Raw genomic sequence first — 53,933 nt, 5'->3', positions numbered from 1 at the left:
CGGCATCGTCGTACTCCAGCCATTGCACGCGCCGGCCGTTGGGGCCGAGCCGCAGCCGGTAGCCGAGGTTCACGCGCTCGCCCGACATGAGCTTGTTGTAGTCCTGCACCAGCTCGGGGCTGTCGATGACAAGGCCGACCTCGGTGTTGACGGCGGCCGAGCGGTGGTCGAGGTTCATCGAGCCGACGAAGAAGCGCTCGTTGTCGACGATGGCCAGCTTGGCATGCAGCCGGCTGATCGACTTGCCGAAGTCGCCGAAGCGGCCCGAGCTGCCGCTGAGCGTGGGTGCGATCTCGAAGATGGTGACGCCGATCTTCAGCATGTCGGCGCGGTAGCGCTCGTAGCCCGCGTAGGCAAGCGGCTCGTCGGTTGCGCCCAGCGAATTGGTCACGACCGTGATGCGCCCGCCCTTGGCAATGCAAGCCCGCATCTCCTCCATGCCCTTGGGGCCCGGAATGAAGTACGGCGAGGCAATGACGACCTCGCGCCGCGTAGCGTTGATCACGCTGAGCGCGCCTTCGGTCACGCTGCCGATGTAGGCCTCGTCGGCCTTGCGCGTGATCTTGTCGGGGTCGTCGATGAACAGCGTGGCCGGCGCCCAATAACGGTCGAGCTTGCCGGTAATGAGCTGCTCGCCCACGGGCGATTTGTTGAGCACGTCGCGCGGGCGAATGGGCACGTCGGGCACGGCCGTGCGCGCAATCTCGTCGAAGCGCCGCTGCGCCGCCTCGCGCGTCATGCCGCGCAGGGGCGCGATGCGCTCTATCGGCCATGCGTGCGAACTGTTCCAGTAGCGGTCGAAGCCTTCGGACATCTGCCGCACGATCGGGCCGCTCGAAATCACGTCCATGTCGATGAAGTTCGCGGCCGTGCTGCGCATGAAGTACTCGTTGCCGATATTGCGCCCGCCAGACACGGCAAAACTGTTGTCGGCCAACAGCATCTTGTTGTGCATGCGGTGGTTGATGCGGCCGAAGTCGGTCAGCGACATGAGCAGCCGCGTGCCGAGCGAGCTGGCGCGCGAAGGCAGCGGGTTGAACAGCCGCACTTCCACGTTCGGAAAGGCCGCGAGCGTGCCGAACAGCTCGTCCTCGCCGCCGGTGTAGAGGTCGTCCACCAGCAGGCGAACCCGCACGCCACGCGCCGCGGCTTCGCGCAATTCGCGCAAAAACAGCAGGCCGATGTCGTCGCGCTGCACCAGGTAGTACTGCACGTCGAGCGACTTCTCGGCATGCCGCGCGAGCGAGATGCGGGCATCGAACGCAAACGCCGCCTCCGGCAGCAGCCGGAAGCCCGACAGCGCGGTGGAATCGCCCGGCGCGTCCTTGGCCGCCAGCTGCCCGAGTTCTGTCTGCGCCACGTCGGTGAACGCCGTGACGTTCGCCTTCGGCTCGGGCGGCGGCAGGCTGACGCAGCCGGTGAGCCATATGGCCGCCAAGACGCTCAGGCAGGCGGCGAAACGACGGACGATGAGAGCGCGCATGGCCCGAACTGTAGCTCGCGGCGGACCCGGATGGCGGCCCTATCATCGAAGCGAAACAAAAGGAAAAGAAGCGTGCTCAACGGCTTGTGGCTTGGTTTCTTCGGGGTGGCGGCGCTGGCGGCGCTGGGGCGGTGGCTCATCGGCGGCGACCCGACCGTGTTCGCGGCGCTGGTCGAGAGCCTGTTCGCAATGGCGCGGCTGGCGGTCGAGGTGATGGTGCTGCTGTTCGGCACGCTCACGCTGTGGCTGGGCTTCTTGCGCATCGCCGAAGCGGCGGGGCTTGTCGGCTGGCTCGCGCGGCTCCTGGGGCCGCTGTTCCGCAGGCTCATGCCGGGCGTGCCGGCGGGGCATCCGGCGCTCGGGCTCATCACCATGAACTTCGCGGCCAACGCGCTGGGGCTGGACAACGCCGCCACGCCCATCGGCTTGAAGGCGATGCGCGAGTTGCAGCGGCTGAACCCCGACCCGGTGACGGCCACCAACGCGCAGATCCTCTTCCTGGTACTTAATGCCTCGTCGCTGACCCTACTGCCAGTCACCATCTTCATGTACCGCGCGCAACAGGGCGCGGGCGACCCGACGCTGGTGTTCCTGCCGATCCTGCTGGCCACCAGTGCTTCCACGCTGATCGGGCTGCTCACGGTGGCAGTAGCGCAGCGCTTGCGGCTCTGGGACCCGGTGGTGCTGGCCTACCTGCTGCCGGGCGCGCTGCTGCTGGGCGGCTTCATGGCGCTACTGGGCACGCTGTCGGCGACGGCCATCGCCTCGCTGTCGTCGCTGCTGGGCAACCTCACGCTGTTCGGCGTGATCGTCGTGTTCCTGCTGGCCGGGGCAATCCGCCGCATCAAGGTGTACGAGTGTTTCATCGAAGGCGCGAAGGAAGGCTTCGACATCGCGAAGAACCTGCTGCCGTACCTCGTCGCGATGCTGTGCGCTGTCGGCGTGCTGCGTGCGTCTGGCGCACTCGACTTCGCGCTGGACGGCCTGCGCTGGCTGGTAAACGCGGGCGGCTTCGACACGCGCTTCGTCGACGCCATGCCCACCGCGCTCGTCAAGCCCTTCTCGGGCAGCGCGGCGCGCGCAATGCTGATCGAGACCATGAAGAGCCAGGGCGTCGACAGCTTCCCCGCACTGGTGGCTGCCACTATCCAGGGCAGCACTGAAACCACCTTCTACGTGCTGGCTGTGTACTTCGGGGCCGTTGGCATACAGCGCGCGCGACATGCGGTGGCGTGTGCGCTGCTGGCCGAGCTGGCAGGCGTGGTGGCGGCCATTGCGGTCTGCTACTGGTTCTTCGGCTAGGGCTTTGACTGTTCAGGGTGCGATCACGCCGACGGGGTACCTTGCTCCGCGAATGTCCTCCGGCCTGCGGCCTCCCCCTTTATTTCGCTGCGCAAGGCACCCCATCGGCGTGATCATTCAGAGCACTGGTTGATTGGCTGGCACGACAGCCGCGTCCATGTGCGAATGGCATCGGGTGCTCCCCGCAGCGAAATAAAGGAGAAGGCCGAAGGCCGGGGGACATTCGCGGAGGGGAGTACCCGGTGTCATTCGCACGCACACCGAACGCTCACTTCCGCGGCTCGACAACAGGAAACATCGGCTCAAAGGTGTCGAGCATCGACATCAACTCCGCCAGCTTTGTACGATCCCCATCGATCTTCACCTTGCCCGTCAGCACCGCCGCAGGAAAGCTAGTCTCCTTCAGCGTGACCGCATCGAGCGTAGCGCGGCTCAGCGTCACCGTGGCGTCGGCGCCCGGCTGCTGCCCCGCGATGTGCGTGAGCGCGGAGTTCTCCAGCGTCAGCACGAACTGCTGGTTCGAATCGGTGAAGTTCCAGTTGATGACCATCTTCTTGCCCTCGGCCTTGGCCGCATCGAGCCGCACGCCGAGGAAGTCGAAGAACAAGTCGTTGCTCACCGCCTTCAGCGTGTCGGCATTGGAGCTGTTGCCGCCCGGAATCTTCGGCACGCCGTTGCGCAGCTCCATCGCGCCCACAAGATACGCACTGCGCCAGGTGCCGGCCTCCGACTGATAGCCCAGCTGTTCGAGCGCATCGGCGCCCAGCTCGCGGGCCGCGCGGTTGGCGGGGTCGGCATACACGACTTGGCTCATCGCGCTGGCAACCCAGCGGAACTCGCCCTTCTTGAAGTCTTCACGCGCACGCGCCAGCACCGCATCCGCGCCGCCCATGTACTCGACCGTCTTCTTCGCAAAGGCCACCGGCGGCAACGGGTTCAGGTTGGCGGGGTTGGCGTCGTACCAGCCCAGGTACTTCTGGTACACGGCCTTGGCGTTGTGCCGCAGCGTGCCGTAGTAGCCGCGCGCGGACCATTCCTGCTCCAGGTTCGCGGGCATGCGCAGCGTTTCCGCAATGTCGGCCGCCGTGTAGCCCTGGTTGAGCAGGCGCAGCGACTGGTCGTTGATGAACTTGTACATGTCGCGCTGCTTCTTCAGCAGGTCGACGATGCGCTCGCCCCCGAAGGTGGGCCAGTGGTGCTGGGCGATAAGCACCTCGGCCTTGTCGCCGAAGGCCACGCGCGCCTCGTCGATGTACTTCGACCACAGGTTGCCGTCGCGCACCTCTGCGCCTCGGATGGTGTAGAGGTTGTGCATGTTGTGCGTCACGTCTTCCGCCATGTTCAGCACGCGGAACTGCGGCAGGTACATGATCATTTCCGACGGCGCCTCCGAGCCCGGCACGAGCTTGAAGACGAACTGCACGCCGTCGATGGTGCGCTCTTCGGTCGGCTTGTCGATGGTGGACGTGGGCGCGATCAGCGAGATGGTGCCGCGCGCCAGCGCCTTGCCCAGGCCCGTGTCGACCTGCCCGCGCGCGCCCGGCGGCAGCAGCGTGCCGAACTGGTACTGCGAGCGCCGGCTCATCGCATTGCCCGCGAGGATGTTCTCGGCCACGGCCGTTTCCATGAAGCCCGAGGGTGCGAGCACCTGCACCTTGCCGGCCTTCACGTCGGCCTCGTCGATCACGCCCTTCACGCCGCCGAAGTGGTCCGCATGGCCGTGCGTGTAGATCACCGTGCCCACCGGCTTGTGCGGGCGGTACTGGTAGTACAGCTCAAGCGCGGCGCGCGCGGTTTCGGCGGCCAGCAGCGGATCGATGACGATCAGCGAGCTGTCGCCTTCGACGATGGTCATGTTGGCGATGTCGAAGCCGCGCACCTGGTAGACGCGGTCGGTCACCTTGAACAGGCCATGGATCGCATTGAGCTGGGCCTGTCGCCACAGGCTCGGGTTGACTGTGTCGGCCGCTTCGCCCGCCTTCAGGAAGTCGTAGGGCTTCATGCTCCACACCGGGCGCGCGCCACTGCCGGGCACGAGTGCGTCGGGCACGGTGCCGACAAAGCCGTGCATCGCGTCCTCGAAGTCCTGCCGGTTGGCGAACGGCAGCGTCTTCGCCATGTCGGCGTTGGCCTGCAGCGTGGAAGACTCGGGCGCCTTGGGCGCGATCTGCGCGGAGATCGACGAGGCACCGAGCGCGCACGCCAGGGCAACGAGTGCAACGGAGAAAGAGGAAGAACGGGTCATCCAGCAATTCTGCGAAGCAGCAGAAGCATTGGCAAATGCAAAATATGCTCTCGCTTTTTAAATAAAACGCAAAATGCAGCTGCGCCAACTCCAGCACCTTGTTGCCCTTGCCGAGCAGGGCAGCTTCGGCCGCGCCGCGCAGGCCGTGCACCTGTCGCAGCCCGCGCTCTCGCGCAGCATCGACACCCTCGAAGACAACCTGCAGGCGCGCCTGATCGACCGCGCCTATGGCACCGTGCGCTTCACGCAGGCCGGCGAGCTCGTGCTCGCTCGCGCCCGCGAGCTGCTGGCCGATGCGCAGCAGATCCAGCGCGACGTGCTGCAGCTCGAAGGCCTCGCCATCGGCAGCCTCGCCGTGGGGCTCGGCCCTTTCGCCGCGAGCACGCTGGGGCGCATGGCCCTTTCGCTGATGACGCAGCGCCATCCGCAACTCCTGATGCGCATGGAAGTGGCCGACACCGCCACGCTCAGCGAGCGCCTGCACCGGCGCCAGCTCGACCTGTTCATCGCCGACACCCGCGACCTGAAGAAGCAGCCCGGCCTCAAGCTCGCGCGGCTGCCCGACCTGCCCGTCTCGTTCTTCGTGCAGCCGAAGCACCCGCTGCGCCGGCTGAAGCAGGTGACGCTGGAAAAAGCAATGCGCTATCCCGTGGCCGGCCCCAACCTACCCGCCGAAGTGGCCGCGTATTTCGACAGCCAGATCCAGAGCGACGACCGCGGCGTATTCAACGTCACCTGCGACGACGCCGGCACCCTGCGCCACCTGGCCCTGACCGCCAACGCGGTGATCCTCGCGCCCCACGCGCCGGCCCTGAACACCGACACCAACGCCCTCGTGCCACTGCCGGTGGTGGGCTTTGCCCGCATGCAGACGCACTACAGCCTGGTCACGCTCGCGGGCCGAACGCCCTCGGCCGCCGCCACCGTCTATACCCGTCTCGTGACGGAGTTGATGGGCCCGGTCAGGCAGCCCGCCGGGCGCTGAGCCAAAATGGCCCTCCTGCCGACCACCGCCCAGCCTCTTTCGTGACCACTCCCCGCCGGGCCCAGCCGCCCTCTTTCTCGACCGACGAGTTTCGTGAATCGCTCGGCATGTTCGCCACCGGCGTCACCGTGGTCACCGCGCGCGCGGCCGACGGCACGCTGGTCGGCCTCACTGCCAACTCGTTCAACTCGGTGTCGCTGGCGCCGCCGCTGGTGCTGTGGAGCCTGGCGCGCGCGGCCGGCTCGATGCCCGCGCTCAGCACCGGCTCGCACTACACGGTGAACATCCTGGCGGCCAACCAGAAGGCGCTGGCCGAACGCTTCGCCGCCAAGAACATCGACCGCTGGGCCGACGTGGCCTTCACCGAGGGCCTGGGCGGTGCGCCGGTGCTGGTGGGCGCGGCGGCCAGCTTCGAGTGCTTCAACCGCAGCCGCTATGACGAAGGCGACCACGTGATCTTCGTGGGCGAGGTGGAGCGCTGCACGCACGACGCGGGCGCCTCGCCGCTGCTGTTCCACGGCGGGCGCTTCTACACCGAACACCCGTTGTGATGCGCCGCCCTGCGCTGCTGTCGTCTGTCTTGTTGCTTGCCGCACAGACCGGCATGGCGCAGGAAGCGAACGGGCCGCTCAAGCAGAACTGGTTCGACGATCCGTTCTTCCAGGTGTCCGCGGGCCTGCCGGCCTGTGCCATGCCCGAGGGGCCGTTCTACACGGCCGAAGAGCGCCGCGTGCAGACCCATTCGCGGCTGGAGCGCGGCACCAGTTGCTGGCTGGCCGGCAAGTGCACCGACAGCAACGCCTACCGCTACGACAAGCCGCTCGCGCCCAAGGTGCGCGCCGCGCTGCTCGCGGTGCCGGGTGTGAACAAGGGCAGCGTGTGGGTCATGATCCAGCGCCGATGGGTGTACCTGCAGGGCTGTGTGCCGAACGCGGCAATGGCGAAGAAGCTGGAGCGCGCGGCGCGTGCATTGCCCGATGTCGAGACCGTCGTGCCCGACCTGATGGTGGGCACGCGCGGCAAGCCGCCCTACCCGGTGGCCGCCAAATAGGGCAAGCGCAGCGTTCAGTTCCCCAGTGCCGATTCGTGCCAGTGCCGCAGCAGCAGCCGTCCGATCGCGCTCACCACCAGGAAAAACAGAAAGCCCAGCAGCGTCGCCGCGATCACCTCGGCGAACAGCAGTGCGGTGTACATGCGCCCCTGCGCGAACACGATCTGCACGCCGAGCCCGCCTTCGGCATTGCCCGAGCCGATGATGAATTCGCCCACGATGGCGCCGATCACAGACAACCCCGCCGAGATACGCAGCCCCGCGAAGATGTGCGGCAGCGCGCCCGGCAGCCGCAGCTTCCAGAACGACACCAGCCCGCTCGCGCGATGCAGCGCGAACAGCTCCGCAAGATTGCGCGAGGTCGAGCGCAGGCCCAGCATCGTGTTGTTGATGATGGGGAAGAGCGACATGATGAAGCTCACGATCACCACCGACAGCTCGTTGTAGCCGAACCAGAGCACGATGAGCGGCGCGATCGCCACCACCGGCACGGTCTGCAGCAGCACCGCGTACGGATACAGGCTGCGCTCCAGAAGCCGCGACTGCGCCAGCACCGCCGCGCCCGCAATGCCGAGCACGATGGCCAGCGCATAGCCCAGCAGCGCCTCCTTCAGCGTGGAGAGCGTCGCGCCAGCGAGCACCGCGGCGTTCTCGGCCGTGGCCGCCGCCACTTCCTGCGGCGATGGCAGCAGGTAGCCCTTGCCCTGGTAGACGGTGGCGCTCAGCAGCCACCATAAGCCGATGGCAAGCAGCGCGACCACCAGCACTGGGGTTGCGTTGCGCGCAAAGGCCATGGCTGGAGAAGAAGAATCGGACCGGGTCATCGCCATTCCCCTCAGGCCAAGGCCTGCGCGTGATGCTGCGCACGCAGCACCGCCGTCACCTGCCCCGTGAGCGCCGCGAAGCCCGCGCTGGAACGCAGCTCGGGCGCACGCGGGAATTCGAAAGGCACGTCGATCACGTCCAGGATGCGTCCCGGCCGCGGCGACATCACCACCACCCGGTTCGACAGGTACACCGCCTCATGCACGTTGTGCGTCACCAGCACGCCGGTAAAGCCGGCCTGCCGCCACAGCGACGAAAGCTCTTCCTGCAGCACGTCGCGCGTGAGTTCGTCGACCGCCGCCAGCGGCTCGTCGAGCAGCAGCAGCCCCGGCCGCAACGCCAACGCGCGCGCCAGCGACAGCCGCATGCGCATGCCGCCCGAGAGCTGGTGCGGGTACGACTTCTCGAAGCCCGCGAGCCCCACCAGCTTCAGCGCCTCGGCCGCGCGCGCCCGGTAGCTCGCGGGTGCATGGCCTTCGAGCTCCATCAGCAGTTGCGCGTTGCGCTCCACGGTGCGCCAGGGCAGCAGCGCGGCTTCCTGGAACACGAAGGCGGTCTCGATGCCCTCGGGCCGCGTGCAGCGCCCGGTGCTCGGCGCGATGAGCCCCGCCATGATGCGCAGCAGCGTCGACTTGCCGCAGCCGGAGGGACCGACGATGGAGACGAACTCGCCGGGGCGCAGCGCCAGGTCGACCGTGTCCAGCGCCTGCAGCCCCTCGTCCTTGCACGTGTCGAAGCGCTTCGACACGCCCTCCAGCCCGACGGCCGCGCCCTCGCCGTTCATGGGTTGCAGCCCGGCACCAGCGTGCGGTCGTAGCCCTGCTTCGCGTCGAAGTTCGGCGGCAGGAAGTTCACGCTGCGCAGCTGGCCCGCGAGCTCGCTCCAGCGCGCGTCGGTCATGCAGCCGATGCGGCCCAGGTCGTGCGAGATCAGCGTCTCGATCATTTCCTTGTTGGCCGCGTCGTAGATCTCGGGCGTGATCTGCTTGTTCATGCCGGTGATCAGCGGCTTAAGCCCCGAGGGGTTGCGCACGTAGTTGGCCCAGCCCTTCTGCACCGCCGCGATGGTGGCCTTCACCAGCGCGGGGTTCTTGCGGATCATGTCGTCGGTGGTGAAGAGCACGTCGTACGGCCGGTAGCCCAGCGAAGCCAGCGTGACCTGCTGCACCTGCACGCCGGCCGCGGCCATGCGCGCGGGCAGGAAGAGCGAATAGCCCTGCTGCACCATCTTCGGGTCGTTGCGGAACAGGCTCAGGTCGCCGCTCACCGGGATCTCGCGTGTGCCCGCGAGCTTGTATTGCTTCTTCGTCCACTCCCAGTAGGCGTTGCCGATGTTCACCGCGAAGGTGCGGCCCTGCAGGTCGGCGATGGACTTCACGGCCGGGTCGGCGTGATAGACCAGCGTGTAGGGCACGTAGTCGAGGTGCGCGAACACCGCGCGCACCGGCGCGCCACGCAGGCGGGCCAGCAGCACGTCGTCGGCATTGCCGATGCCGAACTCGGCCTGGCCCGAGGCCACCTGCGGAATGGTCTGGATCTTCGGGCCGCCCTGCAGCACGCTGATCTCGATGCCGGCTTCCTTGCCGAGCTTGTCCTGCTGCGCCTGCCAGTAGCCGGCCTGGTCGGGCTGGGCGAACCAGTTGCTGAGGATGCGCACGGGCTTGGGCGCGTCGGCGGCCTGCGCGGAAAGAGGCAGCGCCGCCGCCAGCGCCAGCGCCAGTGGGATTGCAATGCGAAGGGCGGAAGAAATCATGATGCGGAAGCCTTGAGCCAGGGAAGTTGCGCCGCGGTGTAGCGGAAGGTCTGGAACACGCTGTTCTGCCGGCCGGGCACGTACTTGCGCGCGGCCTCGTCGGGGTATTCGGCGAACCAGGGAATCACGTATTCCCACACCACCTCGCCGGCCGGCGTGACCTCGAACAGGCGCCCCGTGGCCGACTCTGTGACGTGCGTGTTGCCGTTGGGCAGGCGCTGCGCGCTGCCCATGTAGGCGGTGTAGAACGCGTTGACCAGTTCGTCCGCGTACTGCCACACGACCTCGTTCGAGGTCGGGTCGATTTCGAGAACGCGCGAGAACGCCACATGCTTGCCGGTGCGGAAGTTGCCGTTGTCGAAAGCAAGAATGTGGCCGTTGGCCAGAGCGACCGGCGCGTGCTGGTGCGACAGCACCGATGGCGGAATGTGCAGCTTCACGCCGCCCGTGGCCTTGTCGACGCCGACGATGCCGGACGTTGTGCGCAGGCTCATCAGCACCAGCCCCTCGCGCGTTACGTCCAGGCCGTTCACCAGCGGCCAGTGGGTGCGGCCGAAGCCGGGGTGGATGGGGAAGTCTTCCGGCGCCAGATGCTCCCAGGCCTTCCATTCCCACACCAGCTTGCCGTCGCGGTCGACCTCACGGATCACGTCGCCGTACATCGCTTCATCGGGGCCGTGGGCGGTGCCACCCGGCACGCGTTCGGCAAAGCCGGCCGGCACCGGCGCGCAGCCGGCGTACAGCAGGTGGCCGTTGTCGAGCCAGCGGGCGTCGTGGTGGTGCGTCGGGTCTTCGAAGCGCCAGACGATCTCGCCCTCTGGCGTGGCCTCGTAGAAATCGCCGCCGTGCCACAGCGACCAGGCGCCGTAGATCTCGGGCGAGTTCGCGTGGTTGCCGTTGTAGCCGAGGTTGCCGTTCTTCAGGATCACCGCCGCGCGGCCCGGGCGCACCGGCATCTTCCACTGGTGCGCGACGCGGCCCTCGATGTCGATCAGGTAGACGTTGCCGTCGTCGGTCTGCGGCGCGATCAGGGTGTAGCCGCCGGCGCTCAGCGCCGGGTCGTGGGCGATCAGGCCGGTGCCGCGGCGGCGCTGGGTGATCTGGTCGACGGTGGTTGTGGTCACGGAACGAACCTCGGGAGATTGAAGAATGGCGCGAATGTAGGCCGCATCGCCCGTCAGTAAAATCTGTTTGTTTCGTACGGTGCGTATAGAAAATCCATACACTCCCCGGCACCATGCGCGCCATCTCCCAGACCTTCCGCTGTTTCGACGAAGTGGCCCGGCGCGGCTCGGTGCGCAAGGCGGCCGAGGCGCTGCACCTCACGGCGGCTGCCGTGCACCAGCAGGTGCTCAACCTCGAGGAACAGGTGGGCACGCCGCTGTTCGACCGGCTGCCGCGCGGCATGCAGCTGACCACCGCGGGCGAGATCATGGTGGCCGCCGTGCGGCGCGGGCAGCGCGACTTCGACAACGCCCTGGCCCAGGTGGAAGACCTGCGGTCGCTGCGGCGCGGGCACATCAACCTGGCGGTGTCGCATTCGTCGGCCGAGCAGCTGGTGCCCGAGGTCATCGAGGCGGCCATGAAGAACTACCCGGGCGTGACCTACAGCGTGCGCTCGGGCAGCGGCGAGAACATCCTGAAGTGGGTGGCCAACGGCGAATCGGACATCGGCTTCTGCCTGCGCCGCAAGCCGCCGCCCGGCGTGGAGGAAATCCGCGCGTTCCCGCAGCACCTGGGCCTGGTCACGCCGCCCGGCCATCCGCTGGCGGCCCTTGGCAAGCTGCCGCGGCTGCGCGATTGCCTGGACCACCCGCTGATCCTCATGACGCCCGATACCGAGCTGCGCGCCATGGTCGACCAGATCGACCACCGCGAGCACCGCAAGGTGCGCCCGCTGGTGGAGACCAGCTCGGTCGCGATGGTGCGGCGGCTGGTGGCCGGCGGCACCGGCATCGGCTTTCTCATTCCCGAGAACGTGGCCGAAGACGTGGAACGCGGCACGCTGGTGTGGACCGGCCTGGCCGACGCGGGCGCGCGCTCGTTCAGCTGCCTCTACCAGCGCGCGGGCCAGACCACGGCGGTGGCCATGGGCATGTTCCTGCAGTTCCTGGAAGCGGCGCTGCTGGCCATCGAGAAGCGATTCGAGCAGCGCGCGCCGCTGCCGTCGCTAACCGCTTTCGCACAGTAAACACGCTGGCACGATACGATCATCGGATGAATTCAGCGGCAATCCGCCGCAACTGACCGGCTCCGAATGATCCAGCGCAAGACCCACCTCGACTCCCTCGCCATCGGCCTGCTCATTGCCTGCTGCGCCTTCTGGGGCCTGCAGCAGATCCTCATCAAGACCACCGTGGCCGAGGTGCCGCCGCTGTGGCAGGCCTCGATCCGCATGATCGGCGCCACCGTGCTGCTGTGGCTGTGGTGCGTGTCGCGGCGCGTTCCGCTGTTCGAGCGCGACGGCACGCTGTGGCCCGGTTTGCTGGCCGGCCTGCTGTTCTCCGGCGAGTTCGCCGGCATCTACCTGGGGCTGCAGCACACCAGCGCCTCGCGGCTGACGGTGTTTCTCTACACCGCGCCTTTCTGGGTGTCGCTGCTGCTGCCGCGGTGGGTGCCGGCCGAGCGGCTGCGCGGCTTCCAGTGGCTGGGCCTGTTCATTGCGTTCTCGGGCGTGGTGCTGGCCTTCAGCGAGGGCTTCGGCCACATGAGTTCGTCTCAACTCATCGGCGACGGCATGGCGCTGGCAGCCGGCATGCTCTGGGGCCTGACCACACTCACGCTGCGCACCACGCGCCTGGCCACGGCCAGTGCGGAGAAGACGCTGTTCTATCAAGTGGCGGTCACGGCGGCGGTGTGCCCGGTGCTCTCGCTGGCGCTCGGCGAGCAGTGGGGCTTTTCGTATTCCGCATGGGCCTGGACTTCCATCGGCCTGCAGACGGTGGTCGGCGCCTTCGCCAGTTATCTCGCGTGGATGTGGCTGCTGCGGCACTACCCGGCCACGCAGATGTCGTCTTTCACCTTTCTCACTCCGCTGTTCGCGCTGGTGTTCGGCGTGGTGCTGCTGAAGGAGCCGCTCACGGCGCAACTGATCGTGGCGCTGGCCGGCGTTGCGCTGGGCATCGTGCTGGTGAACCGGCGGCCTGCGGTACAACGCTCGGCATGAGCAAGACAACAACGAACTTCCAGCCCGTTCTCGACGAGATCGTCGCCACGCTGCGTCCGCAGTTCGGCCAGGGCGGCACGGTCGCCAGCTACATCCCGGCGCTGGCTCGCGTCGACGCGCGGCAGTTCGGCATCGCGCTGCGCACCTGTAGCGGCGAAGAGGCCGGCGCGGGCGATTTCGACACGCCCTTCTCCATTCAAAGCGTGTCGAAGCTCTTCACGCTCACGCTCGCCATGCAGCGCATGGGCGACGCGCTGTGGGAGCGCATCGGCCGCGAGCCTTCGGGCAACCCGTTCAACTCGCTGGTGCAGCTCGAAAGCGAACAGGGCAAGCCGCGCAACCCCTTCATCAATGCCGGCGCCATCGCGGTGGCCGACCGGCTGGTGAGCCAGGCGAAGGCCAGCGGCGGCAGCGCCAAGGCCGACATCCTCGCGCTCATGGGCTGCCTGTGCGGCGAACCCATCGGCTTCGACGACGAGGTGGCGCAGTCGGAGGCCGACACGGGCTTTCGCAACATCGCGCTGGCCAACTTCATGAAGAGCTTCGGCAAGCTCGACAACGACGTCGCCACCGTGCTCGACACCTACTTCCACCAGTGCTCGCTGCGCATGAGCTGCCGCCAGCTGGCGCGCGCCGCCGCATTCCTGTGCCGCGACGGGGCGCACCCGGTCGATGGCGAGCCCGAGATCACCGGCGAGCGGCAGACGCGCCGCATCAACGCGCTGATGCTCACCTGCGGCACCTACGACGCGGCGGGCGACGTGGCCTTTTCCATCGGCCTGCCCTGCAAGAGCGGCGTGGGCGGCGGCATCGTGGCCGTGGTACCCGACAAACTCACGCTGTGCGTGTGGTCGCCTGCGCTCGATGCCACCGGCAATTCGCTGCTGGGCATGAAGGCGCTGGAGCTGTTCGTGGCGCGCACGGGGCTGTCGGTTTTCTGAGCGATCAGGCCGCCACGGCCACCGGCGCCGTGGCCAGGCTGCCCATGCCTTCCAGCGCGGCCTCGACCGCCTCTTCGAGCGGCGTGTGCGGCTCGCGGCCGAGAAAAGCCACCAGCTTCGCGTTGTCCATGCCCACCGGCTGCTGCCACAGGTAGCGCATCTCGCGCATTTCGCGGAAGGTGGCGACGAAGGGCGAGGCCAGCGTCAGCAGCCACCACGGAAAGGCCGACACGCTCACCTTGGTGCCCGTGTGGCGGGCAACCACCTTGCGGATGGCGTCGCTCATGCGCGTGCCGTCGGCGTCCCAATGGCCGGCCATGTGGAAGCGGGCGAAGGCTTCGAGCCGGTCACGCCGCGCCAGCAGCTCGACCATGGTGCGGGCCACGTCCGGCAGGTACGACCACTGGTGGCCGATGCCGGCGCAACCGGGATAGCTCACGCCCTTGACGGGTTGGCCCGCCTTCACCAGCCCCTGCGAGAACCAGTTGTTGCCCGCCTTCGGCCCGAAGAAATCACCAGCGCGCACGATCAGCACGCGGGCGCCCTGGCGGCTGGCGTCCTCGAGGCGCCTTTCCATCTCGACGCGGATCGCGCCCTTGCGTGTGACCGGGCGCTGCGGCGAGTCTTCGGCCAGCAGCGGGAAGGCGTCGGGTCCGAAGTTGTAGACCGTGCCGGGCAGCACGATGGTCGCGCCCTCGGCCTTGGCGACGGCGATGGTGTTGTCGAGCATCGGCAGCACCAGCTGCGACCAGCGACGGTAGCCCGGCGGGTTGACCGCATGCACGACGACCGCGCAACCCTTCGCGGCCTGCCGCACGGCCTGTGCGTCCATCGCATCGCCGGCCAGCCAGGTGATGCCGTCCCTGCGCCCTTCGGTCGCGCCGCGCTTGAGCGCACGCACTTCCCAGCCCGCATCGCACAACTGGCGGGCCACTTCGCTGCCGATGCCGCCCGTTGCGCCAAGAACCAGAACCGTGTCGTTGCGTGCCATGAAATGCTCCAGAACAGTTGTCGATGGAGGAATTCTGGGTTTGACCGGGTTCGATTGGAATTGCCGAACATGAGCCAGCAGCCATACATTTATGTATGACTTCGAACATCGGCTGGGAGCTGTACCGCTCCTTCCTCGGCGTGCTGCGCGAGGGTTCTCTCTCGGGTGCGGCGCGCGCCCTCGGCATTACCCAACCCACGGCCGGGCGCCACGTGGCCGCGCTCGAAGAGGCGCTGGGCGTGGTGCTCTTCACGCGCTCGCAGGTAGGGCTGCTGCCCACCGAGGTGGCGCTGTCGCTGCGCGCGCATGCCGAGGCCATGGAGAGCACCGCCGCCTCGCTGGAGCGTGCCGCCAGCAGCCAAGGCGAAGGCGTGCGCGGCGTGGTGCGCATATCGGCCAGCGAGGTGGTCGGCGCGGAAGTGCTGCCGCCCATCGTGGCGCGGCTGCGCGAGATGCACCCGGCGCTGAAGGTAGAGCTGGTGTCGACCAACCGCGTGCAAGACCTGCTGCGGCGCGAGGCCGACATCGCCGTGCGCATGGTGCGGCCGCGGCAAGAGCAGCTGGTGGCGCGCCGCATCGGCAACATCGAGCTGGGCTTCCATGCGCATGAGGACTACCTCGCCCGCCACGGCACGCCGCGCAAGCTCGATGAGCTGGCCACGCATGCGTTGATCGGCTACGACCAGCCCTCGGCCTTCGTGCGCAACGCGGGCAAGTCGCTCAAGGGCTTCACGCGCGACACCTTTTCGCTGCGCACCGACAGCGACCTCACGCAGCTGGCGCTGATCCGCGCGGGCGCGGGCATCGGCATCTGCCAGGTGGCGCTGGCCAAGCGCCACGACGCGCTGGTACGGCTGATGCCGCGCACCTTCTCGCTGAAGCTCGACACTTGGGTCACGATGCACGAGGACCTGCGCAACAGCCCGAGCTGCCGCGCCGCCTTCGACGCACTGGTCGAAGGCCTCTCGCTCTACATCGGTGGCCCTGCGGCAGGGGCGAAAATACCCCGCGCCAGACCCACATCACCCGAATGACCGAACCGACAACAGACTCCGACACCCTCCCCCTGCAGGAAGACCGCCTCTGGCACGACGACCGCTGGACCGCCCGCATCATCAAGAACGAGGAAGACGACGGCTGGGCCGTCGAGATGACCCGCCACGGCGACCCCGAGCCGGCACTGGTCGGCCCCTGGACCATGGGCCGCGACAAGAAGAACCCGAAGCCGCTCGACGGCCCCGCTTTCTCCACGCTGGTGAAGACCGCCGCCGAAGTCATCCGCCGCCACGAGCAGCAGCTGCACGCCACGCTCAACAAGAGCGTGACCGTCACCGCGCGCAACGACCAGCGCATTCGCGTGGCCCTGAGCATCGTGCCCGACGAGGACAACCCCTCGGCCACGCTCACCGCCTACGACGATGCCGACGACTCGGAGCTCGCCAGCGTCAACGTGTCGCCCGCCTTCAGGCTCACCGCCTCCAGCGCCACCGCCTGGATCGAATCCGGCTACGCGCGACCCCGCTGAACGCAGCGCCCGCCGCAATCAGCGAAATGACGTATGTGCAGCCCGCGCTGAGTTGAGAACAATCGGCTTCGACGACACGAACCCGTTGCACCGCAGACAGAAAAGCCCGAACCGGTTGAACACCGTTTCGGGCCTTTTTTTGTTTGTTTTTCTTTCTCAACCATCCCTTCAGGAGCAGCGTCATGAGACATGGTGATATTTCGAGCAGCAACGATTGCGTGGGCGTCGCGGTCGTCAACTACAAGATGCCCCGCCTTCACACCAAGGCCGAGGTGCTGGACAACGCCCGCAAGATCGGCGAGATGCTGGTCGGCATGAAGAAGGGCTTGCCGGGCATGGACCTGGTGATCTTCCCGGAGTATTCGACGCACGGGATCATGTACGACGCCAAGGAGATGTACGACACGGCCGCCACCGTGCCGGGCGAGGAGACTGCCATCTTCGCCGACGCCTGCCGCCGCGCCAACGTGTGGGGCGTGTTCTCGCTGACCGGCGAGCGCCACGAGGAGCATCCGAACAAGGCGCCCTACAACACGCTGATCCTGATGAACAACCAAGGCGAGATCGTCCAGAAGTACCGCAAGATCATGCCGTGGGTGCCCATCGAGGGCTGGTATCCGGGCGACTGCACCTACGTGAGCGAAGGCCCCAAGGGCATGAAGATCAGCCTGATCATCTGCGACGACGGCAACTACCCCGAGATCTGGCGCGACTGCGCGATGCGCGGCGCCGAGCTCATCGTGCGCTGCCAGGGCTACATGTACCCGGCCAAAGAACAGCAGATCATGGTGTCGAAGGCCATGGCCTTCATGAACAACACCTACGTGGCGGTGGCCAACGCGGCGGGCTTCGACGGCGTGTATTCGTACTTCGGCCACTCGGCGCTGATCGGCTTCGACGGCCGCACGCTCGGCGAATGCGGCGAGGAAGAGATGGGCATCAACTACGCCGAGCTCTCCATGGGCCTGATCCGCGACGCGCGCAAGAACGGCCAGTCGCAGAACCACCTGTTCAAGCTGGTGCACCGCGGCTACACCGGCACCATCAACTCGGGCGACGGCGACAAGGGCGTGGCCACCTGCCCGTACAACTTCTACACGAAGTGGATCAACGACCCCGAGGGCACGCGCGAGATGGTGGAGTCGTTCACGCGCAGCACGGTGGGCACGCCGGAGTGCCCCATCGAGGGCATTCCGAACGAGCCGGCCCAGCACCGATGAACGCGGCGGTTCCCGATCCGCTGGCCGCCTACCGCATCGAGACCGAGCCCTTCTACCGGCCCGCGGGCAACGAGGTGGCGCTTTACCGGCAGGCGTACCGCCACCGCATGCCGCTGATCCTCAAGGGCCCCACCGGCTGCGGCAAGACGCGCTTCGTGGAGCACATGGCCTGGTCGCTGGGCCGGCCGCTGGTCACGCTGGCCTGCAACGAGGACATGACGGCCTCCGACCTCGTCGGGCGCTACCTGCTCGACGCCAACGGCACGGCCTGGCACGACGGGCCGCTGACGCTCGCCGTGCGGCACGGCGGCATCTGCTATCTCGACGAGGTGGTGGAGGCGCGGCAGGACACGACCGTGGTGATCCACCCGCTGACGGATGCGCGGCGCATGCTGCCACTCGACAAGAAGGGCGAGCTGGTGCGCGCGCACCCCGACTTTCAACTGGTCGTGTCGTACAACCCCGGCTACCAGAGCAGCGCGAAAGACATGAAGCCTTCGACGCGCCAGCGCTTCGCGGCGCTGGAGTTCGACTACCCCGACAGCACGCTCGAAGCGGAGATCGTGGCGCACGAGGCCGAAATCGGGCTCGACCTCGCGGCAAAGCTGGTAGCCATCGCGCGCTGCTCACGCGAGCTGAAGCATCGGGGGCTCGACGAAGGCGCGTCGACGCGCATGCTGATCTACGCAGGCGTGCTGATCCGCGACGGCCTGACGCCCCGCGAAAGCTGCGAGATGACGATGACGCGCGCGCTGACGGACGACCCCGACATGGCGAGCGCGCTGCAGGGCTTTGTCGAAGCGCAGTTCGGATGAACGCTGCGTTGTCGCTGCTGGCCCGGGGGCTTGCCGGCGTCGATGTCGAAGTGCAGGCGCTGGCCGGGGCGCGCGCCGTGCTGGTCGGCAAGCGCCTGTTGCTGCCCGAAGGCGCGGGCGAGGAACGCCTGGGCCGCGCCATGGTCGCGCATGCGGTCGCGCACCTGCGCCACTCCACGCCCGCCCGCCCGGCGCGCGCGCTCAAGCCCATGGGCATCGCGGTGGCCTCGGCCATCGAGGACGCGCGCGTCGAACGCCTGCTGTGCCGCGACTTCCCCGGCCTGCACGGCTGGTTCGCCGAATCGCTGGCGCCCGTGCCCGACCCGCTGGACCTGAGCTTCGCGGCACTCATCGCGCGCATGGACCGCTTGCTGATGCTGTCCGCGTGGCAGGACGACAACCACTGGGTCAACAAGGCCCGTCGCCTGTTCGATGAAACCGCTGTGCGCGCAGGCCTGGAAGACTACGACGCCTTCCGCGCCATCGCCTCCATCCTCGCCAACGACCTCGGCCAGATGCGCGTGCGCTTCGAGCCCCGGGACTACGCGGTGCCCGCGCCCTACCGTGACGACAACAGCTATCTCTGGGATTTCGGCGAGGCCGACACACCGCCGGACGAGGCCATCGCGCTCCAGCAATCGGGCGCGCGGCCGCCACCGGTCTCGGGTATGTCCAACGCCATGGACGAGATGATGGAACTGGGCCGCTACACCTACCCCGAATGGGACCGCAAGCTGGAGCGCCTGCGCCCCGACTGGTGCACGGTGATCGAGAAGCTGCCCGCATGGCAAGGCCTCTCCACATCGCGCAAGCAGGCCACGGCCGACAGCAAACGCATCCCTCCGCTTGCCCTGCCCCGCTCCCGCCATCTCGACCGCACGCACCGGCTGCGCCGCCAATGGGAAGGCGATGAAATCGACCTGAACGCCGCCATCGAAGTGCTGATCGACCGCCGCCTGCGCCTGCGGCCCGACCCGCGCCTGTTCATGCGCCCGGGCAAGGGCCCGCGCCCTTCGAGCCTGCTCGTGCTGCTCGACCTGTCAGCATCGGCGAACGATGCGGGCCCGCACGGCGTCTCGCTGCTCGAGATCGAAAAGCAGGCCGCCCTGCTGCTCGCCGCATCGAATGCGCAAAGCGGCATCGACCGCCTCGCGATCCACGGCTTCTCGTCGAACACGCGCGCCGAGGTTTACTACTACCGCCTGCTCGACTTCGGCCAGCCGCTCGACGCCGAATCGCGCGCCACCATCGGCGCGGTGCAAGGGCGCTACTCCACGCGCATGGGCGCCGCGCTGCGCCATGCCACCTCGCACCTGCGCGGCGAGCCCGAGGGCCAACGCGCGATCCTGCTCGTGACTGACGGCGCCCCCTCTGACATCGACGTGCACGACCCGAAGTACCTGATCGAAGACGCCCGCCAGGCCGTGGCCGAGGCGCGCGAAGCCGGCGTGCACACCGCCTGCCTCGCGGTGGACGGCGCGGCCGATGCCTACGTGCGCCGCATCTTCGGCCGGCGCAACCACGGCATCGCCGACGATGTGCGCACGCTCCCCCAGCGCCTGGCGCGCATGAGCGCGCGGCTCGCGATGCTCAGACCTGGCTGAACGCCGTCAGCACCTTCAACACGCTCAGCGTCGCGCTGTCGAGCACCGCGTGCTGGCGATGCGCGATGCCCACGCGGCGCGTGAGCTTCGGGCTCACCGGCACGATCTGCATGCGGTCGTTGCGCACGGTGTCGGTGGACTGCTGCAGCGGCAGCAGCGCGGCGCCATAGCCGGCCGCCACCAGGCTGCGGATGGCTGCGTCGTAGTTGAGCTCGATGCGCGCGCGCGGCGCAAAGCCTGCATCGGCGAACCACTCCATCGTGAGCTGGTACATGTGCGTGGTCGCCTCGTTGAAGATCAGCGGCTGTGCCGCCAGCCAGGCCGGCGTGACGCGCTTGGGCGCCTTCCAGCGCTGCGGCACGAAAGCCATCATGGGCTGCTCGCACCACGGCGTGACGACGATGCCGCGCAGCGGTGGCTGCGGAATGGCGACCAGGCCGATGTCGAGCGTGCCCGCCGCCAGCCGCTCCATGGCCTCGTAGGAGCCGCGGATGCTCACTTCGACGTCGATGCCCGAATGCTCCTCGCCCAGCGCTTCGAGCACCTGCGGCAACAGGTCGACCAGCACGCCGGTGGAAGTGCCCAGCCGCACCCGGCCCGTGCGCCCCTCGGCCTGGCGCTTGACCGCCTCGACAGCCTCGTCGGTATCGCGCAGCAGCTTGCGTCCGCGCTCGACCAACGCCGCCCCGGCGGCCGTGGGCGTGATGCGCCGGTTGCCACGCACCACCAGCGGTGCGTCGAGGCGCGATTCGAGCTCGCTGATGTGCAGGCTCACCGTGGGCTGCGCCAGGTGCAGCGCCCTGGCCGCCGCCGAGAAGGTGCCGAGGTCGACGATGGCGATGAGGGTGCGCAGTTGATCGAGGTTGAGCTGTCGCATCGGGTCGCCTCAGTATCAGTAAAGGTGATGGGAAGTGTCAGGAATCTCAACTTCCACAATAGCATGCGCCGCCGGAAGATGAGCGCTCCCAACCAAGGAGCCCATCGTGACTGCGCCCAAGCCATCGTCTTTTCATCAACGCCTGATCCATGCCCTGCGCGGCTGGCGCCGCCGCGTGGTGAACAGTCGCCGCGCACGCGCCGACATGCGGCACCTGGCCGGCATGAGCGAGCACGAGCTGCGCGACCTGGGCATCGGGCGCAGCGAGGTGCCCGAGTTGCTGGACCGGCATCGGCACTGATCAGGTTCTTCGCCCGATTTGAGGTTCAATTCGGGCGTGCCCAAGCCTGCTCTCCTTTCCATCGAACTCACTTCGCCGCAGTCGGTCAACGGCCGGCGCGCGGCCTTTCAATCGCTCTGGCTGCTGGTGCGCATGCAGCATGCCCACGATGCCGGCACCGGCATCGTGCGGCTGGCCGACCTGCGCGGCGAAGTGTCCGACGCCAGCACCTTGCGCATGGTGGTGAGCCGCGCGTTCCGCGACTTCAAAGCCTGGAACATCGAGGTCGGCTGGGGCGAAGACACGCAGCGCGAGCCCCGCTTCCTGAATGCCGAGCGGCGCAGCCAGGGCCCGTTCTGGCTGCCTGCCGCCGAGGCGAAGCGCGTGCGCGTGCTGGTGGAAGGCCGCGCGGCCACGGCCGCCGAAGTGGCGTCGTTCCTCGGGCTGCGTTCGCGCAATCCGCAGGCCACCGGCTCGCCCCCGCCCGATGCCGTGCACCTGCAGGACGCGGCCTTCTGGAAGCAGCTCGTCGCCTCGCAGCAGGCCGCGCGACAGGGTCGGCTGATGGCGCCGGTGGCCGGCGGGAACGGCAATGGGAGCGCGCTCGAATCGATCCGCCTCGCCGGCACGCTGGCCGCCACCGACTTCCAGCGCGCACTGGTCACGCTGAACGAGGCCATGCTGTGGCGCCGGCTCGGCGACAACGAGCAGGCGCGGCGGCGGCTGCAGGCGCTGAAGAAACAGCGGCTCGCGCACCACGTGGCGGGCAACGACTACCTCGGCGCGATGGAATGCATCGTCTCCGCGTGGTGCGCCTACACCGCGCGCGACCTGCCGCTGGCGCAATCGCTGTTGAGCGGCATGGCCGAGGACGCAGCGCGCGGACTGGTACTGCGGCACCACCCCGACGTGCGCTTCGAGTGGTGCAACCTGTGGGCGCTGGTGTGCCGCTCGCGCGCGCTCGCACTGTCGGCCGACGACAAGCCGGCGGCAGCCGCGCTCGCCGAAGAATCGCTGCACCGCTTCGGCGAGGCGCTAGCGGCGGCCTTCGAATCGCACTCCTTCGACGCAGCGCAGCACGTGGCCGCCAACATGGGCATGGCCGCGTGGCTGTTCGACCGCGTGGGGCTGTCCGACCTGCCTGCGCTCGCACACGATGGCAACGCCGATACCACCCGCCGCGCGGTGCAATGGATCGCCTTCAGCGAATGGCTTTGCGGTCACACCGACGGCCAGGGCCGCTCGGCGTGGAACGCGATCTACCTGATGCGCATCGCGCGCGGCCACTGCCGGCCCGAGAAGCAGCCCACGCTCGCGCAGTTCCGTGCGCAGAAGCCATTGGACCCGGCCGCCATCTCGAAGCTGGCCGGTCCGCTCGCCGATGCCTTCGATGCGACCAACTGGCCGGCGCGCTGGGTCGACGTGGCGCAGGCGCGGCTTGCCGACCACCAGGCCGGACGCCGCCGCTATCCGGGCCTGCAGCACTGCAGCCTGCAGTTCGAACACGCCTGGTATGCGGCGCATGCGGGCGACCTGAAGGCGGCGGAACAGTCGCTGGGCCTGCTGCGCGAAGCGCTGCCCCAGCTGGTGCCGAGCGACCGCGCGTACTTCACCGAATCGTGGAACGACGCGCTGCCCGCCGAGCTGGTGCTGGAGGCGAAGCCGCCGCGCCGGCCCACAGTGCGGCGCACGAAGTCAACGCCCTAGTTGCAGGCGGCGATGCAGTCGATCTCGATGTCGAAGCGCCCGGGCCATGCGGGCACGCAGACGAAGATGCGCGCGGGCGGGTCCTTCGGAAAGTAGCGCGCATAGATCGCATTGATCGCAGCGAACTTCTCGACCGAAGTGCAATACACGTTGCACTTGAGTGCGTTCGCAAGCGACGAGCCGGCCGTTTCCAGGCACAGCTTGAGCTGGTCGAGCACCAGTTCGGTCTGGCGTTCGATCGACGCGTCGACCACCACCTGCCCAGTGGCCGAATCGAAAGGAGGCAGGCCCGACACGTACACGGTGTCGCCATGCCGCGTGACGACGGAGGCCGGCGCCTTCCAGTTGTCCAGGTACGTCGACAGGGGTTCGACTCGGATGATTTCTCGTTTCATGCAGCAGATGATGCTGGCGGCGGCGTCTTCTCGCTTCGTTCCACGACGAAGGATGGCGTGGGCGACAACAGCGCATGCCGCACCCGCTCGCGCAGCACCGGCAGCACATCGCTCTCGAACCACGGGTGGTGTTTGAACCAGCCCGTGTTGCGCGGCGAAGGATGCGGCAGCGGAACGAAGCGCGGTGCGTAGTCGGCAAAGGCCTCCACGGTTTCGGTGACGCTGCCGCGCGCGGTCTTGCCGAGGAAGTGGCGCTGCGCGTACTGCCCGATGAGCAGCGTCAGCTCGACCTGCCGCATCTGCGCGAGCAGCCGCTCGTGCCACAGCTCGGCGCACTCCTTGCGCGGCGGCAGGTCGCCGCTGGCACCACGCCCCGGGTAGCAATAGCCCATCGGCATGATCGCAATGCGCGTCGCGTCGTAGAACACCTCGCGATCGATGCCCAACCAGCGGCGCAGTTGCTCGCCGCTCTTGTCGTCCCACGGCACGCCCGTGCGGTGCACGGTCATGCTGGGCGCCTGGCCGACGATCAGCAGCCGGGCGCTCGCACTGGCCTGCACCACTGGCCGCGGGCCCAATGGCAGGTGCGCCTCGCATGCGCGGCAGGCGCGGATCTCGGCGAGCAGCGCATCCACGGTGCCTCAGCCGGCGAACGGGCGGAAGAAGGCGTTGAGCTCGGCGCCCGGGGCCGCATCGGCAAAGCCGTCGAAGCGCCCCTGCTCGGCCAGCGTGCGCGCGGCGCGGATGAAGCCGCCCCAAGCCGCGCGCGCCATGCCGCCGCCCACGCTCACGCGGCGCACGCCGAGCCCGGCGATGTCCTGCATCGTGAGCTCGCTGGCCGCGCCCACCAGCAGGTTGACCGGCTTGCCTCCTGCGGCAGCGACCACGGCGGCGATCTGCTCGCGGGTCTTGATGCCGGGCGCGTAGAGGCAGTCGGCGCCCGCGTTCGAGTAGGCCTTGAGCCGCGCGATGGCGTCGTCGAGATCGGGTCGCCCGGCGAAGAAGTTCTCGGCGCGGCCGACCAGCAGCACGTCGGCGCCCGAGGCATCGATGGCCTTGCGCGCGGCGCGCATGCGTTCCACCGCCACGTCGATGGAAAAGAGCGGATCGGCGGCATTGCCCGTCGAGTCCTCGATGGACAGGCCGGCCACGCCGGTCTCGACCGCGAGGTGCACGCTTTCGGCCACGCCCAGCGCATCGGCGGCAAAGCCGTTCTCGAAGTCGGCATTCACCGGCAGGTCGGTGGCTTCCACCAGCTCGCGCAGGTGCGCAAGGATGAGTTCGCGCGACATCGCCCCGTCGGCTTGGCCCTGCGACCACGCGAAGCCCGAGCTGGTGGTGGCCAGCGCCTTGAAGCCCAGGCCTTCGAGGAAGCGCGCGCTGCCCGTGTCCCAGGGGTTCGGAATGACGAAGCAGCCTTGTTCGTGGAGTGCGCGGAAGTCGGCACGTTTCTGGGCGATGGTTCGGGTCATTGCAGTGCCTCGGTTTGCTTTGCGGGAGTTGGAACGAAAGAGGGGTCGATCAGGATAAGCCTGTCCGCGCAACGGCCGCACCCGGCGGGTTTTGCAGCAGATGGTCGATGAAGGCGCGCACCGCCGGCAGCATGCCGCGGCGGGAGGCGAACGCGGCCTGGATCTCGCTGGCCGCGCAGGCCCATTCGCCGCACACGCGCACGAGGCGGCCATCGGCAATCGCATCGCGGCACATGATCTCGGGCAACAGCGCCAGGCCCATGCCCTGCTCGGCGAGGTGCCTGAGCGCGAACATGTCGTCGGTGACGAAGTGCGGCGTGAAGCCGAACTCCTGCACCTGCGCGCCGCGCTCCAGCGTCCAGCGGTAGCGGTCGTTCCCGGCGGGCAGCGACAGCACGGGCCATGCGGCCAGGTCGGCGATCCCTTGCGGCGCGCCAAGCCGCGCCAGCAGCGCGGGGCTCGCGAGCAGCACATCGACGGTGGAGCCCAGCGGGCGCGAGATAAGGCTCGAGTCCTCGAAGGGCGGGCGCCGCACGCGCAGCACCACGTCGATGTGCTCCTGCAGCGGATCGATGCGCCGGTTGCTCACTTCCAGCTGCAACCGCACGCCGGGGCAGGCGCGCATGAAGGCCGGGATCAGCGGCGTGAGCCAGAACTGCGCGAGCGTGAACGGGCAGCTCACGCGCAGCAGGCCCTGCGGCTGCGAGGTGGCCTGGCGCAGCACGTCGAAGGCTTCGTCGCCCGCCGCCACCGTTGCCTGGCAGCGCTCGTAGAACTCCCGGCCCACGCCGGTGAGCAGCAGGCGGCGCGAACTGCGCTGCAGCAGGCGCACGCCCAGACGTTCCTCGAGCTGCGAGATGCGGCGGCTCAGGCGCGACTTGGGAATGCCCAGGTGCCGGCTCGCGGCGCTGAAGCCTTGCTGGGTCACCACGTGGGCGAAGAGCGCCAGGTCGTTGAGGTCTTCCATGTCTCTTGTCGTTCTGTTTTTCGTTCCGCCGGCAGAACGATCCGTTCATGCCGGGCGAATTGTTCTGCGTTCGTTCCACCAGCATCATCGATCGCTCCCCGTCGGTCAACCACCCGTTCCAACGCACGCCATGAAACTCGCCAGCTTCCACCACCGCGACGCCCTTCGCTTCGGCGTGGTCCGAAATGAGGAAATCGCCGACCTGACGGACCAGCCCGGCGCGCCATCGGGGCTGCGCGAACTCCTCGCGCGCGGCGACGAAGGCATGGCGTGGCTGCACGCCGTGCTGGCGGAAGCACCCCGCGTGGCACTGGCCGGCGTGCGGCTGGCTGCGCCCATTCCCGCGCCGCAGAAGTTCCTCGGGCTCGGCGGCAACTACGCCTCTCATCTGGAGGAGGCAGCGAAGCTGGGGCTCGTGCGGGCGCCGGGCCAGGTGTGGTTCAACAAGCAGGTGTCGTGCGTGGCGGGCCCTTTCGACGCGGTGCACAAGCCCCGCGTGTCCGACCAGTTCGACTACGAAGGCGAGTTCGGCGTGGTCATCGGCCGGCGCTGCCGCCACGTGCGTGCGGAAGACGCGATGGCCATGGTCGCGGGCTACGTGGTGGTCAACGACATGAGCGTGCGCGACTGGCAGATGCGCGCGCCCACGCACACGCTGGGCAAGTCCTTCGACACGCACGGCCCCTTCGGCCCCTGGCTGGTGACGCGCGACGAGATTGCCGACCCGCATGCGCTGCGGCTGCGCACCTGGGTCAACGGCGAGCTGCGGCAGGACGGCAACACCGCGCAGATGATCCACCGCATCGAGGCCATGCTGGTCGAACTGAGCACCGCCTTCACGCTGGAGCCGGGCGACGTGCTGAGCACCGGCAGCCCCGCAGGCGTTGGCGGGCTGATGGACCCGCCGCGCTACCTGGTGCCGGGTGACGTGGTGCGCGTGGAGATCGAAGGCATCGGCCACATCGAGAACCGCGTGGTGGCCGAACCTGCCGACTGAGCATTGCCCGAGGGCGCTGCGCCCCAAAAAAAGAAGGAGACACCCATGAACGACATCGCAACCCAGGCGCGCCCAGTACGGCCGCTACCCGATTTCACGCGCACTGCGCTGAGCCCCGTCAAGCTGGCGCACGTGGTGCTGCGCGTGAGCGACCTGGCGCGTTCGCGTGCGTGGTACCTCGAGGTGCTGCAGGCCCACGCCGCGTTCGAGAACCCGATGCTGTGCTTCCTGACCTATGACGACGAGCACCACCGCATCGGCCTGATCGCAGGACCGGAGCTCAAGCATGAAGCCGACGCGAGCACGGGCCTGGAGCACATCGCCTTCACCTACAGCTCGCTCGGCGAGTTGCTGGCCAACCATCGCCGCCTGGCCGCGCGCGGCATCCGGCCCTACTGGTGCATCAACCACGGGCCGACCATCTCGATGTACTACCGCGACCCCGACGGCCACCGGCTCGAGTTGCAGCACGACGTGTTCGAGACGGCCGAGGAAGTCAGCGCCTTCTTCGCCAGCGGCGCCTATGCCGAGAACTTCATGGGCGTGGTGTTCGACCCCGAAGCGCTGGCCGCGCGCTTCGAGGCCGGCGAGCCTCTGGTTTCGCTCACTGCGCGGCCCCGGCTGCCGGAGGGCAAGGCGCCGTGGGACATGTTCGTGCCCTGAGCCCAGCGTGGCTGCGAGGCGGTCAGCACTCCACCACGTTCACCGCGAGGCCGCCGAGCGAGGTTTCCTTGTAGGTCGACTTCATGTCCTCGCCGGTCTGCTTCATGGTGCGGATCACCGCATCGAGCGACACGTAGTGGCTGCCGTTGCCGCGCAGAGCCATGCGCGCCGCGTTGATGGCCTTCACCGCGCCCATCGCGTTGCGCTCGACGCAAGGGATCTGCACCATGCCGCCGACCGGGTCGCAGGTGAGGCCGAGGTTGTGCTCCATGCCGATCTCGGCCGCGTTCTCGACCTGCGCCGGCGTGGCGCCGAGCACCGCGGCCAGCGCGCCGGCCGCCATCGAGCAGGCCACGCCCACTTCGCCCTGGCAGCCGACCTCAGCACCCGAGATGGAGGCATTGGTCTTGTAGAGCATGCCGATGGCCGCCGCGGTGAGCAGGAAGTCGACGATGCCTTCGTCGCTCGCCTGCGGCACGAAGCGCTGGTAGTAGTGCATCACCGCGGGCACCACACCCGCAGCGCCGTTGGTGGGCGCGGTGACCACGCGGCCGCCGGCGGCGTTCTCTTCGTTCACCGCCATGGCAAAGGCATTGACCCAATCCATCACCGCGAGCGGGTCGGCCGCGCCGGCTTGCGCCAGCAGCTCGCGGTTCAGCTCGGGGGCACGGCGGCGCATGCGCAGCGGGCCGGGCAGCGCATGTGCGGCCAACGGGTTGTCGATGCCGAAGCCGCGTTGCACGCACTGCTGCATCACGCCCCAGATGCGCAGCAGGCCGCTGCGCACCTCGGCTTCGGGCCGCCACACGCATTCGTTGCGCATGACCAGCGCGGCCACCGACAGGCCGTTGTCATGGCATTGCGCCATGAGTTCGTCGCCGGTGGTGAAGGGATGCGGCACGGCGGACGCCGCCGCCACCGTTGCGGCCACGGCCTGCCCACCTTCGACGACGAAGCCGCCGCCGACCGAGAAATACGTGCCCTCGGCCAGCATGCCGCCATCGGCCGCGAAGGCCGTGAAGCGCATGGCGTTGGGGTGTTCGGGCAGCGACTCTTCGCCGCGGAAGGCAATGTCGCGCACGCGGTCGAATGCAATGGGCGTGGTGCCCAGCAGGCTCAGCTGGCCGGTGCGGCGCAGTGCTTCGAGCCGCGGCTGCACGGTCTCGGGCCGCACGGTGTCGGGCGCGTCGCCGAAGAGCCCGAGGATCACGCCCTGATCGGTCGCGTGGCCGTGGCCGGTGGCGCCGAGCGAGCCGAACAGGTCAACGTGCAGCCGCGCCACCTGCGCAAGCACGCCGCGCCGTTCGAGCGACTGCGCGAACAGCAGCGCCGCGCGCATCGGCCCGACGGTGTGCGAACTGGATGGGCCGATGCCGATCTTGAAAATGTCGAAGGCGGAGAGCATCAGCGCATCATGCTGCAGGTAGTTGCTGTTTGACCAGCGCCACCCAGTAGGCGGCGCCCAGCGGCAGGATCGCGTCGTTGAAGTCGTAGTACGGGTTGTGCACGTTCGGGTCGTTCGGGCCCTCGCCTGCGCCGATGCCGATGTAGGCGCCCGGGCGCTTCTGCAACATGAAGGCGAAGTCTTCCGAGCCCATGGCAGGCGGGATGTCGGTGTGCACCTGCTCGCGCTCGACCAGGCTGGCAGCGGCGGCGATGGCGGCGTCGGTCTCGTCGGGCGTGTTGACCACGCCGGGGTAGCCGCGGCGGTAGTCGAGCGCCACCCGGGCGCCGTGCGTGACCGCAACGCCGTCGCAGATCTGCTGCATCGCGGCCTGGATCTGGTCTTGAATGACGGGGTCGAGCGTGCGCACGGTGCCGCGCAGCACCACGGTCTCGGGAATCACGTTCCAGGTGTCGCCGCCGTGGATCTGCGTGACGCTCACCACGGCCGAATCGGTCGCGCCGGTGCGGCGGCTCACGATGGTCTGCAGCGCGTTCACCAGCTGGGCCGAGACGACGACCGAATCGATGCCGGTCTCGGGCATGGCGCCATGGCTGCCCTTGCCGGTAATGACGATCTCGAAGGTGTCGAGAAAAGCCGTCATCGTGCCCTTGCGGATCGCGAACTGGCCGCGCGGCAGGGCCGGGAAGTTGTGCATGCCGTAGACGGCATCGGCGGGGAACTGCTCGAACAGGCCCTCTTCGACCATCACGCGGCCGCCGCCCTCGTTCTCTTCGGCGGGCTGGAACACGAAGTGCACCGTGCCCTTGAAGGGCTTGTGGCGCGACAGGTGCTCGGCCGCGCCGAGCAGCATGGCGGTGTGGCCGTCATGGCCGCAGGCGTGCATCTTGCCGGCGCACTTGGAGGCATGCGCCTGCGTGCCCAGCTCCTGCATGTTGAGCGCATCGAGGTCGGCGCGCAGCGCGATGCTCGGGCCCTCGCCGTTCTTCAGCGTGCCGACCACGCCGGTGCCGGCCAGGCCGCGATGCACGGGCAGGCCCATGAACATCAGCGCGTTGGCTACGACGTTGGCGGTGCGATGTTCCTCGAAGGCGGTCTCGGGGTTGGCGTGGATGTCGCGCCGCCAGCTCTGCATGCGGGCGCGGGTGTCTTCGTCGATGTCGGGGTCGCGGTACATGGCTTTGGATCTCTCGTGGGATGGGGTCAGTGGAAGAATTCGGCGATCAGCGTGGCGCCCAGGAAGGTGCCGGCCGTGGCGGTGAGCGACACCACCACGATGCGCCAGCCCAGCTGGCGGAACACCGGCAAGTCCTTTGCAACGGAGAAGCCGGCCAACGCCAGCACCGGCGTGGTGAAGGCCAGGAAGTTGAGCTTGGCGGTGATCGCGATCAGCGCGTCGGAGAACGGGAACAGGCCCGGAATGCCGACCACGGTGGCCACCACCGACAGCACCAGCACCATCGGCAGGCGCGGCACGAGGCGCTTGATGCCCTCGACCACCAGCGCGATCGCCACCACCGCAGCCATGCCTTCGAGCGACACCAGCATCGGCACCCTGTAGGTCGGCGAATTGCCGACGAGCACGCCGCCGCCCACCACCGCCCAGGCGATGAGCGTGTCGCGCAGCGGCAGCGCGCCACCGTGCCCGACGCTGACCTGCGACATGGCGCCCGTTCCCGCCGCGTCCTGCGTGCCGCGCTTCGAGAAGCGGCCGAGCACCGGCTCCAGCTTGCCGTAGAGCCACGAGCACAGCGGCAGCGACAGGAACAGCGTGAAGTAGAAGCCGGCCACGGTGGTCAGAAGGTTCGACGCGGCAGCAATCGCGGTGAGCTGCGGCAGCATCTCGGCCGGCTGCTGCGCGGCGATGGCGCCCAGCGCCGCCGCCATCAGGCTGCCCGAGCCCACGCCGGCGCCCATGGCCAGCGAGCGCGGATCGAAGATGTGCAGGCTGGCAATGAAGCCCGCCAGCACCGCGATGAAGAGCGCGCCCAGCACCGTGCCGGTGATGTACTCGGCCAGCACGCCGCGGCCCTCGGGCGAGGCCATGCCGTACTTCTCTCCGATGATCACGAGGTTGCCCTCGCGGCCCACCGAGAAGGTAGCGCCCACGGCTTCGCGCTTGATGCCCAGCAGCAGCGCCAGCGGCAGGCCGAGGGCCAGCGTGCCCAGCGCATGGCCGAACTCCTGGAACAGCAGCGCCCAGCCGGCCTGCTTGACCTGCGGCAGCGCGGCGCCGACCGTGAGGCCCAGCTTCACCACGAACAGCAGCAGGCCAGCATTCAGCAGGCCACCGGCAAACGACTGCTCGGCGGTTGCCACGCGCGCCACACCAGGCACGCGGCGATGCGCGATGCCCCATGCGGCCGCGATCAGCAGCGCCCACAGCATCGGCAGCAGCGCCACCTTGCCGGGGCCGACGCTGAACTGCACCGGGCCGATGAGCTCGGCCACGGCCACGATGGCGAGGGTGACGAGCGCGAGCTTGAGTTTTCCGGAGGCGCTGGAGGGCGCGGCGGCTGCAAGGACGGAAGCGGCAGAGGTCATGTGTGGGGCGTCTTTTCGTGGCGCAGTACCTGCGGGGTGCCGGCGAGTTTCTGCTTGTAGGTCTATTGCATCAATGACCGTAAATCGGGATATTCGATGCATCGAATGCAACACTCGTCACAAACTTCAGGAGACCGGGCCATGGACGACAAGCTCGACACGCGCCGCGTGCGCTACTTCATGCAGGTGCTCGACAGCGGCTCGGTGCGCGGCGCCGCCGACGTGCTCGACATGGACCCTTCCGCCGTGAGCCGCGCCATCGGCATCCTCGAGCAGGAATGCGGCGTGCCGCTGCTGGAGCGCCACGGCCGCGGCGTGGTGCCCACCGACGCTGGCGAGATGCTGGCCGGCTACGTGCGGCGCCAGAACAGCCAGAAGCAGCACCTGATGGCGCAGATGGACAGCATCCGCAAGATCGAGCGCGGCCACATCGACATCGTGGCGGGCGAGGGATACGTCGACTGGCTCATGCGCCACAGCCTGCGCGACTTCATGACCACGCACCCGAAGATCACCATCGACCTCGACGTGGCGAGCACCGACGAGATCGTGCAGCGCGTGGTCGAAGAACGCGCCCACATCGGCATGCTGTTCCAGCCGCCGAAGGACGACCGGCTCACCTCCCACCAGTCGCACTCGCAGCCGATCCAGGCGCTGGTGCTGGCCACGCATCCGCTCGCGCGGCTGGGCCGCCCGCTGAAGCTGGCCGACCTGCTGCCTTATGCGGGCGCCACGCTGCACCGCAACTTCGGCGTGCGCCAGCACATCGAGGCGGCCGAGGTCAGCGAGGGCGTGCGGCTGCCATCGCTGCTGACCACCACCTCGTTCAGCGCGCTCGGCCACTTCGTGTCGGCCGGGCTGGGCTACGCGCTGGGCACGCGCATCTCGCTCACGCCGAACGCCACCAATCCGGAACTGATCGAGCTGCCGATGAAGAACCCGCTGCTGTCGCAAGGGCGCTCGCACATCGTGTCGCGGCACGGGCGCATGCTGTCGCCGGCCGCGGCCGAATTGCTGCGGTGCGTGGTGGCCGACATGCGGCGCTACGCCGATTCGGCCACCGGCAAGGAGAAGCCGGAGAAAGCGGAGAAGCGCGCGGCCTCGCGCGCACGAAGCACCGCGGCATGAGGCACGACGTTGCGCATCGCGCCCTTTCGGTGTTCTGATCGGGCCCCATGTCGTACGCCATCCCGCTTTTCATCCATCTGCTGTGCGCCGCCTTCTGGGTCGGCGGCATGGCAACCATGCACTTCGCGGTGCGCCCTTCGGCCGTCGCCACACTGGAGCCGCCACTGCGCCTGCGCATGATGGCCGCGACGCTGCGGCGCTTCTTCGTGGGGGTGGACGCATCGGTCACGCTGCTGTTCGTGACCGGCGTGGCGATGATCCTCGCTACGGGCGGCTTTCGCGGCCTGCACTGGCGCATCGAGGCGATGATGAGCATCGCGATCGTGATGGCTGCCATCTACGTCTACATCCGCGCCTCGGTGTTCAAGGCGATGCGGCGCGCGGTGGAAGAAAGCGCGTGGCCTGTGGCGGCCGCGCGGCTCAATACCGTGCGCAAGCTGGTGGTGGTGAACCTGACGCTGGGGGTGATCGTGTTCGGGGTGGCAACCATCGGGCGGGCCGGCTGAGACAACGGCACTCAGCCGAAGCGGTAGTCCAGGTGCGTCACCAGCGCCGAGCTTTCGGCGCCCACTGGCGTCATCTTCACCTCGCCCGGTGCCAGGTCGTCGAGCAGCCGCAGGCCCGCGCCCAGCAGATTCGGCGAAACATGGATCGTGCATTCGTCGACCAGTCCGGCCTTGATGTACTGACGAACGGTGTCGACGCCGCCGGAGATGCGCACATCCTTGCCGCCGGCTGCGGCCTTCGCCTGTGCCAGCGCGCTTTCGAGGCCATCGGTCACGAAGTGGAAGGTGGTGCCGCCCAGTCGCACCCACGGCTCGCGCGGTGAATGGGTGAGCACGTACACGGGAGCGCGAAACGGCGGGTTCTCGGGCCAGCCGACCTCGCCTTCATCGAACATGCGCCGGCCCAGCACGTAGGCGCCGGCGCGTGCGAACACCTGCTTCACCCGTTCGTCGTCGGGCGTGCCCTGCTCGCCGCCACCGCCGGGGATGCCGAGGATCTCGCGGAAGGTGGCGGTCTGGAAGACCCAGCCGTGCATGGCCCGGCCGCCGTCGCCCATCGGGTTGCCGGGCCCGGCGTTGGGGCCGGCCATGTAGCCATCGAGCGAGATGCCCACGTCGAAGAAGACTTTTCCACTGCTGCTGCTCATAGGTCGTTTTCCGGCCCGGGGGCCGGCCTGGGTTGCAGAGAAGCCGGAGTCTATGCGCGGGCCTGCTCGATGCAAGCCGCCGGGCCGCGCGGCTCAGACCAGGTTGAGTTCGACGTCGATGTTGCCGCGCGTGAGCTTGGAGTACGGGCAGGTCTGATGCGCGGCGTCGACGACTGCACGTGCGGTTTCGCGCTCCAGGCCCGGCAGGCTCACGTTCAGGCGCGCACGCAGGAAGTACTGGCCGTCTTCGTTGGCAAGGTCGACCTCGGCATCGACGGCCAGGTCGGCGGGCAGCTTGATCTTCATCGCGCCGGCCGCCTTGCCCATGGCGCCGATGAAGCAGGCAGACCAGCCGGCGGCGAACAGTTGCTCGGGGTTGGTGCCCGCGCCCGAGGTGCCGGGCGACGAAAGCCGGATGTCGAGGCGCCCGTCGTCGCTGCGCGATGTGCCGTCGCGCCCGCCGGTGGTGTGGGTCTTGCCGGTGTAGAGGATCTTTGCGGTGGTGGAGCTCATGGGGATTCCTTTCAGGCTCGCCGGAATGGCGATGCATGGATTGAATCGGCGGGCTGTATCTGCGATGTGTCGAGCGGGGCGCACTTTTGCATGCCCGTGTGTGTGGCGGGCGGCCAGACACACTGGCGTACAAAACGGCCGGTTGAGCCGCCGGTCAGCGAGGAGCGCCCTTGAGCTCGACGGTGTTGCCGTCCGGGTCGGCGATGTAGATCGAGGGGCCATTGCCCTCGGCGCCGAAGTTGTTCTGCACCTCGCCCTGCACCGTGACGCCGTGGGCGGCCATCAGCGTGCGGATGGCCACTTCGTCGAAGGGCTCTATGCGCAGGCAGATGTGGTCGACATTGCGGCCTTCCACGCCAGCGAGCGCCCCGCCCTGCTTGCCCAGCGGGCCGTCGGGCGTGACGAGATCGATCAGGCTCGCGCCGGCGCGCAGGTGCACGAGCCCCAGGTCGTCGCGGCGCTTCTCGATGGCGCAGCCCAGCACGTCGCGATAGAACGTGATGGCGCGTTCCATGTCCTTCACGCGCAGCACGATGTGGTCGATGCGCAGCACCGAGAACGGTGGCGTGCGCATCGAGCCTGTCATGGTTGTTCCGTCAGACCACACCGGCCGACCGCAGGGCGTCGAAGCGGGCGGCGTCGATGCCCATTTCCGCCAGCACTTCCTGCGTGTGCTGGCCCAGCGCCGGCGGTGCATGGCGCAGCACGGGCGGCGTGGCTGTCAGGCGCAGCGGGCTCGCCACGCCGGTGATGCTGGCAATGCCGTCGCCCGCATCGCGCGGCAACGTTACCGCGAGGCCGCGCGCCTTGACCTGCGCGTCGTCGAAGGCCTGGGCGATGTCGTTGATCGGGCCACAGGGCACGGCCTTGTCTTCGAGCAGCGTGACCCACGCGGCCGTGGTGCGGGTGCGCGTGAGTTCTTCCATCATCGGGATCAGCACCAGGCGGTGCTTCACGCGCAGCGTGTTGGTGGCAAAGCGCGCGTCGGTCGCCCATTCCTGATGGCCGGCCGCTTCGCAGAAGCGCGCGAACTGCCCGTTGTTGCCGATGGCCAGCAGCATCGAACCGTCTTGAGTCGGAAAGTCCTGATACGGCGCGAGGCTCGGGTGCGTGTTGCCTTGGCGCTCGGGCGCCTTGCCGGTGTTGAGGAACGCGCTCGCCTGGTTGGCGAGGATGGCCATGCCCACGTCGAGCAGCGCCATGTCGATGTGCTGGCCTTCGCCCGTGCGGTCGCGCACCTGCAGCGCCGCGAGGATGGCGGTGCTGGCGTAGACGCCGGTGAACAGGTCCGTGAGCGCCACGCCCACTCGCAGCGGGCCGCCGCCGGGCACGTCATCAGGGCGGCCGGTGATGCTCATCATGCCGGTCATGGCCTGGATCATCAGGTCGTAGCCAGCGCGCTCGGCATAAGGGCCGTCGTGGCCGAAGCCGGTCACGCTGCAGTAGATGAGGCGCGGGTTGGCCGCGCGCAGGCTCTCGTGGTCGAGGCCGTATTGCTTCAGGCCCCCGGTCTTGAAGTTCTCGACCACGATGTCGGCCTGCGCCGCCATCTGCCTGAGCAGCGCCTGCCCGTCGGGCGTGGCCATGTCGACCGTGACCGAGCGCTTGTTGCGGTTGCAGGACGTGAAATAGCTGGCCTGGTCGGTGTCGTTGCCGTTCGCGTCCTTGATGAAGGGCGGGCCCCAGGTGCGCGTGTCGTCGCCGACGCCGGGGCGCTCGATCTTCACGACGTCGGCGCCCAGGTCCGCGAGGATCTGCGTGCACCACGGGCCCGCGAGCACGCGGGACAGATCGAGGACCCTGATGCCGTCGAGTGCTGCGGGCTTGTTGCTCATGCTTTCGTTCAGTTGGCGAAAGCCGCGATGCCGGTGATGGCACGGCCCAGGATCAGCGCGTGGATGTCGTGCGTGCCTTCGTAGGTGTTGACCACTTCGAGGTTCACCAAGTGGCGGGCCACGCCGAACTCGTCGCTGATGCCGTTGCCGCCCATCATGTCGCGCGCCATGCGGGCGATGTCGAGCGACTTGCCGCAGTTGTTGCGCTTCATGATCGAGGTGATTTCGACCGCGGCAATGCCCTCGTCCTTCATGCGGCCCAGGCGCAGGCTGCCTTGCAGGCCCAGCGTGATCTCGGTCTGCATGTCGGCCAGCTTCTTCTGGATGAGCTGGTTGGCGGCGAGCGGGCGGCCGAACTGCTTGCGGTCCAGCGTGTACTGGCGGGCGCGGTGCCAGCAGTCTTCGGCGGCGCCGATCGCGCCCCAAGAGATGCCGTAGCGGGCGCTGTTCAGGCAGGTGAACGGGCCCTTCAAGCCCTGCACTTCGGGGAAGGCGTTTTCTTCGGGGCAGAACACGCCGTCCATCACGATCTCGCCGGTGATGCTGGCGCGCAGGCCGACCTTGCCGTGGATCGCCGGAGCCGACAGGCCCTTCATGCCCTTCTCGAGCACGAAGCCGCGGATCGGGCCGACCGTGCCGCTTTCGCTGACTTCCTTGGCCCACACCACGAACACGTCAGCGATGGGCGAATTGCTGATCCACATCTTCGAGCCGCTGAGCGAGTAGCCGCCCGGCACCTTCTTGGCGCGCGTGGCCATGCTGCCGGGGTCGGAGCCGTGGTCGGGCTCGGTCAGGCCGAAGCAGCCGATCCATTCGCCGGTGGCGAGCTTGGGCAGGAATTTCTGCTTTTGCGCTTCGGTGCCGAATTCGAAGATCGGCACCATCACCAGCGAACTCTGCACGCTGGCCATCGAGCGGTAACCCGAGTCGACGCGCTCGACTTCGCGGGCAATCAGGCCGTAGGCCACGTAGTTGAGGCCCGGGCCGCCGTACTGCTCGGGAATGGTCGGGCCCAGCAGGCCCAGCGCGCCCATTTCGCGAAAGATGGCGGGATCGGTTTCACCGGTGCGGAAGCCTTCGATGACGCGGGGCGCCAGGCGCTCCTGGCAGTAGGCATTGGCCGCGTCACGGATCATGCGTTCTTCGTCGGTCAGTTGCTGGTCGAGAAGAAGGGGGTCGTCCCAGTGGAATTGCGCTTTGGCGGCCATGTGGATGTCTCCGGAAATGAGGGGAAAGGTGAAAAGAGGGGAAAGCGAGAGGAATGGGGTCGATGCTAGCCACGCGGGGACCATGACGCAAACGATGAATCCTCACCCAGATATGCGTTTGTAGAATGTCTTGCAAGATGTTCGATCGGCCTCTTCATTGGTGAGGCCAGGGTTTCATACATACACCCGAGGCATACATGCGCCGCAAGATCCCACCCCTGCAAACCCTCGTGTGCTTCGACGCCGCCGCGCGCCACGAGAGCTACACCCGCGCCGCGCAGGAACTCGCCCTCACGCAGAGCGCTGTGTCGCGCCAGATCGGCACGCTCGAAGCCTTCCTCGGCGTGGCGCTGTTCCGCCGCACGCGGCACGGCGTGGCGCTGACCACGAGCGGCGCGGCCTATGCGCGGCAGATCACCAAGCGGCTCGAGGCGATGGAGCGCGACACGCTAGACGCCATGGCCCACCAGGGCGAAGGCGGTTCGCTCTCGCTGGCGGCGGTGCCCACCTTCGCCACCCGCTGGCTGATGCCACGCCTGCGCGGCTTCGCGGAGCTGCAGCCCGACGTGGTGGTGCACATCGAGACGCGCACCCGCCCCTTTCTCTTTGCCGACGCGGAGTTCGACGCCGCGCTTTACGCCGGCACGCCCGCGCAGGTAGAGAACTGGGCCGGCACGCGCGCGCTGCTGCTGATGCACGAAGACGTGGTGCCGGTGTGCAGCCCTTCACTGCTGCCGCGCGGCAAGGCCGTGACGCCGGCCGCCATCGCGAAGATGCCGCTGCTGCAGCAGAGCACGCGGCCCGACGGCTGGCGCCAGTGGTTCGACGCGCAGCAGATCGACGCGCCCAATGCGCGCGGCGGGCCGCGCTATGAGCTGTTCTCGATACTGGCCGCGGCCGCGTCGCACGGGCTCGGCGTGGCACTGATGCCGACGATGCTGGTGGCCGACGAACTGGCGCGCGGCGAGCTTGTGGTGGCATGCGCGCGGCCCTTGTCGGGCGAGCGCAATTACTACCTTGTGACGCCGGAGCGGGCCGACCAGCGGCCGCTGCTGAAGTTCTTCAGCGACTGGCTGCTCGAGCAGGCACGGCAGAGTTGACGCGCCGCTAGCGCAGCGTGATGCCGAGCGAATCGAACGGCGCGTCGAACTCGGCGCGCCACGACTGGCCGGGCTCCAGCGGCCAGGCATCGGTCCATGTGCCGGTCGTGACCACGTCGCCGGGCATCAGCGCAGGTGCGCCGGGGCAGCGCTGCAGTTCCTGGTTGAAGTGGTGCAAGGCGTGCAGCGGGCCGTCGAGCACGTTGACGCCCTTGCCTTCGTCGATCAGCGCATCGCCACGGTAGAGCCTCACGCGCGTGCGGCCGAGCAGCTCGTCCAGCGCCTGGGCACTGGTGGCGAAATGGCCGACCGGCGTCTCGCGTCCGACCAGCAGGCGCGCATGCAGCCCGCCGTCGGCCACGGTGTCCGCGGCGCTGAACTTCCAGCCAGGCAGGTGCGACTGCACGATCTCGAAACCCGGTGCGAGCCACGCGATGCAGCCGAAGAGTTCTTCCAGCGTGGCGTCGCGCGGCGGTGTCGCGGCCATGCCGAACACGATCTCAGGCTCCAGGCGCGGCTGGCAGAGCCTGTCAAGGCTCACCTCGCCGGTGCCACCGCTGCTGCGCGTGAGCGTCGTGTTCCACACGGTGCCCCAGATGGGCGCGTAGACCTCGTAGCGAGGCCAGATCGTGCGGTTGGTGAAACCGATCTTGTAGCCGACAGGCCGCTCGCCGCGACCGGTGCGAAGCGCGCGCAGGGCCAGCGCCTGCTGATAGGCGGCGTCGACGTCCGCGGCGATCGGCAGCGCGCGATCGGCGGGCCACAGGAGCCCCTGGTCGTAGTGGTCGAGAACGGCTTGGGGTGTCATGCATCAACCTTGCTGCGGCACTGTCTTCTTCGGCGGCGAGACGCGCGGTCGCCTGAACGGCCCAGCCACCTTCTCGAGCCATGGATCGCACACGGCCCGCAGCCCGGGGTCGACGTTGAACTGGGGATCGCGCGCGTCGAAAAGGATCGATCTCTTCGCCTGCGCCCGCACCAGCGCGAAAGCGTCCTTCTCGGAGCGGCTATTGTCGAACATCAGCGTCATGTTGGCGATCTGCGCCGCATGCCCCACGGCTGCCTGCGTGCGGGGAAAGCGCTCGATGAGCTTCTTGCGGTCCACGTCGTGGCCGCCCTGCTGCTTGCGCGTGCTCACGCGGAAGACGGACATGTCCACCGAGATCAGGCCGACAAAAAGCAGCACGACGAAGTAGCCCGCCTCCTGCATCGCGCGGATGTCGTCCGCCTTCGACTCATGGCCGCCGCCGGGCAGCGGCTTCCAGTGGGAGAAAACGGTTTCGAACGCGAAGGGCATGCGCTGGTCCATCACCAGGCTCTTGAAGGCGCGCACGCCTTCCTGCGACAGGATCTGCCATTTCTCGTCGTCGTCGCGCAGGCGCTGGGCCCAGACGGGGATGTGCCCCGTCCTGGGGTCTGCATCGGGCAGGATGGACATCATCATCCGGTCGGCGTTGACCAGCGGCATCCGCAGCGACGCCGCCAGGCGCGAATACCAGAGCGTCGATTTGCCGGACCCGTTGTGGCCGGCCAGGACGAAGGCCACCGGACGCGGGCCTTGCGTCTGCTCCAGGAGCTTTTCGAGCTTGGGGGGACGGCGGCTCACGCCTTGCTCGCGCGGAACCTGCCGTCGACCAGGCGGCCGATGACCTTGGTGCCGTCGGCTGCTTCGCGAACGACCTTGGTCGGGTCCTGCGGGTAGGCGGAGTAGGCGAATATCTTTGCAGCGTTGGGGCCACGGAAGACGACCGACCTGTCGATGCCGGGCTTGTCGAGTGCGCGGGCCGCCTTCTTCAGCAGCACCGTCGTGTTGTCTTCGGGACGCACCACCGGGCGAGGTGCCTTGCCGACCTTGACCAGCGCCATGCCGCGCCCCAGCGTGGCAACCGACCGGCCCTGGACCAGCTGCCCTGTCGAACTCTCGCGTGCAATGGTTTTTTCTCGTGCCATGGGCCGGATGATCGCTCAAAACGCAGGATGCCCACCATGTGGCTTGCCAAAGCCCATGCCCAAAACCCGCGTCCGGAAACGGCGAGCTTCGCGGGTCTGCAGACGGGACACTGGGTGCATGACAAGAAAGCCTTCCCGTATCGACACGCTCGACTGGCCCCGCATCGAAGCGGACCTCGCCGCCCGCGGCTGCGCCGTCACCGGCCAGCTGTTCACCCCCGAGGAATGCGCCGCGCTCACGGCCATGTATGACGAAGGCCATCGCTTTCGCAGCCGGGTAGTGATGCAACGCCACGGCTTCGGACAAGGCGAATACCAGTACTTCGCCAACCCGCTGCCGGCCAGGCTCGCCGCATGCCGCAGCGCGCTGTACGAATGCCTCGCGCCGCTGGCCAATGCATGGGCCACGGCAATGGGCCAGCCGGCCGACTACCCGCCGGACCACGCCGCGTATCTCGCACGCTGCCACGCGGCGGGCCAGCTGCGCCCCACCCCGCTGTTGCTGCGCTACGACGAAGGCGACTACAACTGCCTGCACCAGGATCTGTACGGCGACCTGCAGTTTCCGCTGCAGCTCACGGTGCTGCTGAGCAAACCGGGCGAAGACTTCACCGGCGGCGAGTTCGTGCTGACCGAGCAGCGCCCGCGCATGCAGTCGCGCGCCGAGGTGGCGCCGCTCGCGCAGGGCGAGGCGGTGATCTTCGCGGTCAACCAGCGGCCTGTGGCCGGCACGCGCGGCAGCTACCGCGTGACGATGCGCCACGGCGTGAGCCGCGTGCGTTCGGGGCGGCGGCATACGCTGGGCATCATCTTTCACGACGCGCGCTGAAGGGCCGCTGCCACGCGCTTCCACGACTCCGGTCTAGACAGGCCTGAGCCACTGCGGCGCTGTTCAGTACCGCACAGACAGCCGAAGTCGAGCGAAAATCACGCCCGCCTCCGGCGCCACCAGGATCCCCGACACCAACGATCGGGGCCGTGGCTCACCGGAGGTCGGCCCGCGGCTCGCTGCAGCGGGTGCGTTCGAGTGGTCGTCAGGGAGCTGTATGAACAACAAGAACTCTTCCGGGAATCCGGAAGTGGCTGGAAAGCCGTCGGTCGAAAAATCTGTCACACAACCGGCACCGCCCGGGCGCTCGCGCCACTTCCGGGTGGACGTGGGCACCATCGTCAGCGCCGTGGCGCTGGCCCAATCGCTGCTGCTGGTGTCGCTCGGCTACTGGGGCTCGCAGCGGCTGGTGTCGCGCATCGGCGTGTCCGCGCACAAGGCCAACCACGACCGCACCGAAGACAAGGTGCTGGCCTTTCTGCAGAAGGCCGAGTCGGTCATCAACGCGGTGGGCACCGCCCCCAGCCTGCAGCCCGCAGGCGAGCATTCCGAAAGAACGGCGGAGCTGCTCTGGACGCTGCTGCAGCAGTCGCCCGAGCTCGACAGCATCTACGTCAGCAACGAGAAGGGCCAGATGCTGATGGCGCTGCGCTACCCGGTGCCGGCCATGCGCCACATCGAGCGCGGCGCAGGTTTCACCACCGAGACCTGGCAGTACAAGCTGCCGCTGGATGCCGAGGCCGATGTGCAGCAGCGCTATGCCACGCAGCGCCTCGAGTCGTTCCGCAGCAACTACAACCCGACGCAGCGCGGCTGGTACGTGCAGGCATGCAAAGCACAGGGGCCCATCTGGACGCAGCCGTATGTATTTGCCGCCGCACAGGAGCTTGGCGTGACCTACGCGCTGCCCAGCAAGCGCCGCTACGCGGACAGCAGCGCGCAGGCGCTGGTGGTGGCGGGCGATGTGTCGCTGGGGCGGCTGTCGGAGTTCGTGCGCCAGTTCAGCAGCGACGGCTACGGCGACAGCGCGCTGCTGAGCGCCGACTTCCGCGTGCTCGCGCGCAGCGACATGCCGGGCGTGCTGCACGAGCTGCAGCCGCCAAGCGGCGTACTCGGCGCATTGCATGAACACATGATGGCCGACGGCACGGCGGGCGGAGGCACCGACACCGAGTTCTCCTTCACCCACGAAGGCCGCCGCTATCTGGTGCAGGCCTCGCGCATTCCCAGCACCGGCTGGCAGCTGGTGAGCTGGGTGCCCGAAGACATGCTGCTGGGTGACCTGCACCGCGCGGTGCTGTGGGGCCTGGCACTGGCGCTGGTCTTCCTGGCGATGGCGCTGTTCATGTCGCTGAAGCTGTCGAAGCTGGTGACTTCGCCGGTCGAGAACCTCTCGCACATCGCGCGCCGCATCGGCCTGTTGGAGCTGGACAACCTGCCGCGCGAACCGAGCCGCGTGCTCGAGATCCAGCACCTGGACCAAGCCCTGGACGACTCGGCGCGCAGCCTGAAGGCCTTCAGCAAGTTCGTGCCGGTGGACGTGATCAACCAGCTGATCGCTGAGGGCCATACGCTCGCACCCAGCGGCTCGCCGCGGCGCGTGACGGTGATGTTCACCGACGTGGAGGGCTTCACCTCGATCTCGGAGTCGCTCGATACCGACGTGCTGGTGGTCATGCTGACGGAGTACTTCAACCTGGCGACGGGCGTGTTCGCGCGGCACGGCGGCGTGGTCGACAAGTTCATCGGCGACGGAATCATGGTGCTGTGGGGCGCGCCCTCCGACCTGAAGGACGCGGAATACAAGGCCTGCCTGGCCGCGCTGGAGCTGCACGTGGAGATGGACGATCTCAACCGCAAGTGGGCGGCACAGGGCCTGCCCGAGTTCCGCACGCGCGTGGGCATCCACACAGGCACGGTGATCGCGGGGGTGCTGGGCTCGAACGACCGGCTGTCGTACACGGCGTTCGGCGACGTGATCAACGTGGCGAGCCGCATCGAGGGCTTCAACAAGCAGCTCGGCACGCAAACGCTGATGTCCGAAACCACCTTCGCCGGGCTCGGCGGCCGGCTTCACACGCGGCGCATCGAGGAGCAGGCGGAACTGCGCGGCCGGCAGACGCGCATGGTGCTCTACGAGCTGATGACTTCCTAGCGCGGAGCCTGGGTAACGCGCACCAGCACCAGGTCGGCGCTGGTGCCGCCGCCTTGCGTGAGCACCGAATACTGCGTGTCGTTGATGAACAGCAGCTGGTCGCCGCGCGAGATGCGCGCCGACACGGCGTAGCGCATGCGCGGGTCGATGCGCGCGGCATCCACCTTCAGCTCGTAGGCGAAGGGCACCTGCTTGCCATTGGCCTTGATGCGCTGCTCGGCAAGCACGGTCGAGGGCGCGTCCATGCGCGACACGTCGAGCAGCTGCACCACGACTTCGGCCGCGGGATCGAGCGCAATGCGCTCGCGGTAGGTGACGGTGCCGCTCACTCGCTGCTGCGCACTACCGCCTGCAGCTGGCGAAGAGGGCACGGCGCAGGCGCTGAGCAACGAGGCGCCGGCGATGGCGGAGAACATGAGGAGGCTGGTGCGTCTTTTCATGCGGCCATTATGCGGAGGCACGCTCTGCGGCAAAGGCCACGTACCAATCGAGGCTGCCGGGGTTTGCCATCGCCTCGCGGTTGACCACCTTCTCGATGGGCTGGCCCAGCAGCAGCTTCTTGATCGGCAGCTCCTGCTTCTTGCCCGACAGCGTGCGCGGGATCTCGGCCACCTGGAAGATGTCGTTGGGCACGAAGCGTGGCGACAGTGAGGTCTTGATGGCGTTGTTGAGCCGCGTGCGCATCGCGTCGTCGAGCGCTACGCCGGGGCGCAGCACCACGAACAGCGGCATGTAGCTGTCGCGGCCCAGGTATTCGAGGTCGACCACCATCGAGTCGAGCACCTCGGGCAGGCCTTCGACGGCGCTGTAGATTTCGCTGGTGCCCATGCGCAGGCCCTGGCGGTTGATGGTGGCGTCGCTGCGGCCGTAGATGATGCAGCCGCCGTCCTCGCCGATCCTGATCCAGTCGCCGTGGCGCCACACGCCGGGATAGGTGTCGAAGTAGCTCGACACATAGCGCGCGTTACCTTCGTCGCCCCAGAAGTAGAGCGGCATCGACGGAATGGCCTTGGTGCACACCAGCTCGCCGACTTCGCCGATGACCGGCTGGCCCTGCTCGTTCCAAGCCTCGACCGCATGGCCGAGTTCTCGGCACTGCATCTGGCCCGGCACTTCGGGCAGGTCGCGGTTGCCGCCGACGAAGGCGCCGCAGAAGTCGGTGCCGCCGGAGATGTTGCACCACCACACCTCCTTCGAACCCGCATCGAGGATCTGCTTCGAGCCCCAGCGCTGCACCTCTTCGGGCAGCGGCGAACCGGTGCTGCCGAGCGCGCGCACGCGCGACAGGTCGCCGCATTCCTTCGCGACGAGGCCGGCCTTCATGCAGTTGGTGAAGTAGGCCGCGCCCGCACCGAAAAAGGTGACCTTGTGGCGCGCCACGAAGCGCCACAGCACGCTCCAGTCGGGCTTCTCCTTGCTGCCCGCCGGGTTGCCGTCGTAGATGCAGATGGTGGCGCCGAAGGCCATGCCCGAGAGCTGCGAGTTCCACATCACCCAGCCGGTGGAGCTGTACCAGTGGTAGCGCTCGCCGAAGTTGTTGGCGCCGTAGCTCGCGCCCACGTCGTTGTGCAGGCCGCAGGCGTGCATGGTGAGGATGATGCCGCCCTGCCCGTGCACGATGGGCTTGGGCAGGCCGGTGGTGCCGCTCGAATAGACGATCCAGATCGGGTGGTCGAAGGGCAGCCATTCGGGCTCGAAGGCTGCGACCTCGGCGCCGTTGCGGTCGGCGGCCTGAGCCCAGTCGACGTCGTGCGGCACGGCGTTGGCGGCGTACGGCGACTTCACGAGCAGCAGCTTCTGCACGCTCGGCAACTGGCCGCGCAGCTCCTGCAGCACGGCGCTGCGATCGAGCGGCTTGCCGCCGTAGTGCACGCCATCGACGGCGATCAGCACCTTGGGTTCGATCTGGCGAAAGCGGTCGGCCACAGCGGCCGTTCCCATGTCGGGCGCGCACACGCTCCAGATCGCGCCGATGCTGGAGCACGCGAGAAAGGCCACCATGGTCTCGGGCACGTTGGGCATGTAGGCCGCAACGCGGTCGCCGCGCTGCACGCCGAGCGACTTGAGCGTAAGCGCCACTGACGCAACCTGGCGGCGCATTTCGGGCCACGACATCTCGCGCACTTCGCCGCGTTCGTTGTCGCTCACGATGGCGGGCATGCCGGCCGCGTGGGCCGCGTCGGCATGGCGCAGCACCTCGCGGGCGTAGTTGACCTGGGCGCTGGGGAACCAGCGCGCGCCGGGCATGCGCGATTCGGCTAGCACGGCAGTGTGCGGCGTGGGCGACTCGATGCGGGCGTAGTCCCAGATGCTCTGCCAGAAGGCGTCGAGCTCGGTGACGGACCAGCGCCAGAGGGCGTCGTAGCTGTCGAATGCGAGGCCGCGCGTCTCGCGCAGCCAGTCTTGATAGAGGCGGATCTGGGGAATGTTGGGAGCGGGCATGGCACGAGCGTAGCGCTGCGAACGACCGTGCTCAATCGGGGTTGACCTCAGGGTTTGTACGCGTGTTCAATGTTTTTGTACAAGCGTTCAATACGCTCCCATGAGCACCCGCACACCTACCGCAAGGCGCAGCATCTCGCGTGCCGCGACGCCGCCCTCCGCCGCAGTCGCCATCGCGACTGCGCGGCCCGACCGCAAGCAGGCGATCCTGCTGGCGGCCGAGAAGCTTTTTGCGCAGCACGGCTACCACGTGGTCACGATCCGCCAAATCGCCGAGGAGGCCGGCGTGCCGCTGGCGCTGGTGGGCTACTACTACGGCCAGAAGCACGAGCTGTTTCACGCGATCTTCGAGCACTGGGGCCACTCCATCGACGCACGGCTCGCGGGCCTGGCCGCGGTGAACATCGACCCCGACGACGCGCGCACGCTGCCGCGCATCATCGAAGCCTTCACCGCGCCCGTGCTGGCGTTGCGCGCGAGTTCGGAGGGCGAGTACTACGCACTGCTGGTGGCGCGCGAGCTGTACCACGCCACGGAGGAAGCCGACCGCGTGCTGCGCGCCTACTTCGACCCGCTGGCCGAGGCGTACATCGATGCGCTGCACGTCGCGCTGCCGCATGCCACGCGCAGCCAGGCGGCGTGGGGCTATCAGTTTGCATTGGGCTCGCTGCTGCACCACCTGAACGACAGCCGCATCGAACGCCTCTCGCGCGGCGAGAACACGCGCGCCGACCCTGCCGTGGCGCCGATGCTGGTGAGCTTCATCGTCGGCGGACTGCGCGCCGCGCTGCCGCGGCCCAAGACCCCACGCACGAACAAGACCATCCCCAGGAGACAAAAGCCATGATGAATCGACGCACCCTGCTGTCGGCGCTTGCCGCGGCATCGGCCACTGCGGCGCTGCCTTCGCGCGCCCAGTCCAATCCGAAGATCGTGTTCGGCTACACGGCCGTGACCGACTTCGCTTCGGTGTTCGTGGCGGCCGAAGAGGGCTACTTCAAGAAGCGCAGCCTCGACGTGGAGCTCAAGTTCATCCCGCTTAACTCGACGATCCCGGCGGCGCTGCAATCCGACTCGCTGCAGATCGGCGGGCCCACGCCCTCGGTGTTCCTGCAGGCGGTGGATGGCGGGCTCGACCTGGTGCTGGTGGCCGGCGGCGGCCTCACCTCGAAGACCTCCACCGGCTTCGGCCTGGTGGCGCGCGCGGGCTCGGGCATCAAGAGCCCGCAGGATTGCGTGGGCAAGAAGATCGGCGTGCCGGGCCTGGGCGCCTTCCTGCACGTGACCTTCCGCGCATGGCTGAAGGACAGCGGCGTGGACTACCGCAAGGTCAATTTCGTCGAGGCCGCATTCCCGCAGCATGCCGACCTGCTGCGCGGCGGCTCGGTCGACGCGGTGGTGTCTGCCGACCCGTTCATGAGCCGCATCACCGAGAGCGGCGCGGGTTATGTGGCTTCGTACTACTCGACCTTCCTGCCCGAGAACAACCAGACCATCGTGCATGCGGCCAAGCGCGAGTGGGTGGCGAAGAACCCGGCGGCGGCGCGCGCCTTTCGCGAAGCGCTGGTCGAGTCCGGCGCGTTCATGCAGCAGCCGAAGAACGACGCGAAAGTGCGCGCGGCCATCGGCAAGTACATCAAGCTGCCGCCCGAAGTGCTGGCCAAGGTGCAGATCTCGCCGCCCGGCCCCGTGGTAACGGAAAAGCAGCTCGCCTACTGGACGGGGCTGATGAAGGAGCAGGACATGCTCAAGACGAGCATCGACGTGGCGAAGCTGGTGGCGAAGTGATCTCAGCGCCTGCCCCCATCACCGCACGCGCCGCGCTGTCGGCGAGCGCCTTTCATTCGCCGGCCAGCCCCACGATGCAAGCCACCCCTTTCCTGCGCTTCGACGGCGTGACCATCCGACTCGGTGGGCGCGAAATTCTGTCGCCCACTTCGTTCGACGTGGCGCGCGGCGAATTCGTCTGCATCGTCGGCCCCAGCGGCTGCGGCAAGACCACGCTGCTGCGCGCGGCCAGCGGGCTCGTTACGGCGAGCGCGGGCGAAGTGCGGCGCAACGGCGTGAAGATGACCGAGCCCTCGCGCGAAGTGGCTTTCGTGTTCCAGGACTATGGCCGCGCGCTGCTGCCCTGGCGCACGGTGGAAGGCAACGTGAGCCTCGCGCTCGAAGCGGCCGGCGTGCCCGCTGCCGAGCGCGCGCCACGCATCGCCGACGTGCTCGGCAAGGTCGGGCTCGCGAAGCATGCGCACAAGTTTCCGGTGCAGCTGTCGGGCGGCATGCAACAGCGCGCGCAGATTGCCCGTTGCCTCGCGCAGAAGCCCGAGCTGATGATGATGGACGAGCCCTTCGGCGCACTCGACGCGCTCACGCGGCAGAGCCTGCAGGACGAGCTGGCACGGCTGGTGCGCGACGACGGGCTCACGGTGCTGTTCGTCACGCACGACCTCGAAGAGGCCATCTACCTCGGCGACCGCGTGATCGCGCTGCAGGCCAACCCGGGGCCGGGCCGGCCGAGCCTCGCGCGGATGATCGACGTGAAGATCCCGCGGCCGCGCGACCAGCTCACGACGAAGGAGCATCCGGAGTACCTGCAGTTGCGGCGTGAGCTGTTCGCCTTCATCGAGCAAGGCCATGACTGAGAACCGCCTCTTCCGCTGGCTGCGGCCGTGGGTATTTCCGGTGGTGCTCGTCGGAGCGTTCGAGTGGTACGCACGACGTGCAGCCGCGCTGGGCAGCGATGCGCTCGCGCCACCGAGTGCGGCGGCCCAGGCTTTCGTAGGCGCGGCGATGGACGGCTCGCTCTGGCAGGCCACCGGCTTCACGCTCGGCACGGCGGCGTTGGGCCTGCTGCTGGGCGCGGTGCTCGGCATCGCATTGGGCTTGGTGCTCGGCCTCTCGCGCCGCGCGGCACAACTGGGCTCCGTCTCCATAGAAGTGCTGCGCCCCGTGCCTTCGGTCGCGCTGATTCCGCTCGCGATGCTGACCTTCGGCTTCGGCGTGCGCATGGAGCTGGCCATCGTCGCCTTCGCCACCTTCTGGCCGCTGCTGGTGCTGGTGCAGTCGGCGGTACAGCAGATCGAGCCACGGCTGCTCGAAGTCAGTCGTGTGCTGGGCCTGTCGGCCCGCGAGCGGGCCTTCAAGATCGTGCTGCCGGCCATCGTGCCGCGCCTGTTCGTCGCGCTGCGGCTGGGTGTGGCGGTGGCGCTGGTGGTGGCCGTGACGGTGGAGATCGCTGCCAACCCGAACGGCATGGGCTACGCGATGATGATCGCGCAGCAGAGCTTCGACCCCGCGCTGATGCTCGCCTGGCTGGGCTGGATCGGCGTGGTGGGCTTTGCGGTCAACGCGGGCATGCTGCTGTTGCAGCGCGCGGTGTCGCGGCGCATGGGGGTGCCGTCATGAACGGCGGCAACAACGATCGCGCCGGCCTGAACTGGCTCGGCTCGCTGGGCGTGCTGCTGGCGCTTGTCGCGCTGTGGTGGGTCGCGAGCAACGCGGGCTGGGTCAGCCGCGTGTTCCTGCCGACGCCGCAGGCCACCTTCGCGAGCCTGCTCGAAGGACTCAACCTCTCCGGCGAAGGCAGCAACGGCGAACTGCTCGGCTTCACGCAGGCCACGGTGGGCCGGATGATCGAAGGCTGGCTGCTCGCGTCGCTCTTCGGCGTGCTGCTGGGCGCGGCCATCGGCGTATCGCCCCAGGTGCGTGCGTGGGTGCAGCCGACGCTGGAGTTCATCCGCCCCCTGCCCGCCTCGGCGCTGCTGCCGCTGGCCATTTCCATCTTCGGGCTGAACCCCGGCATGGTGCTCTTCGTGGTCGCCTTCGGCGCGATGTGGCCGGTGCTGCTGGCCACGGTGCACGGCTTCGCGGCCGTGGAGCCGCGCCTGTCGGAAGTGGCGCGTTGCCTGCAGATGTCGCGCGCGGCGTACATCTGGAAGATGGGCCTGCCCAATGCGATGCCCGACATCCTGGCCGGCATGCGGCTCGCGCTGACCATTGCGCTGATCGTCGCGGTGGTGGGCGAAATGATCGCCTCGCAAAGCGGCCTGGGCCAGGCCATTCTGCTGGCAGCGCGCGCCTTTCGAGCGAGCGACCTGTTCGCCGGCATCGTGCTGCTCGGGCTCATCGGCTTCGTGAGCAATGCGCTGCTGGCCTTTGCAGAGAAACGCCTGCTGCGCTGGCAGCAGCCCTGATTCCTTCTTCTCTTTCCTTCTATTTCCTTTTCTTCCAACACGAACACCCCACAAGGAGCCCCGCCATGCCACGCAAATTCGTCGACCTCTCGATCTTCCTGGAGAACGATGTGCTCTCCGACCCACCGGCCTTCGCGCCGAAGATCCAGTACTTCACGCACGAGCAGACCTACGAGCAGATCGAGCCCTTCTTCCCCGGCCTGAAGAAAGAAGACCTGCCCGACGGCGAAGGCTGGGCGGTGGAACTGGTGCAGCTGTCGACGCACAACGGCACACACCTCGATGCGCCCTATCACTTTCATTCGACCATGGACAAGGCGCTGGGCGAGAAGAAGCCCGCCATCGCGATCCATGACGTGCCGCTCGAATGGTGCTTCCAGCCGGGCGTGAAGCTCGACTTTCGCCACTTCGCCGACGGCTATGTGGTGACGGCCGACGACGTCGAGGCCGAGTTGAAGCGCATCGGCCACACGCTGAGTCCGCTGGAGATCGTGGTGGTCAACACGCGCGCCGGCTCGCGCTATGGCAACAACGACTATGTCTCGGCCGGCGCGGGCATGGGCTACGAGGCGACGACGTACCTGCTGGAGCGTGGCGTGCGCCTCACGGGCACCGACGCATGGAGCTGGGACGCGCCCTTCGTGCACACCGCGAAGAAGTACGGCGAGACGCACGACGCCTCGCTGATCTGGGAAGGCCACAAGGCCGGCCGCGACATCGGCTACTGCCACATCGAGAAGCTGCACAACCTCGAAGTGCTGCCGCCCACGGGCTTCTTCATCAGCTGCTTTCCGCACAAGATTCGCGGCGCATCGGCAGGATGGACGCGCGCGGTCGCGATCTTCGATGACGCGCTGATGGCTTCAGCTTGAGGGCCCGATTCATCATGAGCGCACTCAATCACACACACGACGTCAATGCACGCAGCTGGGTCGAATCGGCCAACGGGGCGGGCAGCGACTTTCCGATCCAGAACCTGCCGCATGCGGTGTTTCGCCGAGCGGGAAGCAGCGAGGCGTTTCGCGGCGGCGTCGCCATCGGCGACCAGGTGCTGGACCTTGCGGCACTGGTCAGGCTGCAGCAGCTCGACGGCCTCGCGCTCGATGCGGCAAGCGCTGCCGCGCAGCCCGCGCTGAACGACTTCTTCGCGCTCGGCGGCGCCGCATGGAAAGCGCTGCGCCACGCGCTCTTCGATCTGCTGAAAAACGACGCACCCGCCGCCACGGTGCAAGCCGTGCGCGAATGCCTCGTGCCACGGGCCGAAGTCGAATACACAGTGCCCGCGCGCATCGGCGACTACACCGACTTCTACACCTCGATCGACCATGCGCTGAACATCACGCGCCTGTTCAACCCCGAAGGCGACGTGACGCCCAATTTCCGCTGGATTCCGACCGCGTACCACGGGCGCGTGTCGACCATCGGCGTGAGCGGCCAGCGCTTTCACCGGCCGATGGGGCAGGCGATGGCGCCGGGCGCAAAGGCACCGACCTATCAGGCCTGCGCGCGGCTCGACTACGAGCTGGAGCTCGGCGTGTGGATCGGCACGGGCAACGCGCAGGGTGAGCCCATTGCGCTCGAGCATGCGGAAGAACACATCTTCGGCATCTGCCTGCTGAACGACTGGTCCGCACGCGACATCCAGTTCTGGGAGATGGCGCCGCTCGGTCCCTTCCTGGCGAAGAACTTCGCGACCACGATCTCGCCGTGGATCGTGACGATGGAAGCGCTCGCGCCCTACCGCCAGGCCTGGACGCGGCCAGCCGACGAGCCCCAGCCGCTCGCGTATCTGGAGAACGCGAAGAACCGCGAGAGCGGCGCGCTCGACATCCGCCTGGAAGTCTGGCTCGAAAGCGAGAAGGCGCGCAAGGACAAGACAGGTCCGTCGCGCCTGTCGTCCACCAGCTTCAGGCATCAGTACTGGAGCGTCGCGCAGATGGTGGCGCACCACACGATGGGCGGCTGCAGCCTGAACCCGGGCGACCTGTTCGGCAGCGGCACGATCTCCGGGCCCGGTGCGGGCGAAGCCGGCGCGATCATCGAACTGACACGCGCCGCACAAAGCCCGGTGACGCTGACCAATGGCGAGCAGCGCGGTTTTCTGGAAGACGGCGATGCGGTGCTGCTGCGCGGCTGGTGCGAGAAGCCGGGGCATGCGCGCATCGGGTTTGGGGAAAGTCGGGGGACTGTGTTGCCGGCCAGGGGTTGACGCCGCCGTAAACAATATTTACAGTCCGACTCCTTTACGGATTTGACCGCGTCGATCCGACAACGAAACGAACACCACCACAACCACCTGGAAGCCTCATCGTGAACGCAGCACTGGTCATTGCCAACGCCATCGACAACGCGAGCCCGACATCGGGCCGCGCGTTCGCATGTGGCATGGGCCATGCGATCGGCCTGCAGCAAACGGGCTATCACGCATCACCGGGAGGAGTCGGCGCATAGCGCGCACCTCTTCAGCACTCTTTTCAAGGAGGCCCGGACACCGAATGGTTCCGGGCCTCTTTTCTTTTGCGTCACCATCAACCACAGGGAGAAAACAACCATGCGCAAACTCGTCACCGTCCGCACCGTCGACGCCATCCGCCCCATCCCCGGGGCCGATGCCATCGAATGCGCCATCGTCGAAGGCTGGACCGTCGTCATCAAGAAGGGGGAGTTCGCCGTCGGCGACCGCTGCGTCTTCTTCGAGATCGACGCGTTCCTGCCGCTCGACGATCCACGCTTCGCCTTCCTGGAGAAGGCCGCGATCACCTGGAACGAACAGCGCGGCGTGCGGCTGCGCACGATGAAGCTGCGCGGCCAGATCTCGCAGGGGCTGATCCTGCCGCTGTCGCAGTTCGCGGAAATCGACGCGCTCGCGCTGGCCGATCCGGCGCTGCGCCAGCGCGATTGGGCCGAGCTGTTCGGCATCGGCAAATGGGAGCCGGTGATTCCGGCTTGTTTGTCGGGCGAGGTGGAGGGCGCGTTTCCATCGTTCATCGCCAAGACCGACCAGGAGCGCATCCAGAACCTGCCGGAAGTGCTCGCGGCGAACGACGGGCTTGCGTTCGAGGTCACGGTCAAGCTCGACGGATCGAGCATGACCGCGTTCCACAACGCGGGCGCGCTCGGCGTGTGCGGGCGCAACTGGCAACTGCGTGAAACCCCAGGCAACAGCCTGTGGCGCGTGGCGCGGGAAAACCGCCTGCTGGAAGCGCTCGCGACGCTGGGCCGCAATGTGGCGCTGCAGGGCGAGATCATCGGCGAGGGCATCCAGGGCAACCCGGAGAAGCTGCGCGGTCAGCAGTTCCACGTTTTCGATGTGTTCGACATCGACCGCGGCATCCACTGCGGGATGGATGAGCGCAACGCCATCGTCGACGCGCTGCGCGTGTTGGGAGCGGGGGTGCGCACCGTGCCGCTGCTCGAAGTGAGCACGCTCGACCGCTTCGGCGGATCGATGGCCGAGGTGCTGGCGTATGCCGAAGGGCCGTCGCTGAACTCGGGCACCTCGCGCGAGGGGGTGGTGTTCAAGCGGCTGGACGGCGGGCTGTCGTTCAAGGCGATCTCGAACAGCTACCTGCTGAAGCACTCGGACCGCTGAGCAGGCAGGGCAGTCGCCCAACGAAAAAAGGCCACCCGATGAGGTGGCCTTTTTCTGCAATGTGGAGCGGGAAAAGAGTCTCGAACTCTCGACCTCAACCTTGGCAAGGTTGCGCTCTACCAACTGAGCTATTCCCGCGTGAAGCCTCAGATTATAGGGTGATCTTGAGCCACTTTTCCCAGATCCGGGAAAAAAGTTCGTTCAAGCGTCGAACACCAGCGACCGATGCAGCGACACGCCGGCCATCAGGCCGTCCGCGGAGGCCAGCGTGGCATTGGTGAACTTCATCGAGAGGTCGCCCGCCGCGTAAACGTCAGGCACTGTCGTCATCTTCATGGCGTCGACGCGCAGCACCGGGCCGAACGGGCCGTCATCGAAGGCGCAGCCGAGCTGCTCGGCCAGCGGGCTGGACGGACGCGTGTGCGGCACCACGTACAGCGCCTCGGTCGGCACGAGCCTGCCGTCGTCGATGCGCACGCCGGCAAGCTGCGGCGCCGCGCCTTCCAGGCCAACGATGCGCCCCGGCTCGATGGCCACGCCGCGCGACTGCAGCTTCGCGCGCGTCTCGGCATCGGGCCCTTCGCCGCCATTCAGGAAGACCGTGGTCGGGCCCCACTCGTTGA

General features: G+C 68.0%; 56 protein-coding genes and 1 tRNA gene (2 of these 57 only partly in view). 30 read left to right on the top strand and 27 right to left on the bottom strand.

Annotated elements, in window-relative coordinates; translation table 11 throughout:
* On the bottom strand, nt 1-1,483 hold the 5' portion of the coding sequence (locus ACSFBF_RS20165; protein WP_435470007.1) for a phospholipase D family protein. Its footprint begins 98 nt before the window's first position; the window shows 1,483 of its 1,581 coding nt (coding positions 1-1,483); it begins with the start codon at nt 1,481-1,483; its stop codon lies beyond the left edge, outside the window.
* Nucleotides 1,484-1,555: 72 nt separating this feature from the next.
* Here ACSFBF_RS20165 and ACSFBF_RS20160 point away from each other — a divergent pair, with 72 nt between their 5' ends.
* Complete coding sequence (locus ACSFBF_RS20160) at nt 1,556-2,785, top strand: nucleoside recognition domain-containing protein (protein WP_435470005.1); 1,230 nt, start codon at nt 1,556-1,558, stop codon at nt 2,783-2,785.
* Between the two features lie 268 nt (nt 2,786-3,053).
* Here the strand turns inward: ACSFBF_RS20160 and ACSFBF_RS20155 are convergent, their stop codons facing one another.
* Complete coding sequence (locus ACSFBF_RS20155; protein WP_435470003.1) at nt 3,054-5,030, bottom strand: alkyl/aryl-sulfatase; 1,977 nt, start codon at nt 5,028-5,030, stop codon at nt 3,054-3,056.
* A 73-nt stretch (nt 5,031-5,103) separates the two neighbouring features.
* On the opposite strand from ACSFBF_RS20155, the gene ACSFBF_RS20150 reads away from it, so the two are divergent.
* The 3 genes from ACSFBF_RS20150 to ACSFBF_RS20140 are packed head-to-tail and all read left to right on the top strand — an operon-like array spanning nt 5,104 to nt 7,066.
* Complete coding sequence (locus ACSFBF_RS20150; RefSeq protein WP_435470001.1) at nt 5,104-6,015, top strand: LysR family transcriptional regulator; 912 nt, start codon at nt 5,104-5,106, stop codon at nt 6,013-6,015.
* 41 nt (nt 6,016-6,056) lie between these two features.
* Nucleotides 6,057-6,566, top strand: a complete 510-nt coding sequence (locus ACSFBF_RS20145; RefSeq protein ID WP_258351935.1) for a flavin reductase family protein — start codon at nt 6,057-6,059, stop codon at nt 6,564-6,566.
* Nucleotides 6,566-7,066: a BON domain-containing protein gene (locus ACSFBF_RS20140; protein WP_435470071.1), complete on the top strand. Its 501-nt coding sequence runs from the start codon at nt 6,566-6,568 to the stop codon at nt 7,064-7,066. Before ACSFBF_RS20145 ends, ACSFBF_RS20140 begins: the two co-directional genes overlap by 1 nt.
* A gap of 14 nt (nt 7,067-7,080) precedes the next feature.
* On the opposite strand, the gene ACSFBF_RS20135 is transcribed toward ACSFBF_RS20140, so the two are convergent.
* From ACSFBF_RS20135 to ACSFBF_RS20120, 4 genes are read right to left on the bottom strand one after another with little or no spacing between them, the layout of a single operon-like run.
* Nucleotides 7,081-7,890 carry an ABC transporter permease gene (locus ACSFBF_RS20135; RefSeq protein ID WP_435469999.1) on the bottom strand — a complete coding sequence of 270 codons (810 nt, stop codon included), beginning with the start codon at nt 7,888-7,890 and terminating at the stop codon, nt 7,081-7,083.
* Nucleotides 7,891-7,901: 11 nt separating this feature from the next.
* Nucleotides 7,902-8,675 carry an ABC transporter ATP-binding protein gene (locus tag ACSFBF_RS20130; protein WP_435469997.1) on the bottom strand — a complete coding sequence of 258 codons (774 nt, stop codon included), beginning with the start codon at nt 8,673-8,675 and terminating at the stop codon, nt 7,902-7,904.
* The gene (locus ACSFBF_RS20125; protein WP_435469995.1) at nt 8,672-9,643 is read right to left on the bottom strand and encodes an ABC transporter substrate-binding protein; all 972 of its coding nucleotides are present in this window, start codon (nt 9,641-9,643) and stop codon (nt 8,672-8,674) included. Before ACSFBF_RS20125 ends, ACSFBF_RS20130 begins: the two co-directional genes overlap by 4 nt.
* Nucleotides 9,640-10,767, bottom strand: a complete 1,128-nt coding sequence (locus ACSFBF_RS20120; RefSeq protein WP_435469993.1) for an aryl-sulfate sulfotransferase — start codon at nt 10,765-10,767, stop codon at nt 9,640-9,642. Before ACSFBF_RS20120 ends, ACSFBF_RS20125 begins: the two co-directional genes overlap by 4 nt.
* A gap of 113 nt (nt 10,768-10,880) precedes the next feature.
* Between ACSFBF_RS20120 and ACSFBF_RS20115 the strand changes: the two genes are divergently transcribed.
* The 3 genes from ACSFBF_RS20115 (at nt 10,881) to ACSFBF_RS20105 (ending at nt 13,750) form a co-directional block, all read left to right on the top strand.
* Entirely contained in the window at nt 10,881-11,834 is a 954-nt protein-coding gene (locus ACSFBF_RS20115) for a LysR family transcriptional regulator (protein ID WP_435469991.1), read from the top strand.
* A 66-nt stretch (nt 11,835-11,900) separates the two neighbouring features.
* A complete protein-coding gene (locus ACSFBF_RS20110; RefSeq protein WP_435469989.1) occupies nt 11,901-12,809 on the top strand; it encodes a DMT family transporter in 909 nt (302 codons plus the stop codon).
* On the top strand, nt 12,806-13,750 hold the full coding sequence (locus tag ACSFBF_RS20105; RefSeq protein WP_435469987.1) for a glutaminase: 945 nt from the start codon (nt 12,806-12,808) through the stop codon (nt 13,748-13,750). The genes ACSFBF_RS20110 and ACSFBF_RS20105 overlap by 4 nt, the downstream gene beginning before the upstream one ends.
* A gap of 4 nt (nt 13,751-13,754) precedes the next feature.
* Here ACSFBF_RS20105 and ACSFBF_RS20100 read toward each other — a convergent pair whose 3' ends face one another.
* A complete protein-coding gene (locus tag ACSFBF_RS20100; RefSeq protein WP_435469985.1) occupies nt 13,755-14,741 on the bottom strand; it encodes an NAD-dependent epimerase/dehydratase family protein in 987 nt (328 codons plus the stop codon).
* A 95-nt stretch (nt 14,742-14,836) separates the two neighbouring features.
* On the opposite strand from ACSFBF_RS20100, the gene ACSFBF_RS20095 reads away from it, so the two are divergent.
* The 5 genes from ACSFBF_RS20095 (at nt 14,837) to ACSFBF_RS20075 (ending at nt 19,905) form a co-directional block, all read left to right on the top strand.
* Complete coding sequence (locus ACSFBF_RS20095) at nt 14,837-15,775, top strand: LysR family transcriptional regulator (RefSeq protein WP_435469983.1); 939 nt, start codon at nt 14,837-14,839, stop codon at nt 15,773-15,775.
* The gene (locus ACSFBF_RS20090; protein WP_435469982.1) at nt 15,772-16,266 is read left to right on the top strand and encodes a hypothetical protein; all 495 of its coding nucleotides are present in this window, start codon (nt 15,772-15,774) and stop codon (nt 16,264-16,266) included. The genes ACSFBF_RS20095 and ACSFBF_RS20090 overlap by 4 nt, the downstream gene beginning before the upstream one ends.
* Before the next feature lie 182 nt (nt 16,267-16,448).
* Entirely contained in the window at nt 16,449-17,486 is a 1,038-nt protein-coding gene (locus ACSFBF_RS20085; RefSeq protein ID WP_435469981.1) for an aliphatic amidase, read from the top strand.
* A complete protein-coding gene (locus ACSFBF_RS20080) occupies nt 17,483-18,301 on the top strand; it encodes a CbbQ/NirQ/NorQ/GpvN family protein (protein ID WP_435469980.1) in 819 nt (272 codons plus the stop codon). The genes ACSFBF_RS20085 and ACSFBF_RS20080 overlap by 4 nt, the downstream gene beginning before the upstream one ends.
* Nucleotides 18,298-19,905: a nitric oxide reductase activation protein NorD gene (locus ACSFBF_RS20075; RefSeq protein ID WP_435469978.1), complete on the top strand. Its 1,608-nt coding sequence runs from the start codon at nt 18,298-18,300 to the stop codon at nt 19,903-19,905. The genes ACSFBF_RS20080 and ACSFBF_RS20075 overlap by 4 nt, the downstream gene beginning before the upstream one ends.
* Here the strand turns inward: ACSFBF_RS20075 and ACSFBF_RS20070 are convergent.
* Nucleotides 19,892-20,782, bottom strand: a complete 891-nt coding sequence (locus tag ACSFBF_RS20070) for a LysR family transcriptional regulator (RefSeq protein ID WP_435469976.1) — start codon at nt 20,780-20,782, stop codon at nt 19,892-19,894. The genes ACSFBF_RS20075 and ACSFBF_RS20070 overlap by 14 nt on opposite strands.
* A gap of 106 nt (nt 20,783-20,888) precedes the next feature.
* On the opposite strand from ACSFBF_RS20070, the gene ACSFBF_RS20065 reads away from it, so the two are divergent.
* Together ACSFBF_RS20065 and ACSFBF_RS20060 are read left to right on the top strand one after the other, a co-directional pair.
* Entirely contained in the window at nt 20,889-21,083 is a 195-nt protein-coding gene (locus tag ACSFBF_RS20065) for a YjiS-like domain-containing protein (RefSeq protein WP_435469974.1), read from the top strand.
* Between the two features lie 36 nt (nt 21,084-21,119).
* On the top strand, nt 21,120-22,769 hold the full coding sequence (locus tag ACSFBF_RS20060; protein ID WP_435469972.1) for a hypothetical protein: 1,650 nt from the start codon (nt 21,120-21,122) through the stop codon (nt 22,767-22,769).
* Here ACSFBF_RS20060 and ACSFBF_RS20055 read toward each other — a convergent pair.
* From ACSFBF_RS20055 to ACSFBF_RS20040, 4 genes are read right to left on the bottom strand one after another with little or no spacing between them, the layout of a single operon-like run.
* Nucleotides 22,766-23,164, bottom strand: coding sequence for a RidA family protein (locus ACSFBF_RS20055; protein ID WP_435469970.1), 399 nt, complete (start codon nt 23,162-23,164; stop codon nt 22,766-22,768). The two genes, ACSFBF_RS20060 and ACSFBF_RS20055, sit on opposite strands and share 4 nt — an antisense overlap.
* A complete protein-coding gene (locus tag ACSFBF_RS20050; RefSeq protein ID WP_435469968.1) occupies nt 23,161-23,799 on the bottom strand; it encodes a uracil-DNA glycosylase family protein in 639 nt (212 codons plus the stop codon). Before ACSFBF_RS20050 ends, ACSFBF_RS20055 begins: the two co-directional genes overlap by 4 nt.
* Before the next feature lie 6 nt (nt 23,800-23,805).
* Complete coding sequence (locus tag ACSFBF_RS20045; RefSeq protein ID WP_435469966.1) at nt 23,806-24,636, bottom strand: isocitrate lyase/PEP mutase family protein; 831 nt, start codon at nt 24,634-24,636, stop codon at nt 23,806-23,808.
* 49 nt (nt 24,637-24,685) lie between these two features.
* The gene (locus ACSFBF_RS20040; RefSeq protein WP_435469964.1) at nt 24,686-25,603 is read right to left on the bottom strand and encodes a LysR substrate-binding domain-containing protein; all 918 of its coding nucleotides are present in this window, start codon (nt 25,601-25,603) and stop codon (nt 24,686-24,688) included.
* 130 nt (nt 25,604-25,733) lie between these two features.
* On the opposite strand from ACSFBF_RS20040, the gene ACSFBF_RS20035 reads away from it, so the two are divergent.
* Together ACSFBF_RS20035 and ACSFBF_RS20030 are read left to right on the top strand one after the other, a co-directional pair.
* On the top strand, nt 25,734-26,600 hold the full coding sequence (locus ACSFBF_RS20035; protein ID WP_435469962.1) for a fumarylacetoacetate hydrolase family protein: 867 nt from the start codon (nt 25,734-25,736) through the stop codon (nt 26,598-26,600).
* Nucleotides 26,601-26,645: 45 nt separating this feature from the next.
* On the top strand, nt 26,646-27,263 hold the full coding sequence (locus tag ACSFBF_RS20030; protein WP_435469960.1) for a VOC family protein: 618 nt from the start codon (nt 26,646-26,648) through the stop codon (nt 27,261-27,263).
* Nucleotides 27,264-27,285: 22 nt separating this feature from the next.
* On the opposite strand, the gene ACSFBF_RS20025 is transcribed toward ACSFBF_RS20030, so the two are convergent.
* From ACSFBF_RS20025 to ACSFBF_RS20015, 3 genes are read right to left on the bottom strand one after another with little or no spacing between them, the layout of a single operon-like run.
* Nucleotides 27,286-28,671 carry an L-serine ammonia-lyase gene (locus ACSFBF_RS20025; protein ID WP_435470069.1) on the bottom strand — a complete coding sequence of 462 codons (1,386 nt, stop codon included), beginning with the start codon at nt 28,669-28,671 and terminating at the stop codon, nt 27,286-27,288.
* A gap of 4 nt (nt 28,672-28,675) precedes the next feature.
* A complete protein-coding gene (locus ACSFBF_RS20020) occupies nt 28,676-29,845 on the bottom strand; it encodes a M20 aminoacylase family protein (RefSeq protein WP_435469958.1) in 1,170 nt (389 codons plus the stop codon).
* A 26-nt stretch (nt 29,846-29,871) separates the two neighbouring features.
* Nucleotides 29,872-31,212 carry a DUF3100 domain-containing protein gene (locus tag ACSFBF_RS20015; RefSeq protein ID WP_435469956.1) on the bottom strand — a complete coding sequence of 447 codons (1,341 nt, stop codon included), beginning with the start codon at nt 31,210-31,212 and terminating at the stop codon, nt 29,872-29,874.
* Nucleotides 31,213-31,353: 141 nt separating this feature from the next.
* On the opposite strand from ACSFBF_RS20015, the gene ACSFBF_RS20010 reads away from it, so the two are divergent.
* Nucleotides 31,354-32,340: a LysR family transcriptional regulator gene (locus ACSFBF_RS20010; protein WP_435469954.1), complete on the top strand. Its 987-nt coding sequence runs from the start codon at nt 31,354-31,356 to the stop codon at nt 32,338-32,340.
* Nucleotides 32,341-32,387: 47 nt separating this feature from the next.
* Nucleotides 32,388-32,846 (top strand): CopD family protein, encoded by a 459-nt coding sequence (locus ACSFBF_RS20005; RefSeq protein WP_435469952.1) that lies wholly within the window; start codon nt 32,388-32,390, stop codon nt 32,844-32,846.
* Nucleotides 32,847-32,857: 11 nt separating this feature from the next.
* On the opposite strand, the gene ACSFBF_RS20000 is transcribed toward ACSFBF_RS20005, so the two are convergent.
* The 5 genes from ACSFBF_RS20000 to ACSFBF_RS19980 all read right to left on the bottom strand — a co-directional run bounded on the left by ACSFBF_RS20000 (nt 32,858) and on the right by ACSFBF_RS19980 (nt 37,049).
* Complete coding sequence (locus tag ACSFBF_RS20000; protein WP_435469950.1) at nt 32,858-33,493, bottom strand: dihydrofolate reductase family protein; 636 nt, start codon at nt 33,491-33,493, stop codon at nt 32,858-32,860.
* A gap of 93 nt (nt 33,494-33,586) precedes the next feature.
* Nucleotides 33,587-34,006, bottom strand: a complete 420-nt coding sequence (locus tag ACSFBF_RS19995) for an organic hydroperoxide resistance protein (RefSeq protein WP_435469948.1) — start codon at nt 34,004-34,006, stop codon at nt 33,587-33,589.
* Nucleotides 34,007-34,160: 154 nt separating this feature from the next.
* Nucleotides 34,161-34,592 carry a VOC family protein gene (locus ACSFBF_RS19990; RefSeq protein ID WP_435469946.1) on the bottom strand — a complete coding sequence of 144 codons (432 nt, stop codon included), beginning with the start codon at nt 34,590-34,592 and terminating at the stop codon, nt 34,161-34,163.
* A 10-nt stretch (nt 34,593-34,602) separates the two neighbouring features.
* The gene (locus ACSFBF_RS19985) at nt 34,603-35,841 is read right to left on the bottom strand and encodes a CaiB/BaiF CoA transferase family protein (protein ID WP_435469944.1); all 1,239 of its coding nucleotides are present in this window, start codon (nt 35,839-35,841) and stop codon (nt 34,603-34,605) included.
* Nucleotides 35,842-35,849: 8 nt separating this feature from the next.
* Entirely contained in the window at nt 35,850-37,049 is a 1,200-nt protein-coding gene (locus tag ACSFBF_RS19980; RefSeq protein ID WP_093057036.1) for an acyl-CoA dehydrogenase, read from the bottom strand.
* A gap of 197 nt (nt 37,050-37,246) precedes the next feature.
* On the opposite strand from ACSFBF_RS19980, the gene ACSFBF_RS19975 reads away from it, so the two are divergent.
* The gene (locus ACSFBF_RS19975) at nt 37,247-38,149 is read left to right on the top strand and encodes a LysR substrate-binding domain-containing protein (RefSeq protein ID WP_435469942.1); all 903 of its coding nucleotides are present in this window, start codon (nt 37,247-37,249) and stop codon (nt 38,147-38,149) included.
* 7 nt (nt 38,150-38,156) lie between these two features.
* Here ACSFBF_RS19975 and ACSFBF_RS19970 read toward each other — a convergent pair whose 3' ends face one another.
* The 3 genes from ACSFBF_RS19970 to ACSFBF_RS19960 are packed head-to-tail and all read right to left on the bottom strand — an operon-like array spanning nt 38,157 to nt 40,099.
* Nucleotides 38,157-38,957, bottom strand: a complete 801-nt coding sequence (locus ACSFBF_RS19970) for a 2-keto-4-pentenoate hydratase (RefSeq protein WP_435469940.1) — start codon at nt 38,955-38,957, stop codon at nt 38,157-38,159.
* Nucleotides 38,958-38,960: 3 nt separating this feature from the next.
* The gene (locus ACSFBF_RS19965; RefSeq protein WP_435469938.1) at nt 38,961-39,755 is read right to left on the bottom strand and encodes a zeta toxin family protein; all 795 of its coding nucleotides are present in this window, start codon (nt 39,753-39,755) and stop codon (nt 38,961-38,963) included.
* Nucleotides 39,752-40,099, bottom strand: coding sequence for a hypothetical protein (locus tag ACSFBF_RS19960; protein WP_435469936.1), 348 nt, complete (start codon nt 40,097-40,099; stop codon nt 39,752-39,754). Before ACSFBF_RS19960 ends, ACSFBF_RS19965 begins: the two co-directional genes overlap by 4 nt.
* A 118-nt stretch (nt 40,100-40,217) precedes the next feature.
* Between ACSFBF_RS19960 and ACSFBF_RS19955 the strand changes: the two genes are divergently transcribed.
* Together ACSFBF_RS19955 and ACSFBF_RS19950 are read left to right on the top strand one after the other, a co-directional pair.
* Nucleotides 40,218-40,928 carry a 2OG-Fe(II) oxygenase gene (locus ACSFBF_RS19955; protein WP_435469934.1) on the top strand — a complete coding sequence of 237 codons (711 nt, stop codon included), beginning with the start codon at nt 40,218-40,220 and terminating at the stop codon, nt 40,926-40,928.
* 217 nt (nt 40,929-41,145) lie between these two features.
* Complete coding sequence (locus ACSFBF_RS19950; protein WP_435469932.1) at nt 41,146-43,083, top strand: adenylate/guanylate cyclase domain-containing protein; 1,938 nt, start codon at nt 41,146-41,148, stop codon at nt 43,081-43,083.
* Here the strand turns inward: ACSFBF_RS19950 and ACSFBF_RS19945 are convergent.
* Together ACSFBF_RS19945 and ACSFBF_RS19940 are read right to left on the bottom strand one after the other, a co-directional pair.
* On the bottom strand, nt 43,080-43,523 hold the full coding sequence (locus ACSFBF_RS19945) for a YbaY family lipoprotein (RefSeq protein ID WP_435469930.1): 444 nt from the start codon (nt 43,521-43,523) through the stop codon (nt 43,080-43,082). The two genes, ACSFBF_RS19950 and ACSFBF_RS19945, sit on opposite strands and share 4 nt — an antisense overlap.
* Nucleotides 43,524-43,530: 7 nt before the next feature.
* The gene (locus tag ACSFBF_RS19940; protein ID WP_435469928.1) at nt 43,531-45,525 is read right to left on the bottom strand and encodes an acetoacetate--CoA ligase; all 1,995 of its coding nucleotides are present in this window, start codon (nt 45,523-45,525) and stop codon (nt 43,531-43,533) included.
* A 100-nt stretch (nt 45,526-45,625) separates the two neighbouring features.
* Between ACSFBF_RS19940 and ACSFBF_RS19935 the strand changes: the two genes are divergently transcribed.
* The 9 genes from ACSFBF_RS19935 to ACSFBF_RS19895 all read left to right on the top strand — a co-directional run bounded on the left by ACSFBF_RS19935 (nt 45,626) and on the right by ACSFBF_RS19895 (nt 53,310).
* A complete protein-coding gene (locus tag ACSFBF_RS19935) occupies nt 45,626-46,372 on the top strand; it encodes a TetR/AcrR family transcriptional regulator (RefSeq protein ID WP_435469926.1) in 747 nt (248 codons plus the stop codon).
* Entirely contained in the window at nt 46,369-47,313 is a 945-nt protein-coding gene (locus ACSFBF_RS19930; protein ID WP_435469924.1) for an ABC transporter substrate-binding protein, read from the top strand. Before ACSFBF_RS19935 ends, ACSFBF_RS19930 begins: the two co-directional genes overlap by 4 nt.
* The gene (locus tag ACSFBF_RS19925) at nt 47,310-48,167 is read left to right on the top strand and encodes an ABC transporter ATP-binding protein (protein WP_435469922.1); all 858 of its coding nucleotides are present in this window, start codon (nt 47,310-47,312) and stop codon (nt 48,165-48,167) included. Before ACSFBF_RS19930 ends, ACSFBF_RS19925 begins: the two co-directional genes overlap by 4 nt.
* Nucleotides 48,160-48,930, top strand: coding sequence for an ABC transporter permease (locus ACSFBF_RS19920; RefSeq protein WP_435469920.1), 771 nt, complete (start codon nt 48,160-48,162; stop codon nt 48,928-48,930). The genes ACSFBF_RS19925 and ACSFBF_RS19920 overlap by 8 nt, the downstream gene beginning before the upstream one ends.
* Nucleotides 48,927-49,718, top strand: a complete 792-nt coding sequence (locus ACSFBF_RS19915) for an ABC transporter permease (protein WP_435469918.1) — start codon at nt 48,927-48,929, stop codon at nt 49,716-49,718. The genes ACSFBF_RS19920 and ACSFBF_RS19915 overlap by 4 nt, the downstream gene beginning before the upstream one ends.
* Nucleotides 49,719-49,783: 65 nt before the next feature.
* Nucleotides 49,784-50,590 carry a cyclase family protein gene (locus ACSFBF_RS19910; RefSeq protein WP_435469916.1) on the top strand — a complete coding sequence of 269 codons (807 nt, stop codon included), beginning with the start codon at nt 49,784-49,786 and terminating at the stop codon, nt 50,588-50,590.
* A gap of 14 nt (nt 50,591-50,604) precedes the next feature.
* Complete coding sequence (gene fahA / locus ACSFBF_RS19905) at nt 50,605-51,927, top strand: fumarylacetoacetase (protein ID WP_435469914.1); 1,323 nt, start codon at nt 50,605-50,607, stop codon at nt 51,925-51,927.
* 101 nt (nt 51,928-52,028) lie between these two features.
* Nucleotides 52,029-52,169, top strand: a complete 141-nt coding sequence (locus ACSFBF_RS19900) for a hypothetical protein (protein WP_435469912.1) — start codon at nt 52,029-52,031, stop codon at nt 52,167-52,169.
* A 100-nt stretch (nt 52,170-52,269) separates the two neighbouring features.
* Nucleotides 52,270-53,310 (top strand): RNA ligase (ATP), encoded by a 1,041-nt coding sequence (locus ACSFBF_RS19895; RefSeq protein ID WP_435469910.1) that lies wholly within the window; start codon nt 52,270-52,272, stop codon nt 53,308-53,310.
* Nucleotides 53,311-53,372: 62 nt separating this feature from the next.
* Here ACSFBF_RS19895 and ACSFBF_RS19890 read toward each other — a convergent pair.
* Nucleotides 53,373-53,448, bottom strand: a tRNA-Gly gene (locus tag ACSFBF_RS19890).
* Between the two features lie 63 nt (nt 53,449-53,511).
* On the bottom strand, nt 53,512-53,933 hold the end of the coding sequence (locus ACSFBF_RS19885) for an NAD(P)/FAD-dependent oxidoreductase (protein ID WP_435469908.1). 481 nt of this gene lie beyond the right edge of the window; the window shows 422 of its 903 coding nt (coding positions 482-903); the start codon falls outside the window, past its right edge; the stop codon is at nt 53,512-53,514.

The organism is Variovorax nivicola, assembly GCF_051216475.1.
Lineage (GTDB): Bacteria > Pseudomonadota > Gammaproteobacteria > Burkholderiales > Burkholderiaceae_C > Variovorax.
This window is presented reverse-complemented; position numbering and strand designations above follow the sequence as displayed.

Excerpts from the sequence above, each read along its gene's own strand:
- ACSFBF_RS20155 (WP_435470003.1), bottom strand. The coding sequence starts at position 5,030 with ATGACCCGTTCTTCCTCTTTCTCCGTTGCACTCGTTGCCCTGGCGTGC.
- ACSFBF_RS20150 (WP_435470001.1), top strand. The coding sequence starts at position 5,104 with ATGCAGCTGCGCCAACTCCAGCACCTTGTTGCCCTTGCCGAGCAGGGC.
- ACSFBF_RS20140 (WP_435470071.1), top strand. The coding sequence starts at position 6,566 with ATGCGCCGCCCTGCGCTGCTGTCGTCTGTCTTGTTGCTTGCCGCACAG.
- ACSFBF_RS20135 (WP_435469999.1), bottom strand. The coding sequence starts at position 7,890 with ATGACCCGGTCCGATTCTTCTTCTCCAGCCATGGCCTTTGCGCGCAAC.
- ACSFBF_RS20130 (WP_435469997.1), bottom strand. The coding sequence starts at position 8,675 with ATGAACGGCGAGGGCGCGGCCGTCGGGCTGGAGGGCGTGTCGAAGCGC.
- ACSFBF_RS20125 (WP_435469995.1), bottom strand. The coding sequence starts at position 9,643 with ATGATTTCTTCCGCCCTTCGCATTGCAATCCCACTGGCGCTGGCGCTG.
- ACSFBF_RS20115 (WP_435469991.1), top strand. The coding sequence starts at position 10,881 with ATGCGCGCCATCTCCCAGACCTTCCGCTGTTTCGACGAAGTGGCCCGG.
- ACSFBF_RS20110 (WP_435469989.1), top strand. The coding sequence starts at position 11,901 with ATGATCCAGCGCAAGACCCACCTCGACTCCCTCGCCATCGGCCTGCTC.
- ACSFBF_RS20105 (WP_435469987.1), top strand. The coding sequence starts at position 12,806 with ATGAGCAAGACAACAACGAACTTCCAGCCCGTTCTCGACGAGATCGTC.
- ACSFBF_RS20100 (WP_435469985.1), bottom strand. The coding sequence starts at position 14,741 with ATGGCACGCAACGACACGGTTCTGGTTCTTGGCGCAACGGGCGGCATC.
- ACSFBF_RS20095 (WP_435469983.1), top strand. The coding sequence starts at position 14,837 with ATGACTTCGAACATCGGCTGGGAGCTGTACCGCTCCTTCCTCGGCGTG.
- ACSFBF_RS20090 (WP_435469982.1), top strand. The coding sequence starts at position 15,772 with ATGACCGAACCGACAACAGACTCCGACACCCTCCCCCTGCAGGAAGAC.
- ACSFBF_RS20085 (WP_435469981.1), top strand. The coding sequence starts at position 16,449 with ATGAGACATGGTGATATTTCGAGCAGCAACGATTGCGTGGGCGTCGCG.
- ACSFBF_RS20080 (WP_435469980.1), top strand. The coding sequence starts at position 17,483 with ATGAACGCGGCGGTTCCCGATCCGCTGGCCGCCTACCGCATCGAGACC.
- ACSFBF_RS20075 (WP_435469978.1), top strand. The coding sequence starts at position 18,298 with ATGAACGCTGCGTTGTCGCTGCTGGCCCGGGGGCTTGCCGGCGTCGAT.
- ACSFBF_RS20070 (WP_435469976.1), bottom strand. The coding sequence starts at position 20,782 with ATGCGACAGCTCAACCTCGATCAACTGCGCACCCTCATCGCCATCGTC.
- ACSFBF_RS20055 (WP_435469970.1), bottom strand. The coding sequence starts at position 23,164 with ATGAAACGAGAAATCATCCGAGTCGAACCCCTGTCGACGTACCTGGAC.
- ACSFBF_RS20045 (WP_435469966.1), bottom strand. The coding sequence starts at position 24,636 with ATGACCCGAACCATCGCCCAGAAACGTGCCGACTTCCGCGCACTCCAC.
- ACSFBF_RS20040 (WP_435469964.1), bottom strand. The coding sequence starts at position 25,603 with ATGGAAGACCTCAACGACCTGGCGCTCTTCGCCCACGTGGTGACCCAG.
- ACSFBF_RS20035 (WP_435469962.1), top strand. The coding sequence starts at position 25,734 with ATGAAACTCGCCAGCTTCCACCACCGCGACGCCCTTCGCTTCGGCGTG.
- ACSFBF_RS20030 (WP_435469960.1), top strand. The coding sequence starts at position 26,646 with ATGAACGACATCGCAACCCAGGCGCGCCCAGTACGGCCGCTACCCGAT.
- ACSFBF_RS20020 (WP_435469958.1), bottom strand. The coding sequence starts at position 29,845 with ATGTACCGCGACCCCGACATCGACGAAGACACCCGCGCCCGCATGCAG.
- ACSFBF_RS20015 (WP_435469956.1), bottom strand. The coding sequence starts at position 31,212 with ATGACCTCTGCCGCTTCCGTCCTTGCAGCCGCCGCGCCCTCCAGCGCC.
- ACSFBF_RS20010 (WP_435469954.1), top strand. The coding sequence starts at position 31,354 with ATGGACGACAAGCTCGACACGCGCCGCGTGCGCTACTTCATGCAGGTG.
- ACSFBF_RS20005 (WP_435469952.1), top strand. The coding sequence starts at position 32,388 with ATGTCGTACGCCATCCCGCTTTTCATCCATCTGCTGTGCGCCGCCTTC.
- ACSFBF_RS20000 (WP_435469950.1), bottom strand. The coding sequence starts at position 33,493 with ATGAGCAGCAGCAGTGGAAAAGTCTTCTTCGACGTGGGCATCTCGCTC.
- ACSFBF_RS19995 (WP_435469948.1), bottom strand. The coding sequence starts at position 34,006 with ATGAGCTCCACCACCGCAAAGATCCTCTACACCGGCAAGACCCACACC.
- ACSFBF_RS19990 (WP_435469946.1), bottom strand. The coding sequence starts at position 34,592 with ATGACAGGCTCGATGCGCACGCCACCGTTCTCGGTGCTGCGCATCGAC.
- ACSFBF_RS19985 (WP_435469944.1), bottom strand. The coding sequence starts at position 35,841 with ATGAGCAACAAGCCCGCAGCACTCGACGGCATCAGGGTCCTCGATCTG.
- ACSFBF_RS19980 (WP_093057036.1), bottom strand. The coding sequence starts at position 37,049 with ATGGCCGCCAAAGCGCAATTCCACTGGGACGACCCCCTTCTTCTCGAC.
- ACSFBF_RS19975 (WP_435469942.1), top strand. The coding sequence starts at position 37,247 with ATGCGCCGCAAGATCCCACCCCTGCAAACCCTCGTGTGCTTCGACGCC.
- ACSFBF_RS19970 (WP_435469940.1), bottom strand. The coding sequence starts at position 38,957 with ATGACACCCCAAGCCGTTCTCGACCACTACGACCAGGGGCTCCTGTGG.
- ACSFBF_RS19960 (WP_435469936.1), bottom strand. The coding sequence starts at position 40,099 with ATGGCACGAGAAAAAACCATTGCACGCGAGAGTTCGACAGGGCAGCTG.
- ACSFBF_RS19955 (WP_435469934.1), top strand. The coding sequence starts at position 40,218 with ATGACAAGAAAGCCTTCCCGTATCGACACGCTCGACTGGCCCCGCATC.
- ACSFBF_RS19950 (WP_435469932.1), top strand. The coding sequence starts at position 41,146 with ATGAACAACAAGAACTCTTCCGGGAATCCGGAAGTGGCTGGAAAGCCG.
- ACSFBF_RS19945 (WP_435469930.1), bottom strand. The coding sequence starts at position 43,523 with ATGAAAAGACGCACCAGCCTCCTCATGTTCTCCGCCATCGCCGGCGCC.
- ACSFBF_RS19940 (WP_435469928.1), bottom strand. The coding sequence starts at position 45,525 with ATGCCCGCTCCCAACATTCCCCAGATCCGCCTCTATCAAGACTGGCTG.
- ACSFBF_RS19935 (WP_435469926.1), top strand. The coding sequence starts at position 45,626 with ATGAGCACCCGCACACCTACCGCAAGGCGCAGCATCTCGCGTGCCGCG.
- ACSFBF_RS19930 (WP_435469924.1), top strand. The coding sequence starts at position 46,369 with ATGATGAATCGACGCACCCTGCTGTCGGCGCTTGCCGCGGCATCGGCC.
- ACSFBF_RS19920 (WP_435469920.1), top strand. The coding sequence starts at position 48,160 with ATGACTGAGAACCGCCTCTTCCGCTGGCTGCGGCCGTGGGTATTTCCG.
- ACSFBF_RS19915 (WP_435469918.1), top strand. The coding sequence starts at position 48,927 with ATGAACGGCGGCAACAACGATCGCGCCGGCCTGAACTGGCTCGGCTCG.
- ACSFBF_RS19910 (WP_435469916.1), top strand. The coding sequence starts at position 49,784 with ATGCCACGCAAATTCGTCGACCTCTCGATCTTCCTGGAGAACGATGTG.
- fahA (WP_435469914.1), top strand. The coding sequence starts at position 50,605 with ATGAGCGCACTCAATCACACACACGACGTCAATGCACGCAGCTGGGTC.
- ACSFBF_RS19895 (WP_435469910.1), top strand. The coding sequence starts at position 52,270 with ATGCGCAAACTCGTCACCGTCCGCACCGTCGACGCCATCCGCCCCATC.